Source organism: Oceanobacillus sp. CAU 1775, assembly GCF_054482815.1.
This window is the reverse complement of record NZ_JBTLRO010000002.1, coordinates 461,372-519,042: the sequence shown is the minus strand read 5'-3', so window position 1 is coordinate 519,042 and position 57,671 is coordinate 461,372. Positions and strand designations below refer to the sequence as shown.

Annotated in this window: 56 protein-coding genes (2 of these 56 running past the window's edge); 46 read left to right on the top strand and 10 right to left on the bottom strand. The window is 35.8% G+C overall.

Annotated features, from left to right (window positions below):
* Positions 1-101, bottom strand: partial view of a YtrH family sporulation protein gene (locus ACXYMZ_RS05815; RefSeq protein WP_458947417.1) — the beginning only. Its footprint begins 232 nt before the window's first position; only the first 101 of its 333 coding nucleotides appear in the window; its start codon is at positions 99-101; the stop codon falls past the left edge of the window.
* A 142-nt stretch (positions 102-243) separates the two neighbouring features.
* Between ACXYMZ_RS05815 and dnaE the strand changes: the two genes are divergently transcribed.
* The 8 genes from dnaE (at position 244) to ACXYMZ_RS05775 (ending at position 11,251) form a co-directional block, all read left to right on the top strand.
* Positions 244-3,588, top strand: coding sequence for a DNA polymerase III subunit alpha (gene dnaE, locus ACXYMZ_RS05810; protein WP_458947416.1), 3,345 nt, complete (start codon positions 244-246; stop codon positions 3,586-3,588).
* A gap of 126 nt (positions 3,589-3,714) precedes the next feature.
* Positions 3,715-4,941 (top strand): NAD(P)-dependent malic enzyme, encoded by a 1,227-nt coding sequence (locus ACXYMZ_RS05805; RefSeq protein ID WP_458947415.1) that lies wholly within the window; start codon positions 3,715-3,717, stop codon positions 4,939-4,941.
* Positions 4,942-4,983: 42 nt separating this feature from the next.
* Positions 4,984-5,610 (top strand): FadR/GntR family transcriptional regulator, encoded by a 627-nt coding sequence (locus tag ACXYMZ_RS05800; protein ID WP_458947414.1) that lies wholly within the window; start codon positions 4,984-4,986, stop codon positions 5,608-5,610.
* A gap of 107 nt (positions 5,611-5,717) precedes the next feature.
* The gene (gene accD, locus ACXYMZ_RS05795) at positions 5,718-6,575 is read left to right on the top strand and encodes an acetyl-CoA carboxylase, carboxyltransferase subunit beta (RefSeq protein WP_458947413.1); all 858 of its coding nucleotides are present in this window, start codon (positions 5,718-5,720) and stop codon (positions 6,573-6,575) included.
* 1 nt (position 6,576) lies between these two features.
* Positions 6,577-7,533, top strand: a complete 957-nt coding sequence (gene accA, locus ACXYMZ_RS05790; RefSeq protein ID WP_458947412.1) for an acetyl-CoA carboxylase carboxyl transferase subunit alpha — start codon at positions 6,577-6,579, stop codon at positions 7,531-7,533.
* A gap of 507 nt (positions 7,534-8,040) precedes the next feature.
* Positions 8,041-9,000, top strand: a complete 960-nt coding sequence (pfkA, locus tag ACXYMZ_RS05785; RefSeq protein ID WP_458947411.1) for a 6-phosphofructokinase — start codon at positions 8,041-8,043, stop codon at positions 8,998-9,000.
* A gap of 24 nt (positions 9,001-9,024) precedes the next feature.
* Entirely contained in the window at positions 9,025-10,785 is a 1,761-nt protein-coding gene (gene pyk, locus ACXYMZ_RS05780; RefSeq protein WP_458947410.1) for a pyruvate kinase, read from the top strand.
* A gap of 76 nt (positions 10,786-10,861) precedes the next feature.
* Positions 10,862-11,251, top strand: a complete 390-nt coding sequence (locus ACXYMZ_RS05775) for an FxsA family protein (RefSeq protein ID WP_458947409.1) — start codon at positions 10,862-10,864, stop codon at positions 11,249-11,251.
* Here the strand turns inward: ACXYMZ_RS05775 and ytvI are convergent, their stop codons facing one another.
* Complete coding sequence (ytvI, locus tag ACXYMZ_RS05770; RefSeq protein ID WP_458947500.1) at positions 11,252-12,346, bottom strand: sporulation integral membrane protein YtvI; 1,095 nt, start codon at positions 12,344-12,346, stop codon at positions 11,252-11,254.
* Between the two features lie 319 nt (positions 12,347-12,665).
* On the opposite strand from ytvI, the gene citZ reads away from it, so the two are divergent.
* From citZ to ACXYMZ_RS05700, 14 genes are all read left to right on the top strand, one after another.
* Positions 12,666-13,784: a citrate synthase gene (citZ, locus tag ACXYMZ_RS05765; protein WP_458947408.1), complete on the top strand. Its 1,119-nt coding sequence runs from the start codon at positions 12,666-12,668 to the stop codon at positions 13,782-13,784.
* A 77-nt stretch (positions 13,785-13,861) separates the two neighbouring features.
* On the top strand, positions 13,862-15,130 hold the full coding sequence (gene icd / locus ACXYMZ_RS05760) for an NADP-dependent isocitrate dehydrogenase (protein WP_458947407.1): 1,269 nt from the start codon (positions 13,862-13,864) through the stop codon (positions 15,128-15,130).
* Positions 15,131-15,816: 686 nt separating this feature from the next.
* Positions 15,817-16,509 (top strand): response regulator transcription factor, encoded by a 693-nt coding sequence (locus tag ACXYMZ_RS05755; RefSeq protein WP_458947406.1) that lies wholly within the window; start codon positions 15,817-15,819, stop codon positions 16,507-16,509.
* Positions 16,509-17,870 carry a two-component system histidine kinase PnpS gene (pnpS, locus tag ACXYMZ_RS05750; RefSeq protein ID WP_458947405.1) on the top strand — a complete coding sequence of 454 codons (1,362 nt, stop codon included), beginning with the start codon at positions 16,509-16,511 and terminating at the stop codon, positions 17,868-17,870. The genes ACXYMZ_RS05755 and pnpS overlap by 1 nt, the downstream gene beginning before the upstream one ends.
* A gap of 114 nt (positions 17,871-17,984) precedes the next feature.
* Positions 17,985-20,624: a DNA polymerase I gene (gene polA / locus ACXYMZ_RS05745; protein ID WP_458947404.1), complete on the top strand. Its 2,640-nt coding sequence runs from the start codon at positions 17,985-17,987 to the stop codon at positions 20,622-20,624.
* A gap of 12 nt (positions 20,625-20,636) precedes the next feature.
* Positions 20,637-21,464: a DNA-formamidopyrimidine glycosylase gene (mutM, locus tag ACXYMZ_RS05740; RefSeq protein ID WP_458947403.1), complete on the top strand. Its 828-nt coding sequence runs from the start codon at positions 20,637-20,639 to the stop codon at positions 21,462-21,464.
* A gap of 12 nt (positions 21,465-21,476) precedes the next feature.
* Complete coding sequence (coaE, locus tag ACXYMZ_RS05735) at positions 21,477-22,079, top strand: dephospho-CoA kinase (protein WP_458947402.1); 603 nt, start codon at positions 21,477-21,479, stop codon at positions 22,077-22,079.
* Positions 22,080-22,184: 105 nt separating this feature from the next.
* Positions 22,185-23,210, top strand: a complete 1,026-nt coding sequence (locus tag ACXYMZ_RS05730; protein ID WP_458947401.1) for a glyceraldehyde-3-phosphate dehydrogenase — start codon at positions 22,185-22,187, stop codon at positions 23,208-23,210.
* A 207-nt stretch (positions 23,211-23,417) separates the two neighbouring features.
* Positions 23,418-23,894, top strand: a complete 477-nt coding sequence (gene nrdR / locus ACXYMZ_RS05725) for a transcriptional regulator NrdR (RefSeq protein ID WP_458947400.1) — start codon at positions 23,418-23,420, stop codon at positions 23,892-23,894.
* Positions 23,895-23,911: 17 nt separating this feature from the next.
* Entirely contained in the window at positions 23,912-25,243 is a 1,332-nt protein-coding gene (locus ACXYMZ_RS05720) for a replication initiation and membrane attachment family protein (protein ID WP_458947399.1), read from the top strand.
* 26 nt (positions 25,244-25,269) lie between these two features.
* Complete coding sequence (gene dnaI, locus ACXYMZ_RS05715; protein ID WP_458947499.1) at positions 25,270-26,196, top strand: primosomal protein DnaI; 927 nt, start codon at positions 25,270-25,272, stop codon at positions 26,194-26,196.
* Positions 26,197-26,478: 282 nt separating this feature from the next.
* Complete coding sequence (gene ytxC, locus ACXYMZ_RS05710) at positions 26,479-27,180, top strand: sporulation protein YtxC (protein ID WP_458947398.1); 702 nt, start codon at positions 26,479-26,481, stop codon at positions 27,178-27,180.
* A gap of 347 nt (positions 27,181-27,527) precedes the next feature.
* Positions 27,528-29,474: a threonine--tRNA ligase gene (gene thrS, locus ACXYMZ_RS05705; RefSeq protein ID WP_458947397.1), complete on the top strand. Its 1,947-nt coding sequence runs from the start codon at positions 27,528-27,530 to the stop codon at positions 29,472-29,474.
* A 129-nt stretch (positions 29,475-29,603) separates the two neighbouring features.
* Positions 29,604-29,912: a YlaH-like family protein gene (locus ACXYMZ_RS05700; protein ID WP_458947396.1), complete on the top strand. Its 309-nt coding sequence runs from the start codon at positions 29,604-29,606 to the stop codon at positions 29,910-29,912.
* A gap of 78 nt (positions 29,913-29,990) precedes the next feature.
* Here the strand turns inward: ACXYMZ_RS05700 and ACXYMZ_RS05695 are convergent, their stop codons facing one another.
* Entirely contained in the window at positions 29,991-30,194 is a 204-nt protein-coding gene (locus ACXYMZ_RS05695) for a YlaI family protein (protein WP_458947395.1), read from the bottom strand.
* 224 nt (positions 30,195-30,418) lie between these two features.
* Here ACXYMZ_RS05695 and ACXYMZ_RS05690 point away from each other — a divergent pair, with 224 nt between their 5' ends.
* Positions 30,419-30,712, top strand: a complete 294-nt coding sequence (locus ACXYMZ_RS05690) for a hypothetical protein (protein ID WP_458947394.1) — start codon at positions 30,419-30,421, stop codon at positions 30,710-30,712.
* A gap of 65 nt (positions 30,713-30,777) precedes the next feature.
* Here the strand turns inward: ACXYMZ_RS05690 and ACXYMZ_RS05685 are convergent, their stop codons facing one another.
* The gene (locus tag ACXYMZ_RS05685; RefSeq protein ID WP_458947393.1) at positions 30,778-31,362 is read right to left on the bottom strand and encodes a YhcN/YlaJ family sporulation lipoprotein; all 585 of its coding nucleotides are present in this window, start codon (positions 31,360-31,362) and stop codon (positions 30,778-30,780) included.
* A gap of 81 nt (positions 31,363-31,443) precedes the next feature.
* The gene (locus ACXYMZ_RS05680) at positions 31,444-31,923 is read right to left on the bottom strand and encodes a hypothetical protein (protein ID WP_458947392.1); all 480 of its coding nucleotides are present in this window, start codon (positions 31,921-31,923) and stop codon (positions 31,444-31,446) included.
* Positions 31,924-32,090: 167 nt separating this feature from the next.
* Here ACXYMZ_RS05680 and ACXYMZ_RS05675 point away from each other — a divergent pair, with 167 nt between their 5' ends.
* From ACXYMZ_RS05675 to pyc, 3 genes are all read left to right on the top strand, one after another.
* Positions 32,091-32,372, top strand: a complete 282-nt coding sequence (locus ACXYMZ_RS05675) for a YlaN family protein (RefSeq protein WP_458947498.1) — start codon at positions 32,091-32,093, stop codon at positions 32,370-32,372.
* A gap of 213 nt (positions 32,373-32,585) precedes the next feature.
* The gene (gene ftsW / locus ACXYMZ_RS05670) at positions 32,586-33,779 is read left to right on the top strand and encodes a putative lipid II flippase FtsW (protein WP_458947391.1); all 1,194 of its coding nucleotides are present in this window, start codon (positions 32,586-32,588) and stop codon (positions 33,777-33,779) included.
* The gene (pyc, locus tag ACXYMZ_RS05665; RefSeq protein WP_458947390.1) at positions 33,757-37,197 is read left to right on the top strand and encodes a pyruvate carboxylase; all 3,441 of its coding nucleotides are present in this window, start codon (positions 33,757-33,759) and stop codon (positions 37,195-37,197) included. Before ftsW ends, pyc begins: the two co-directional genes overlap by 23 nt.
* A 43-nt stretch (positions 37,198-37,240) precedes the next feature.
* Here pyc and ACXYMZ_RS05660 read toward each other — a convergent pair whose 3' ends face one another.
* On the bottom strand, positions 37,241-38,164 hold the full coding sequence (locus ACXYMZ_RS05660) for a COX15/CtaA family protein (RefSeq protein WP_458947389.1): 924 nt from the start codon (positions 38,162-38,164) through the stop codon (positions 37,241-37,243).
* A 461-nt stretch (positions 38,165-38,625) separates the two neighbouring features.
* Here ACXYMZ_RS05660 and cyoE point away from each other — a divergent pair, with 461 nt between their 5' ends.
* The 7 genes from cyoE to ACXYMZ_RS05625 all read left to right on the top strand — a co-directional run bounded on the left by cyoE (position 38,626) and on the right by ACXYMZ_RS05625 (position 45,092).
* The gene (cyoE, locus tag ACXYMZ_RS05655) at positions 38,626-39,567 is read left to right on the top strand and encodes a heme o synthase (RefSeq protein WP_458947388.1); all 942 of its coding nucleotides are present in this window, start codon (positions 38,626-38,628) and stop codon (positions 39,565-39,567) included.
* 66 nt (positions 39,568-39,633) lie between these two features.
* A complete protein-coding gene (gene coxB, locus ACXYMZ_RS05650; RefSeq protein WP_458947387.1) occupies positions 39,634-40,686 on the top strand; it encodes a cytochrome c oxidase subunit II in 1,053 nt (350 codons plus the stop codon).
* Between the two features lie 43 nt (positions 40,687-40,729).
* Positions 40,730-42,580 carry a cytochrome c oxidase subunit I gene (gene ctaD, locus ACXYMZ_RS05645; protein ID WP_458947386.1) on the top strand — a complete coding sequence of 617 codons (1,851 nt, stop codon included), beginning with the start codon at positions 40,730-40,732 and terminating at the stop codon, positions 42,578-42,580.
* Position 42,581: 1 nt separating this feature from the next.
* Complete coding sequence (locus ACXYMZ_RS05640) at positions 42,582-43,211, top strand: cytochrome c oxidase subunit 3 (protein WP_458947385.1); 630 nt, start codon at positions 42,582-42,584, stop codon at positions 43,209-43,211.
* A gap of 3 nt (positions 43,212-43,214) precedes the next feature.
* Complete coding sequence (gene ctaF / locus ACXYMZ_RS05635) at positions 43,215-43,538, top strand: cytochrome c oxidase subunit IVB (RefSeq protein ID WP_458947384.1); 324 nt, start codon at positions 43,215-43,217, stop codon at positions 43,536-43,538.
* A 136-nt stretch (positions 43,539-43,674) separates the two neighbouring features.
* A complete protein-coding gene (gene ctaG, locus ACXYMZ_RS05630) occupies positions 43,675-44,592 on the top strand; it encodes a cytochrome c oxidase assembly factor CtaG (RefSeq protein WP_458947383.1) in 918 nt (305 codons plus the stop codon).
* 44 nt (positions 44,593-44,636) lie between these two features.
* Complete coding sequence (locus ACXYMZ_RS05625) at positions 44,637-45,092, top strand: DUF420 domain-containing protein (RefSeq protein ID WP_458947382.1); 456 nt, start codon at positions 44,637-44,639, stop codon at positions 45,090-45,092.
* 316 nt (positions 45,093-45,408) lie between these two features.
* On the opposite strand, the gene ACXYMZ_RS05620 is transcribed toward ACXYMZ_RS05625, so the two are convergent.
* Positions 45,409-45,780 (bottom strand): YugN family protein, encoded by a 372-nt coding sequence (locus ACXYMZ_RS05620; protein ID WP_458947381.1) that lies wholly within the window; start codon positions 45,778-45,780, stop codon positions 45,409-45,411.
* A gap of 258 nt (positions 45,781-46,038) precedes the next feature.
* Between ACXYMZ_RS05620 and ACXYMZ_RS05615 the strand changes: the two genes are divergently transcribed.
* The 7 genes from ACXYMZ_RS05615 to coaD all read left to right on the top strand — a co-directional run bounded on the left by ACXYMZ_RS05615 (position 46,039) and on the right by coaD (position 50,058).
* Positions 46,039-47,100: a CAP domain-containing protein gene (locus ACXYMZ_RS05615; protein WP_458947380.1), complete on the top strand. Its 1,062-nt coding sequence runs from the start codon at positions 46,039-46,041 to the stop codon at positions 47,098-47,100.
* Between the two features lie 117 nt (positions 47,101-47,217).
* Complete coding sequence (gene ylbD, locus ACXYMZ_RS05610; protein WP_458947379.1) at positions 47,218-47,622, top strand: spore coat protein YlbD; 405 nt, start codon at positions 47,218-47,220, stop codon at positions 47,620-47,622.
* Positions 47,623-47,633: 11 nt separating this feature from the next.
* Positions 47,634-47,870 (top strand): YlbE-like family protein, encoded by a 237-nt coding sequence (locus ACXYMZ_RS05605; protein ID WP_458947378.1) that lies wholly within the window; start codon positions 47,634-47,636, stop codon positions 47,868-47,870.
* 57 nt (positions 47,871-47,927) lie between these two features.
* Positions 47,928-48,365: a YlbF family regulator gene (locus ACXYMZ_RS05600; RefSeq protein WP_458947377.1), complete on the top strand. Its 438-nt coding sequence runs from the start codon at positions 47,928-47,930 to the stop codon at positions 48,363-48,365.
* Positions 48,366-48,400: 35 nt separating this feature from the next.
* The gene (locus tag ACXYMZ_RS05595) at positions 48,401-48,673 is read left to right on the top strand and encodes a YlbG family protein (protein ID WP_458947376.1); all 273 of its coding nucleotides are present in this window, start codon (positions 48,401-48,403) and stop codon (positions 48,671-48,673) included.
* Positions 48,674-49,003: 330 nt separating this feature from the next.
* Positions 49,004-49,576, top strand: a complete 573-nt coding sequence (rsmD, locus tag ACXYMZ_RS05590; RefSeq protein WP_458947375.1) for a 16S rRNA (guanine(966)-N(2))-methyltransferase RsmD — start codon at positions 49,004-49,006, stop codon at positions 49,574-49,576.
* The gene (coaD, locus tag ACXYMZ_RS05585) at positions 49,573-50,058 is read left to right on the top strand and encodes a pantetheine-phosphate adenylyltransferase (protein WP_458947374.1); all 486 of its coding nucleotides are present in this window, start codon (positions 49,573-49,575) and stop codon (positions 50,056-50,058) included. The genes rsmD and coaD overlap by 4 nt, the downstream gene beginning before the upstream one ends.
* A gap of 159 nt (positions 50,059-50,217) precedes the next feature.
* Here coaD and ylbJ read toward each other — a convergent pair whose 3' ends face one another.
* Entirely contained in the window at positions 50,218-51,441 is a 1,224-nt protein-coding gene (ylbJ, locus tag ACXYMZ_RS05580; RefSeq protein WP_458947373.1) for a sporulation integral membrane protein YlbJ, read from the bottom strand.
* A 121-nt stretch (positions 51,442-51,562) separates the two neighbouring features.
* On the opposite strand from ylbJ, the gene ACXYMZ_RS05575 reads away from it, so the two are divergent.
* Positions 51,563-52,588 carry a SepM family pheromone-processing serine protease gene (locus ACXYMZ_RS05575; RefSeq protein ID WP_458947372.1) on the top strand — a complete coding sequence of 342 codons (1,026 nt, stop codon included), beginning with the start codon at positions 51,563-51,565 and terminating at the stop codon, positions 52,586-52,588.
* A gap of 50 nt (positions 52,589-52,638) precedes the next feature.
* Here ACXYMZ_RS05575 and ACXYMZ_RS05570 read toward each other — a convergent pair whose 3' ends face one another.
* Positions 52,639-53,853 carry a nucleotidyltransferase gene (locus ACXYMZ_RS05570; RefSeq protein WP_458947371.1) on the bottom strand — a complete coding sequence of 405 codons (1,215 nt, stop codon included), beginning with the start codon at positions 53,851-53,853 and terminating at the stop codon, positions 52,639-52,641.
* A gap of 189 nt (positions 53,854-54,042) precedes the next feature.
* On the opposite strand from ACXYMZ_RS05570, the gene ACXYMZ_RS05565 reads away from it, so the two are divergent.
* From ACXYMZ_RS05565 to ACXYMZ_RS05550, 4 genes are all read left to right on the top strand, one after another.
* The gene (locus ACXYMZ_RS05565; protein WP_458947370.1) at positions 54,043-54,576 is read left to right on the top strand and encodes a YceD family protein; all 534 of its coding nucleotides are present in this window, start codon (positions 54,043-54,045) and stop codon (positions 54,574-54,576) included.
* Positions 54,577-54,613: 37 nt separating this feature from the next.
* Positions 54,614-54,787 carry a 50S ribosomal protein L32 gene (gene rpmF / locus ACXYMZ_RS05560; RefSeq protein ID WP_458947369.1) on the top strand — a complete coding sequence of 58 codons (174 nt, stop codon included), beginning with the start codon at positions 54,614-54,616 and terminating at the stop codon, positions 54,785-54,787.
* A gap of 201 nt (positions 54,788-54,988) precedes the next feature.
* A complete protein-coding gene (locus ACXYMZ_RS05555; RefSeq protein ID WP_458947368.1) occupies positions 54,989-55,753 on the top strand; it encodes an enoyl-CoA hydratase/isomerase family protein in 765 nt (254 codons plus the stop codon).
* Positions 55,754-55,815: 62 nt separating this feature from the next.
* Positions 55,816-56,307: an RsfA family transcriptional regulator gene (locus ACXYMZ_RS05550; protein ID WP_458947367.1), complete on the top strand. Its 492-nt coding sequence runs from the start codon at positions 55,816-55,818 to the stop codon at positions 56,305-56,307.
* A 320-nt stretch (positions 56,308-56,627) separates the two neighbouring features.
* Here the strand turns inward: ACXYMZ_RS05550 and ACXYMZ_RS05545 are convergent, their stop codons facing one another.
* On the bottom strand, positions 56,628-57,116 hold the full coding sequence (locus ACXYMZ_RS05545) for an N-acetyltransferase (RefSeq protein ID WP_458947366.1): 489 nt from the start codon (positions 57,114-57,116) through the stop codon (positions 56,628-56,630).
* A gap of 472 nt (positions 57,117-57,588) precedes the next feature.
* Here ACXYMZ_RS05545 and ACXYMZ_RS05540 point away from each other — a divergent pair, with 472 nt between their 5' ends.
* Positions 57,589-57,671, top strand: the start of a protein-coding gene (locus ACXYMZ_RS05540; RefSeq protein ID WP_458947365.1) for a DUF3397 domain-containing protein. Its footprint extends 301 nt past the window's final position; the window shows 83 of its 384 coding nt (coding positions 1-83); the start codon lies at positions 57,589-57,591; the stop codon falls past the right edge of the window.

The window sequence follows — 57,671 nt, the reverse complement described above, 5'->3', positions numbered from 1 at the left end:
GTCGCAAAGTCACCAATGCTACCGATGACAGAGCCGCCAATGATAACACCGAATGCAATAAAGAAACAATGAATAAATGCAGCGAAAAATCGTTCTTCCATTTCAACAACCCCTTTGCTTGTCCTCCACTTCTAACCTATGAAAAAAGATGAGCAAATATCACAATTGCTAATAATTTGCCCAATCCGTATGCATGTTCCTATATCCTTGATATAATAGAAAATACAGAAAGAAGGTGGGATTATGTCATATACACATTTACAAGTGAGAAGTGGCTTTAGTTTGATGAATAGTACGATTACGATAAAAAAATTAGTTGCTAAAGCGCGTGAACTTAACTTCTCCGCGCTTGCCCTAACAGATGAGCAAGTGTTATATGGGGTCATTCCATTTTATAAAGCATGTAAACAAGCAAACATTAAACCGATTATTGGAATGATAATAAATATAACGAACGAAAATAATGACGAGAGTAACAGGCTCGTTCTTTTGGCAAAAAACCACACCGGATATAAATCCTTGGTTAAATTAAGTACAAAACTTCAAGTCGAGAAAAAGCCCGGCATTATGCTTGAAGAACTCAAGAATAATGTGGATGGTCTTATCGGAATACTGCCAGCCACTGACCCAGAACTTACAAGGAAACTTGATACAGATACATTTGCCAATGTTAATGATTACATAAATACGTATGAGACTTTATTTGCTGCGGATGACTTTTATATTGGAATTGAAAAAGAAAATCATACAACAATGAAGCTAAAACAATATTGCGAGATATATCCATCACAAGTAACCGCACTATCAGATGTACATTATCTCGAAGAAAGAGATGTATATAGCTTTGATTGTTTACGAGCAATGGATCAAGGAAACGTTTGGAAAATGCAGCTTTCAGATCCTACATATAACAATAAGCATTTGAAAACAGAGGAAGAAATTGAAGTCTTACTAGGTGGATTTTGGCCTGAAGCAATTAAAGAAACGGAAAAAATCAAAGAAAAGTGTAACTTGGAATTTGATTTTTCAAAAAAACTTTTGCCGCGTTTCCCGTTACCAGATGAAAAAAATGCGCATGAGTTTTTAAAAGAACAATGTTATTCAGCGCTGGAAGAGAAATATCCGAATCAAACAGAAGAAGTAAAAAATCGTGTAGCTTATGAGTTATCAACAATAGAAACGATGGAGTTTAGTGATTACTTCTTAATTATTGCGGACATCATTGCCTTTGCAAAAAAAGAAGGAATCATGGTTGGTCCTGGTAGGGGATCATCTGCAGGATCGATTGTCGCGTATTTATTAGGAATAACGGATGTAGATCCGATCGCATACAACCTTTTATTTGAAAGATTTTTAAATCCAGAACGGCAGACAATGCCAGATATCGATATCGATTTTTCCGATGAACGACGAGATGAGGTAATTGCGTACGTGAAGGAAAAATATGGAAGCGAGCATGTTGCCCAAATTGTAACGTTTGGAACATTTGCTGCGAGATCTCTCGTACGTGAACTAATCAAAACCTTAGAAGTCGCTCCTGAAGATGCGCGCTTTATTTTAAAAGAATTGCCAACCCAATCTAGTGGAGCCCTTGTCGATATGGTGAAGGAATCAAAAGAGCTGACAGATTATATTAAGCAGTCTCAAAAGCTTAAAGCATTATTTACAATTGCTGTTAAATTAGAAGGAATCCCGCGGCATATTTCCACACATGCGGCAGGTGTCGTGATAAGTGAGCTGCCGTTAATCGAACATGTGCCATTAACAGTAGGAGCGAATGAAACAGCATTAACACAGTTTGCGATGAATGATTTAGAATCAATCGGATTATTGAAAATGGACTTTCTAGGCTTAAGAAACTTATCACTAATCGAAAGAATCATGAAATCAATTTATCTATCAGGCAAACGTCGATTCAACCTAGATGAGATTCCAGTCAATGATGAGAAAACCTTTGCCATGCTTCGCCAAGGAAGGGCAAACGGAGTTTTTCAATTGGAATCACAAGGGATGCAGCGTGTCTTAAAAGAACTGCAACCAACAGGTTTTGAAGATATTGTCGCCGTGAACGCACTTTATCGTCCAGGTCCAATGGATTTTATTCCAACGTATATAAATAGGAAGCATGGCCGAGAACCAGTTGCTTATCCACATCAAGATTTAGCGGTTATTTTGGAAAAAACCTATGGCGTTCTTGTGTATCAAGAACAAATCATGGAAATTGCGAAAGTGATTGCTGGTTATTCCCTTGGAAAAGCGGATATTTTACGACGAGCAGTTAGTAAAAAGAACAAAGAAGTGATGGCAGAGGAACGTGAAGGTTTTATTCGCGGATGTATGGCAAATGGTTATACAGAAAAAGTGGCAGAAGAAATATTCAGCTGGATTGTGCGTTTTTCTAATTATGGTTTCCCAAGAAGTCATGCGGTCGCGTACAGTAAAATTTCCTATCAGCTGAGCTATTTAAAAGCGAATTACCCAGCGAACTTTTTTGCGGAATTAATCAGTTCGAGTCGCAATCAACAAGAGAAAATAAATCTTTATGTAAGTGAAATGAATGAAACGAATATTGACTTACTTCCACCATCAATTAATAAAAGTATTGGAATATATAAGGTGGAAAATGATGGTCTTCGCATGGGCTTTTACTCCATCAAAGGTGTTGGCCGAGATGCTGTAGCTGAAATTATCCGAGCACGTGGCAATAACAAGTTCAAAAACATTTTTGATTTTTGCTTAAGGGTTTCTAATAAGATAATTAAAAGAGGAACAATGGAGCAATTAATTATGGCTGGCGCATTTGATGAAACCTATGCAAATAGAGCAAGCTTACTCGCTTCATTAGACCAAGCACTAAATCAAGGCGAGCTATTCCGAGAGTTTAGTGAGCAATCAAGTCTATTCTATGACCAAATTGAATTGGAAGAGCAATATGTTGAGATTGAAGATTTTACGATTGCGAAAAAACTGCAAGACGAAAAAGACCTTCTAGGCATGTATGTTTCTAGTCATCCATTAGAAAATTATCGCGAAGGTTTAAGAAGAAGTGGTTTTGTTTCCATAGCTGACACTAAAGAATTAGTTGGAAGAAAACATGTAAATGGTGCAGTTATCGTTCAGGAAATAAAGCAAATTCGGACGAAGCGTGGAGATCAAATGGCATTTCTAACATTAGCAGATGAAAATTCTACGATTGATGCAGTACTTTTCCCAGACCTTTACCGGGAAGAAAAGCGCTGGTTAGAAGAAGAAATGCTCATTTTTATTAAAGGAAAAATTGAAATGAGAAATGACCGGTTACAGTGGGTCATTGATAAAGTAGAACCCTTTGATGAAGCGCGACTCGAAGAAGAAGCGGAAAAGATAATATTTATTAAATCAACAAAAGAAACAAATGCAAATGCATTAGAATTCATAGGTTCTGTTGCGAAAGCGCATCCTGGAAATGTTCCGATCATCTTATATGATGAAGAAACGAAACAATCTTATAAGTTGGCTACAAACTATTATTTGCATTCAAATACAGAAGCTTTAAACAAGCTTAAAAATTTATTTGGTAAAGAAAATGTTGTTCAACAAAAGAGATAATTCACATCTATGCTTTACAGAAATTCAAGTTTTGTTATAATATAGAGGTTATCGGTGGTCAGACCACTAAGGGATGAGAATTTATAAAGAAATGTTGATAAAACAAAAAGGGAGAGAAATTCTATAATGGCTAGCCTTAGAGATGAAGCATTACATATGCATAAAGTGAATCAAGGCAAATTATCCGTACAATCGAAAGTTCCAGTAAATAATGCGAAAGATTTAAGTTTAGCATATTCACCTGGAGTTGCAGAGCCGTGTAAAGAAATTCACGACCGTACGTCGAAAGTATATGACTATACAATGAAGGGCAACATGGTTGCTGTTGTTACTGATGGTTCAGCAGTTCTTGGTTTAGGAAATATTGGACCTGAAGCGTCATTACCAGTAATGGAAGGGAAAGCAGTTCTATTTAAAGCATTTGCTGGAGTTGATGCTTTTCCAATCTGTTTAAATACAAATGATGTTGATCAAATTGTAAATACAGTTAAATTAATGGAGCCTACTTTTGGTGGCGTGAACTTAGAAGATATTGCAGCACCAAACTGCTTTATTATTGAAGAAAGATTAAAAGACGAAACAAATATACCAATCTTTCATGATGACCAACACGGTACAGCAATTGTTACTGTTGCAGGTTTAATTAATTCTTTGAAATTAGTAGGAAAGAGCTTTAAGAATATTAAAGTTGTTTTAAGTGGAGCTGGAGCAGCTGGTATCGCGATTACCCGTTTATTAGAGAGCTTCGGTGTTCGCAATATGGTTATGTGTGATTCTAGAGGGGCTATTTATGAAGGCCGTCCTTACGGGATGAATGAAGTAAAAGAAATGGTTGCTAAAATTACGAACTTAGATCACGAACAAGGCGAGTTAGAAGATGTGCTAGAAGGTGCAGACGTGTTTATTGGTGTGTCTGTAGCTGGCGCACTTACGAAAGAAATGGTCGGAAAAATGAATAAAGACCCTATTATTTTTGCTATGGCGAATCCTGAACCTGAAATTATGCCAGATTTGGCAAAAGAAGCAGGAGCGAGAATTATTGGGACAGGGCGTTCTGATTTCCCTAACCAGGTAAATAATGTTTTAGCTTTCCCTGGAATTTTCCGTGGAGCACTTGATGTTCGCGCAACTAGAATTAATGAAAAAATGAAAGTCGCAGCTGCAGAAGCAATTGCTTCCTTGATTACAGAAGAAGAGCTTCATGAGGATTATGTAATTCCTGGTCCATTTGATGACCGCGTTGCTCCAATCGTTGCGAAAAGTGTTGCTAAGACTGCAATGGAAACAGGGGTAGCAAGAATTACTGTTGATCCTGAGGAAGTTGCTGAAAAAACAAGACAGTTAACAAAATAATAGGCTAGAAAACTTGAGTTACAGAAGGGATAGAATCGAAAAGTGTCAGATTCACCTAAGCCAAAAGTATACCAAGGTGTTCTTCAAGAAATCAGGAGCTATATTCGTAATCAACAGCTAAAACCAGGGGATAAACTGCCTTCAGAAAGAGAGCTTGCAGAGAAGCTCCAGGCAGGTAGATCCTCTGTGAGAGAAGCATTACGTGCACTCGAATTATTAGGTTTGATAGAAACGAAGCATGGGGAAGGAACCTTCTTAAGAAATTATCGATCCTTACAATCTGTGGAATTATTATCATCTTTTATTTTACTTGAAGATCGGACAAAAGAAGAGTTAATTGAAACCAAACTCCTCCTTGAAAAAGAAGGAACAAAACTGGCACTCCATCATATCGATGAAAATACATTTAACGAACTAGAAAAATGTATTGATGATAAGAAAAGTCCAGAAAAAATTCACACGAAATTTTATAATATACTTTTAAAAAACGCAGAAAACCAATTATTATTTAAAATTTGGATGCTAATGGAAGAATTTTCATTAGCAATTTATAAAACAAATTATGAAACTACATTTTATAGAAAACTTGTTGAGATCTTAAGAAATAGGGATTTCTCTGCAATAGAAGTAATATATGAAAAACAAGTACAAGCAGCTAGAGAAGATTAATTCATTTTAAAGACGAATTTTGACAATTTTTTTAAAGAAGTTCCTTTATAATGATTCTCATAGTGAAAGTACTACAGTCATATGTTGCTAGAGAAGGAGGTATTAACTTGCTAAAAGATCTATTTGGCAAGCGCAAGAAATACGCATCAATACCGAGTGAACAAGGAAAATTAGATGTTCCAGAAGGTCTGATGCAAAAATGTGTAGGATGTAATAAAATATTTTACCGTAAAGAAATGAAGAAAACATTAAATGTTTGTACGAATTGTGGATATCATCATCCATTAACTGGATGGGAACGAATTGATAGTTTATTTGATGAGGGATCTTTTACCGAATGGGATGAAAATATTACATCTTCAAATCCATTAGACTTCCCTGATTATATGGAAAAGCTCGAGAAGGACCGTAAAAAAACAGGACTTAACGAAGGTGTTGTCACTGGAAAAGGTACAATTAACGGATACGAAACAGCCTTTGCTGTCATGGACTCGTCATTTAGAATGGGAAGTATGGGGTCAGCGATGGGTGAAAAAATTGCACGTGCAGTTGAAAATGCCCGCAAAGAATCTATTCCATTTATTATTTTCACAGCATCTGGAGGAGCACGTATGCAAGAGGGTGTTCTAAGTCTGATGCAAATGGCTAAAACATCAATCGCGATTAAACGTTTTAGTGATGCTGGCGGATTTATGATTTCTGTGATGACACACCCGACAACAGGTGGTGTATCTGCAAGCTTTGCTTCGATTGGTGACTATAATTTTGCCGAACCTGGTGCTTTAATTGGTTTTGCAGGACGTAGAATTATTGAACAAACAATTCGCGAGAAACTTCCGAATGACTTCCAAACAGCAGAGTTTCAAATGAAACACGGACAGTTAGACAAAGTAATTCATCGTCAAGATATGAAAAAAACACTAACAACCTTGCTGAAGATTCATGTGAAGGGCAGGGAGGTATAAGATGAAACATATATTAGAGTTTGAAAAACCAGTCGTTAATTTAAAAGCAAAAATCGCTGAGCTAAAAGAATTTACAAAGGACAGCGACATCGATTTAACAGATGAAATCACTACCTTGGAAGAAAGACTAAAGGTTCTTGCTGATGATGTCTATGGAAACTTAAAGCCATGGGATCGTGTGCAAATGGCACGTCATCCAGAACGTCCAACGACACTTGATTATGTCGAAAGAATATTTACAGACTTCATCGAGTTTCATGGCGATCGCTTCTTTGGTGATGATGAAGCAATTGTATCAGGTGTTGCTTTTTATAAAGACAAGCCTGTTACTATAATTGGTCATCAACGAGGAAAAGATACAAAAGAAAATATTCGTCGTAACTTTGGTATGCCACACCCTGAAGGATATCGCAAAGCCTTAAGACATATGAAGCAAGCAGAGAAGTTTAACCGACCGATCATTTGCTTTATTGATACAAAGGGCGCGTATCCAGGAAAAGCTGCCGAAGAAAGAGGACAAAGTGAAGCTATCGCAAAGAATTTACTTGAGATGGCTGGGTTAACAGTTCCAATTATTTGTATTGTAATTGGTGAAGGTGGAAGTGGTGGAGCACTTGCACTTGGTGTTGGTGATCATATTCATATGCTTGAAAACTCGACATACTCGGTAATTTCTCCAGAAGGTGCAGCAGCACTTTTATGGAAAGATTCCACACAAGCTAAGCGAGCTGCTGAAACGATGGGCATTACTTCATATGAACTGAAAAAGCTCCAAGTCATTGACGAAATTATTCCAGAACCACGTGGCGGTGCACATCGTGATGTTGAAGAACAAGCGAAATTCATCGACAACATCATTTCACAATCGCTTCGTACGCTAACAAAACATAACAAAGAAGACTTGTTAGAAAAACGCTGGGAAAAATACAAAGCAATCGGCGATTATACTATATTATAAGATTTTACTTGGAAGGTTTTGAGTATGTGTAACACATGCTCAAAACCTTTTTTGATAATCCCATACATTACAAGGTATATCTTGACAGTCGATATAAAATATCAACTTAATTAATATAATTCGGTGCATTTCAGATACTGGAAAACTATGAAAACATTTTGTGAATAAAAGCAAAACTAAGCGGAAGGAAAAACGTACGAAGACTCCAACGGGAAAAGCATGAGGTGAAGACCCCGCAGCGAAGCGAGGAGGCTGAGGCCATGCCCGTGGAAAGCGCAGTACGTTTTTCCTGGAGTGGCGGTTACACTTAATCTTACTTAAACTGCAGAACTCTAAATGGAAAGATTTTATATTAGATTAAAAAATGATTATTAATTGCTATTTCACTCACTTTTATTTATCTTTAATATATGAGGTTTTTATGAAACAGAGAAATGAAAATGTATAGTACAGTAATAATAACAATAAAAATCACAGGAAAATACAAAACAAATTTGGGGTGGAAAGATGAAGCGAATTGGTGTGCTGACAAGCGGCGGTGATGCTCCAGGAATGAATGCAGCTATCCGTGCAGTTGTTAGGAAGGGAATTTACCATGACCTCGAAGTTTATGGAATTGAATATGGATTCCAAGGGCTCATGCAAGGCCAAATTAAATTGATGGATATTGGTTCGGTTGGAGATGTCGTCCAACGCGGAGGCACAATCCTATATTCTGCCAGAAGTGATGATTTTAAAACAGAAGAAGGACAAAATAAAGCAATCGAGCAATTAAAGAAGTTTGATATAGAAGGTCTCGTTATTATCGGCGGCGATGGTAGTTTTCGCGGAGCAGAGGCGTTAACGAAATTAGGCTACCCATGTATTGGAGTTCCGGGCACAATTGATAACGATATTAATGGTACAGATTTCACCATTGGCTTTGATACAGCCTTAAATACGATCATTGAAGCGATAGATAAAATACGTGATACCGCGACATCTCATGAAAGAACCTATATTATAGAAGTGATGGGAAGAGATGCAGGAGATCTTGCACTTTGGGCTGGACTAGCTGGTGGTGCAGAAAGTATCTTGATTCCAGAGAAAAAAGAGAACTTCCAACATATTGTCGACCGGTTAAAGCGCGGGCATGAACGTGGTAAAAAACACAGTATCATCCTTTTAGCTGAAGGTGTTGGTAGCGGATTTGATTTTAGTAAACAAATTGAAGAAGCGACACAGCTGGAAACGCGTGTAACAGTGTTAGGTTATATCCAAAGAGGTGGTTCACCAACTGCAGCAGACCGTGTACTAGCAAGCCGTTTAGGTGCAAGAGCTGTTGAATTATTACTTTCAGGTAAAGCTGGAAGAATGGTTGGGATTGAGCATAATCAACTTGTTGACTACGGAATCGGTGAGATTTTTGAAAAAGAAATGACAGTTAATAATGACATGTATAATTTATCTAAAGAACTATCCATCTAATGGAAAACTTAAGGAGGAAGACATTTGAGAAACACAAAGATTGTATGTACGATTGGACCAGCTTCTGAATCAATTGAAACACTAGAAAGACTAATTGACGCTGGTATGAACGTAGCGCGTTTAAACTTCTCGCACGGAGATTATGAAGAACATGGTGCTCGTATAAAAAATATTCGCGAGGCAGCAAAAAAGAAAGATGTTAACGTCGCAATTCTACTCGATACAAAAGGCCCAGAAATTCGAACAGGTCAATTTATCAATGGCGAAGATGAAATCAAACAAAATAGCACAGTATATCTTTCAATGAAAGAAATACAAGGAAATGCTGAACGTTTTTCAATTACTTATCCAGGTTTAATTAATGACGTCGAAATTGGTGCGAAAATTTTACTTGATGATGGTTTAATTGAATTAGAAGTAACGGAGATAGATAAAGAAAATGAAGAAATCGTTACCATCGCATTAAACGGTGGGCCTATTAAAAATAAAAAAGGTGTGAACGTTCCAAACGTTGCTTTAAATCTTCCAGGCATGACTGAAAAGGATAGAGAAGATATTATATTTGGAATTGAAAGTAAGGTTGATTTTATTGCACCTTCATTTATTCGAAGAGCTTCAGATGTCCTGGAAATTCGCCAAGTACTTGAAGCAAATAACGGAGAAAAAATCCATATCATTCCGAAGATAGAAAATAAAGAAGGAATCGAACGCATCGACGAAATCCTTGAAATCAGTGATGGTTTAATGGTTGCGCGTGGAGATCTTGGAGTGGAAATTCCTCCCGAGGATGTACCACTTGCTCAAAAGCTATTAATCAAAAAGTGTAACATTGCTGGAAAACCAGTTATTACAGCAACACAAATGCTTGATTCCATGCAACGTAACCCAAGGCCAACAAGAGCAGAAGCGTCAGATGTGGCGAATGCTATTTTCGATGGGACAGATGCAGTGATGCTTTCTGGTGAAACTGCTGCAGGTCAATATCCTGTAGAATCTGTACAAACAATGGGGAATATAGCATTAAAAGCGGAATCAGCATTAGAGCATAAAAGTATTTTAAGTGAAAGATCGAAAACAGTAAATATGACAATTACAGAAGCGATTAGTCAGTCAGTAACGCATACTGCAATGAATATTGATGTGGAAACAATTATTACACCAACAGAGAGTGGACATACAGCAAGAATGATTTCAAAATATCGTCCAAAGGCGTCTATCCTTGCTGTAACTTTTGATGAACTCGTTAATCGACAGCTAGCACTCGTATGGGGGGTACACGCTGTACTTGGCAGAGAGACAGCATCAACGGATGAAATGCTTGATCTATCGATTGAAAAAGGTCTTTCTACTGGAATTTGTAAGCATGGAAGTAGAGTAATTATTACCGCAGGCGTGCCTGTTGGAGAAAGTGGGACGACGAATCTAATGAAAGTGCATATTATTGGAGATATTATTGCAAAAGGTCAAGGAATTGGTCGCGCAAGTGTTTATGGTAAAGCTGTCATTGCAAGAAATGGGAAAGAAGCAATTGAAAAAATGCAACCTGGAGATATCCTTGTCACACAAGGAACCGACAGAGACATGATGAAAGCAATTGAAATTGCTGGAGGCCTTATTACGATTGAAGGCGGATTGACTTCTCATGCTGCAGTTGTTGGATTAAGTTTAGGAATTCCAGCAATCGTTGGAGTCGATAATGCTTTTGAAGCCATTAAAGATGGGGAAGATATAACTATTGATGGATCAAAAGGAGATATTTATAAAGGGCATGCTAGTGTCCTATAAGAAATAAAATCTAGAGATAATCAGTGTACTTTGTAACCAACACTGATTATCTCCATGTATTAAAGGAGGCTAGGTTATGCGTCTATTTATAATCGGAATTCTTGTATTTATTTTAATAGAAATTGGCCTGCTTATATGGATAGGTAGTCAAATTGGCGTATTCGCTGTACTTTCGATTATTATACTAACTGCTGGGCTAGGAATTATTTTTGGTAGAAAGCAAGGGTTTCAAACATGGAATAATGCCATGCAAGCGATTAATCAACGTCAGGCACCAGCTCGTGCATTTATAGATGGGATTTGTATTTTTCTAGGGGCCGGATTACTAATCGCACCAGGTTTTATTTCAGATATCATCGGTATATTATTATTAATTCCATTTACTAGAAACCTATTCAAACTTTCGATTGCAAAAATGCTTGATAAAATGGTAAACCGTGGCGTAGTCATCTATCGCCGCTATTAATTATTTCATAATATAACGATAGACAGCATGGAAAACACCAGCCTGCTGCATGCTTTTAATAAAGACAAGAATAAACGGCGCAAACAATAAGCCTACCACTCCCCATATTTTAAAACCTAAAAACACAGCAATGAGCCATGCCAATGGGTGAATTCCCATGCTCATGGATAACACTTTTGGCTCAATTAGTTGTCGAGTGATAATAACAATTGCATAGATAATAGCTAGTCCAATTGTTAGGGCATAGTTACCAGTTAAGAAAGTATAAAAAATCCATGGGATGAATAATAGGCCTGTCCCTAAATAAGGTATTAAATCAATCAGCAGCATAAAGAAACCAATCGTCAATGCATGATCAACTTTTAAAATGAATAATCCACTTAATATAATAAAAAATGAAATAGAGACAAGAATTACTTGTGCTTTCACATATCCAGTCATCGCTTTTTTAAAATAATGACTTAAATTATCTCTAAGCTGGTGAAGTTTTTTAGGAGTTAGAGACGTTGCCATCTTTTTCATGTTAGGAAAGTCCGCTGAAATGATTATGCTTGCTAGGAAAATAAAGACGAATAATGTTAAGAATTGAGGCAACTTCGTTATCAAATCAGGGATTGAAAATAAAAGTTCCTGAAAGAAAGAGCCAATGAAATTCGCGATTTGGTTAAATAGGTCTGTCATATATTGTTGAATCATCATTTGCTCAGATGCATCAAGTTGATTAAATAAAATCAAAATATCTTCATAGATTGGAATGATAACCGAATGAAGATAGTGATCAAGAATTTCGCCAAACGTTTTCAGCTGGTTTGGTAGTCTTTCAGCTAAATAGGTTATTCCTTCGTATAGTTCTGTAAGCGTTAATACGGATAGAGTAATCAGAGAGAAAATGAACCCAAGTAAAATGGCAATACTCGCTAGTGGACGAGGGAATTTCAAATTTTTTATTAAAAAAGAAACTCCAGGCTCCATACATATTGCAATAATTATTGCGATTACTAGAGGTAGCGTGTAAGAAATTGTAGAAGTAATCAGGAAATAAACTAGAACAATTAGTGCAAAAACAGTGAATAACTTAAGATATTTTGTTAAAATTGGAGTAATCAGTCATTCCCCCTAACATTCATCTATTATTCATTTACATATGATTTAAATAACGGTTTTAGACTAGAATTTAATTAATTCATCCTAATTTCATGTATTTAGTTGGTTTCGATTCACTTTAGTTGAATAATGCTCTATAATGGATTCTGGGGAAGACAATATTAAAGATTACTAATGTAAGAAATTTATATAATTAGTAAAAGGGCTATAAATGCTTGTGTTTATTGAAATGTAAACGCTATATATTATTCATTAATATTGTCGAAATTTGATTTTACTATAAAAGAACAAAGAAGGAGAGAGAGTTATTATGACTACAACAAAGGGGCTTGAAGGAATTGTAGCAGCTCAATCATCAATTAGTTCAATCATTGATGACCAGTTAACATATGTGGGTATTCCGATTGATGATTTAGCAGAGAATGCTAGTTTTGAAGAGATTGTGTATCTACTATGGAATCTAGAACTTCCGAATAAAACAGAGCTAGAGAAAATTCGTAAACAATTAGCTGAAGAAATGAAGATTTCCGATAACTTAATTAACCATATTAAATCTTATAAAATGGATACGTTACATCCGATGGCAGCGTTACGTACAGCAGTATCATTCATAGGTATCTTTGATCCACAGCCAACAGATATGGAAAAAGAAGCAAATTATGATCGTGCGATTCGTATCCAAGCACAAATTGGTTCCATCGTTGCAGCTTTTGCAAGAATTCGTAAAGGATTAGAGCCAGTTCAACCAAAACCAGAATATAGCTATGCTGAAAACTTCCTATATATGCTGAATGATAAAGAACCAGAAGCGATTGAAGTTGAAGCAATTGATAAAGCATTAGTACTACATGCAGACCATGAATTAAACGCATCTACTTTTACTGCACGAGTATGTGTAGCAACATTATCAGATATGTATTCAGGGATCACAGCAGCAATTGGTGCTTTAAAAGGACCACTTCATGGTGGGGCGAATGAAGCTGTGATGAAGATGCTTACTGAAATTGGAGAAGTTGACAATGCTATTCCTTACGTGGAAGAAAAGCTTGCCAATAAAGAAAAAATCATGGGTATGGGACACCGTGTATATAAAACAGGGGACCCACGCGCAAAGCATCTTAAGAAAATGTCTGAAGAACTAACAAAGCTAGTTAATGAAGAAAAATGGTATGAAATGTCCGTAAAGATTGAGGACTACATTACAGAACATAAAGGTCTTATTGCTAACGTTGACTTTTATAGTGCTTCTGTATACCATAGTTTAGGGATTGATCATGACTTATTTACGCCAATTTTCGCTGTCAGCCGTACATCAGGATGGATTGCACATATTTTAGAGCAATACGAAAATAATCGCCTTATCCGTCCACGTGCTGAATATGTTGGACCAACACATGTAAAATATGTTCCACTTGAAGACCGTGCGTAATTAAGATACAGATATAGATATTGGAATAGCTGGAAAATCTCCAGCTATTCTTCATGAAAAAATAGGAGGTAGTTTTAATGAGTCAGGGAGAGAAAATTGTTGTAGAGAATGGACAGATGAATGTTCCAAACAACCCAATCGTACCATTTATCGAAGGGGATGGAACTGGTCCAGATATTTGGAATGCTGCTGTACGAGTAATCGATGCTGCAGTTGAAAAAGCATTTAATGGTGAGAAAAAAATTGAATGGTTAGAAGTTTATGCTGGTGAAAAAGCATTCAATAAATTTGGAGAGTGGCTTCCAAAAGAAACACTTGAAAAAATTGATGAATATAAAATCGCAATCAAAGGTCCTCTTACAACACCAATTGGTGGAGGCTTCCGTTCATTGAACGTAGCATTACGTCAAGAGCTAGACCTATATACTTGCTTACGTCCAGTACGTTACTTTGAAGGTGTTCCTTCTCCAGTTAAACGTCCTGAAGATGTAGACATGGCAATTTTCCGTGAGAACACTGAAGATATCTATGCAGGTATCGAGTGGGAAAAAGGCACAGATGACGTGAAGAAAGTAATTAACTTCCTACAAAATGAAATGAATGTAAAAAATATCCGCTTCCCAGAAACTTCTGGTATTGGAATCAAACCAGTTTCTGAAGAAGGAACAAAACGTCTTGTACGTTCTGCAATTGAATATGCATTAACTGAAAATCGTCGAAATGTTACACTTGTACATAAAGGTAACATCATGAAGTTTACTGAAGGTGCATTTAAGCAGTGGGGTTACGAAGTTGCTGAAGAAGAATTCGGTGATAAAGTATTCACATGGGCTGAGTATGATCGCATTGTTGAAGCTGACGGTAAAGACGCTGCAAACAAAGCACAAGACGAAGCATTAGCTTCTGGTAAAATTCTTGTGAAGGATGCAATTGCTGACATCTTCTTACAACAGATCTTAACTCGTCCAAAAGAGTTTGATGTTGTTGCAACAATGAACCTTAACGGTGACTATATTTCTGATGCACTTGCTGCACAAGTAGGTGGAATCGGAATCGCTCCTGGAGCAAACATTAACTATGATACAGGTCATGCAATCTTTGAAGCAACACATGGTACAGCTCCAAAGTATGCAGGTCTAGACAAAGTTAACCCATCATCAGTTATTCTATCTGCAGTTCTAATGCTTGAGCATTTAGGCTGGAGAGAAGCTGGAGATTTAATCACAGCATCAATGGACAAAACAATCGCATCAAAAGTAGTAACATACGACTTCGCACGTCTAATGGACGGCGCAACAGAAGTGAAATGTTCAGAGTTCGCCGACGAACTAATCAAAAACCTATAATTCAAAACCAAACCATTATTTCCCTTACTATGAGGGAGATAATGGTTTTTTATATTTTGATTCAGCATGTCCAACTATCAATTGGAAGTCCGTAGCCCCGATGCACATTCGCGCATCCTAAGGCGTCTGATGAGCCTCCTCGGGCTATCGCTCTCCGGGGTCTCATCTAAGACTCTAATCCCACAGGAGTCTTCGGTGCATCGGGGCTACTCCCTGCAAATATTTAAATTATGCTATTTGAATCTATTTTTGTAAATACACACCATAATTGAAAGTGAAGTTGTTAATAATCTCATGCACTTATTATATTAGGTAAAAATATGCAATAAAATTATTTAGCAAGACTCAGCGGAAGGAAAAACGTACGGAGACTCCTACGGGAAAAGCATGAGGTGAAGACCCCGGAGGAGGTGGTTTTCCTCCGAGGAGGCTGAGGCCATGCCCGTGGAAAGCGGAGTACGTTTTTCCTGGAGCGATGGTTAAGCTCAATCTAATTTGAACTGCGGAACTCGAATGACATACAATGCTCTTATATAAACTAATCAACTATGTATAAATCATTGATAAGTTACTGTAAATATTATTAAGATTTCTTAATAATAAGTTAATCATTATCGAAAAAGGCTTGAAAGTGGTAAGATAGAATAGTATCAGTAGAGAAATTGTACTTAGAGGAGACGAATGCAATGAGCCAAAAAGTATTAATCGTTGACGATGAAAAATCAATAGTAACATTATTAAAATACAACCTTGAAAAAGCAGGATTTACAACAGATGAAGCATACGATGGCTTAGAAGGCTTAAGCAAAGGAGAAACAAATCAATACGATTTAATTATCCTTGATCTGATGTTGCCTAAATTAGATGGAATTGAAGTATGTAAACAACTTAGACAAAATAAAATTGAAACACCAATCCTTATGCTAACAGCGAAAGATGAAGAGTTTGATAAAGTACTAGGTCTTGAATTAGGTGCGGATGATTACTTAACGAAACCATTCAGTCCTAAAGAAGTAATTGCTAGAATCAAAGCAATCTTAAGAAGATCCATTAAATCCAATGAAACAAACTTTAGTAAATTAAAAATTGGTGACTTAATCATTTTCCCTGAAAGATATGAAGCTGAGATGAATGGAAAAACCATCGCATTTACTCGTAAAGAATTTGAACTACTATACTTCTTGGCGAAAAACAAAGGAAAAGTTATTTCGCGTGATCAATTATTAAGTGGAGTCTGGGATTATGACTTTGTTGGAGATACGAGAATAGTAGATGTGCATATTAGCCATTTACGAGATAAAGTTGAACCAGATACGAAGAACCCAAAATACATTAAAACAATTAGAGGACTTGGCTATAAAATTGAGGAGCCTGTCTGATGAATAGTTTCATCCCCAAACCACTTGTAAGATATGTCTTCAATATTGCCATAATATTATTGGTTGCGGGCTTTATTATTTCTACATTTACCGAGGATCTTATCCTTTTAAGTGCGGTATTGCTAATTGTATTTATTTTTATCATCATCCTTATGAAAAGAATTTATCTTGAATATATTAAACCACTTGATGCTGCCTCAGAAACAATTGAAGCAATCATAAATAAAAACTATCAAGCAAGATTTCATGCAACAACAAATAAAAAAACGCTACATTTAAGCAATAAAATTAATCAGTTAGCTCGTGAATTAACAGATGCCTCTATACAAGAGCAAATGCAATCTGAACAGCTATCGACTCTGATTGATAATACAGAAAGTGGATTAGTTTTATTAGATGAAAGAGGATATATTCATCTGGTGAATCGTAAGTTCCTTAAACTCTTTGGTAAAACTGAAAAAGATTATGTTGGAAATCTTTATTATAAAGTAATCAATAATGAAATTCTGCAACAAACCATTCAGGAAGTATTCCTTTATGAAGATTCCGTACGAAAAGGTTTTAGTCATTATATAGGAATTGAAAAACTATTTATTGAAATTTCGGTAGCGCCAATTATTAATGAAAAGAAGTTGTTAAAGGGTGCAGTAATTGCTCTGCATGATATTACAGAATTAAAGAAATTAGAAATGATGCGTAAGGATTTTGTTGCGAATGTTTCTCATGAACTTAGAACACCAATTACATCTATCAAAGGATTCTCTGAAACTTTATTAGATGGAGATCTAGAAGATAAAGAAATTACCACACAATTCTTAGAGATTATTTATAATGAAAGTGCTCGATTACAAACAATTATCGAGGATTTACTTGCGCTTTCTAAACTTGAAAGTGAAAACTTCCAACTCGTTCTAAATAAATTTCCTGCAGTGGAATTTGTGGAAAGTATCATTCCTTCTTTAAATTATAATGCAATTGAAAAAGGAATCACCTTAACAACTCACATAGAAGATATTGAAATTAAAGCTGACAAGGAAAGACTTGCGCAAGTAGTAGTAAATCTTGTAGCTAATGCGATTGTCTATAGTCAAGAAGACGGCACTGTTACGTTGAAAATATCAGAAAAAGATAATCAAGTAGAAATTGTTGTTTCGGATGAAGGAATTGGGATATCAGAAAAAGATTTACCACGAATCTTTGAACGCTTTTATCGCGTGGATAAAGCGAGGGCCCGTGATTCAGGTGGAACAGGGCTTGGACTTGCGATTGTAAAACATATCATTGAAGTGCATGATGGAGAAATTCAGATTGAAAGTGAAGTAAATAATGGAACAAAAATCACAGTATTACTACCAAAATAAGTTAGTGTTATTTATCAAGAGCGCAGGACTCAAAATCCTGGGCTCTATTATTTTTTGTTTTCATGGCAAGGAATGATAAAATGAATGTATGAACTTTGAAGCGGAGGAATTTGGATGTCTAATAAATTAGTTTTGATTGATGGAAATAGTATTATTTACCGAGCGTTTTTTGCTTTACCTTTACTGAACAATGATAAAGGTGTGTACACGAATGCCGTTTATGGGTTTACTACGATGTTGCTTCGAATTCTTGAAGAAGAGAAACCAACGCATTTGCTTGTAGCTTTTGATGCGGGTAAAACGACGTTTCGTCATGAAACATATAAAGAATACAAAGGCGGTCGTCAAAAAACGCCACCTGAATTATCGGAGCAATTCCCGCTTGTAAGAGAGCTACTTGATGCTTTTAATATCAAACATTATGAGCTTCCTCAATATGAAGCAGATGATATCATTGGAACACTTTCCAAACAAGGAAACAATGAAAACTGGGAAGTGACGGTCATTTCTGGAGATAAAGATATGCTGCAGTTAATATCGGATAGTGTAACAGTTAGTGTGACCAAAAAAGGAATTAGCGAAGTTGAAAAATATACACCAACATATTTGAAAGAAAAACTAGAATTAGCACCTGAACAAATTATCGATATGAAGGCATTAATGGGAGATAGCTCAGATAATATTCCTGGTGTGCCAGGTGTAGGTGAAAAGACTGCGATAAAATTATTGAAGCAGTATACAACACTTGAAGCAGTATATGAAAATTTAGATGAAATTAGTGGCAAAAAACTAAAAGAGAATTTAACGAACCATAAAGAAGATGCATTCATGAGTAAGGAATTAGTGACGATTAATCGAGACTCACCAATTGAGATTTCCGTGGATGAAATTACGTACGAAGGATATGAACAAAACAGTGTGACAAGTATTTTTAAAGATTTAGGTTTTGTCTCCTTGTTAAGTAAAATTTCTGGGACAGAAGATAGTGAATCTGAAGAGACAGTGGAAATGGAAAAGATTGATATCGAGATTGTCTCTACGATTAAAAAAGAAATGTTAGCTGACGAGACCTCAATCGTTGTCGAATTATTAGAAGAAAATTACCATACAGCACCTATTATAGGGATTGCTGTGGCTGATGATAAAAATCGACTTTTCATACCTTTAGATGTTGCTCTTCAGTCTGCTGAATTTAAAGCATGGGCAGAGGATCCAACAAAGAAGAAGTCAGTATTCGATGCGAAGAAAACATTAGTTGCTCTGAAAAGAAATGGAATCGAAATGAAGGGTATCGAATTTGATATGTTTTTAGCTTCCTATTTATTAAATCCTTCCGAAAACAACCATGATATACCTGCAATCGGAAACCGTTTAGGGTATACAAATGTTCTTTTCGATGAAGAAGTTTATGGTAAAGGTGCGAAGCTAAAAGTTCCTGAAGAGAGTGTACTTGCAGATCATGTCGTTCGAAAAGCAATTGCACTTCATGAGCTAAAAGAAAATATGATTGAGGAATTACATGCAAATGAGCAATATGAGCTTTTGACAACACTAGAAATGCCGCTTGCTTTAATTTTAGGGAAAATGGAGCATCGAGGAGTGCTTGTGGATAAGTCAACATTAGAAGAAATGGGTGTTGATTTAAAAGAGCGATTAGATAAGTTAGTAAGTGAAATACATGAACTTGCAGGTGAGGAATTTAATATTAACTCACCAAAACAACTTGGCCCAATTTTATTTGAAAATCTTGGCTTACGCGTGATTAAAAAGACAAAGACCGGCTACTCAACAGCAGCTGACGTTTTAGAACAGTTGCAAAATGATCATGAAATCATTCCGAAAATCTTACTTTATCGCCAACTTGGAAAACTTCAATCAACTTATATTGAAGGACTATTAAAAGTGGTTCACCCAGAAACAAGTAAGATTCATACAAGATTTAATCAAGCATTAACACAGACAGGAAGATTAAGCTCGGTAGATCCGAACCTACAAAATATTCCTATCCGGTTAGAAGAAGGTAGAAAGATTCGTCGTGCATTCGTACCTTCAGAAAAAGACTGGTTAATTTTCGCTGCAGATTATTCGCAAATTGAACTACGTGTACTTGCACATATTGCGAATGATAAAGGATTGGTCGATGCATTTAATAATGATATGGATATCCATACGAAAACAGCAATGGATGTTTTTCATGTGAAAGAAGACGAAGTTACATCGGAAATGCGTAGACAAGCGAAGGCGGTTAACTTTGGAATTGTATATGGAATCAGTGATTACGGACTTTCACAAAACCTTGGGATTACAAGAAAAGAAGCAAAACAATTTATCGATCGTTATTTCGAGAGTTACCCAGGTGTAAAAGAGTATATGGATGATATTGTTTATCAAGCAAAACAACAAGGATATGTAACAACCATAATGAATCGTAGAAGATACCTACCAGAAATTACGAGTCGTAACTTTAACCTAAGAAGCTTTGCTGAGCGTACTGCAATGAACACGCCGATTCAAGGAAGTGCAGCTGATATTATTAAGCAGGCGATGATTGATTTAAATGAACAGCTTGAGAGCGAAAACCTCCAAGCAAGAATTTTACTGCAAGTACATGATGAATTGATCATTGAAGCACCAAAAGAAGAGCTCGAACAATTAATTAAAATTGTACCAGCAACAATGGAGTCAACAGTTGAATTAAATGTTCCACTTAAAGTAGACGTTGAATACGGACCAAGCTGGTTTGATGCAAAATAAGGAGATAAAGAAATGCCAGAATTACCTGAGGTAGAAACAATTAGAAGAACATTAGAGCATCTTATATTAGAGAAAGAGATAAAAGATGTAGAAGTATTTTGGGGAAAAATAATAAAAGAACCAGATGATACAGAGAAGTTTAAGCATTTACTTATCGGACAAACTATCCGAGCGTTAAAACGTAGAGGAAAGTTTCTATTATTTTATTTAGATGATTATGTGCTCGTCTCTCACCTTCGAATGGAAGGGAAGTACAGTGTCCATCCGAATGGGGATGAAATCAAGAAACATACACATGTTATTTTTACCTTCACAGATGGGGAAGAGCTCCGTTATAATGATGTTCGTAAATTTGGTACGATGCATGTTTATCCGATTGGAAAAGAAATGCAAACAAACCCATTGAAAACATTAGGTCCAGAACCATTTGATACAGCATTTAGTTTTAATTATTTTAAAGAAAGACTAAAAAAGACAGAACGGCTCATAAAAGCTGTTCTGCTTGATCAGACAGTTGTCACAGGTTTAGGGAATATCTATGTCGATGAAACGCTATTTAAAGCAGGCGTCCATCCACTGAGACGTGCGAATACATTGAACGATTCGGAAATTCAAGCGATTCAAGAGGCAGCTGTACTTACGCTTACCGAAGCTGTTGAACTTGGTGGAACAACGATTCGGTCTTACGTAAACTCGGCAGGTGATATGGGAATGTTCCAGCAAGAGCTATTTGTTTATGGGCAACAAGAAAAACCTTGTAAGAATTGTGGTGGGTCTATTACGAAAATGAAAGTTGCCGGTCGTGGAACTCATATTTGTGAGAGTTGTCAGCCGTTTTAAGGAGGGATAATCATGAGTTTAATCATTGGGTTAACAGGTAGTATTGCTACTGGAAAAAGTACGGTATCCGCCATGTTCGAATCCTTCAACATACCAGTAATTGATGCGGATAAAATTGCCAGGGAAGTAGTAAACCCTGGTGAACCAGCATCTAACGAAATAAGAAATACATTTGGCGCGGAAGTTTTTCATGAAGATGGAACCTTAAACAGAGAGCGCCTTGGTCAAATTATTTTTGCTGATCAAAGTAAGCGAAGCGAATTAAATGCTATCATTCATCCAGCCATTCGAAAAAGAATGTTAGAAAAGAAAGACGCATTACTTGAGAGTGGTGAAGAATGTATCGTTTTTGATATTCCATTACTGTTTGAAAGTAAGCTAGAGCACTTTGTAGATAAAATTATCGTTGTAAGTATTGATGAAAAAACTCAATTATCACGTTTAATGGCTCGTGATACTTTTACAGAAGAAGAAGCAAAACAACGAATAGCATCCCAAATGCCTGTTTCAGACAAAGAAAAATTAGCAGATGCCGTCATAAACAATAATGGCACCAAAGAAGAAAGCCATAATCAATTAACAAAAATCCTCCAAGAATGGGATGTTAAATTTTAGTCAGGATAAAATTATCAAAGTGTAACACATCATAGCCTAAATGTGTTATACTAATTAAGGAATTTAACTAACTAGTATAACGTTAATGGGAGGAATTAGGTAATTATGGTTAAGACTCGTATTGCTATTAATGGATTTGGACGAATTGGAAGAATGGTCTTTCGTCAGGCTGTATTAAATAATAACTTTGAGGTTGTAGCTATTAACGCACGATATCCTTTTGAAACACTTGCTCATTTAATAAAGTACGATAGTGTTCATGGTATTTTTGATGGAGAAGTAAATGTACATGGTGAAGGAATCGAAATCAATGGACATGTTGTAAAAGTAGTAAATTCTCGTGAACCAGAAAAACTACCTTGGAAACAATTAAATATAGATGTTGTTGTTGAAGCAACTGGTAAATTTACAACAAATGATACAGCAGGACTTCACTTAGAAGCAGGAGCTAAAAAAGTTGTTATTACTGCACCAGGAAAAGATATTGATAAGACAATTGTTCTCGGTGTGAATGATGAAGAATATGATGGAGATCTACACCACGTCATCTCAAATGCTTCATGTACAACGAACTGCTTAGCACCTGTCGCAAAAGTTTTAGATGACAACTTTAAAATTATTAATGGTCTAATGACTACTGTCCATGCATTTACGACAGACCAGAATAACCTAGATAATCCACATAAAGATTTACGTCGTGCACGTAGTAACGGACAATCGATTATTCCAACATCTACTGGAGCAGCGAAAGCACTTGGCCTTGTATTACCTCACCTAAATGGTAAATTACATGGCATGGCTTTACGTGTACCTACACCAGATGTATCGCTTGTAGATTTAGTTGTAGACGTTGAAAAATCTGTTACTGTTGAAGATGTTAATAATGCCTTCAAAGAAGCAGCTGAAACAACTCATAAAGGAATTATCAGATACTCTGATGAACCACTTGTTTCAATCGATTATACAACGACAGAAGAATCTGCAATTATCGATGGATTGTCAACCATCGTAATGGAAGACAACAAAATCAAAGTCATTGCTTGGTATGATAACGAGTGGGGCTACTCAGCACGTGTACTAGATTTAGTTAAACTAGTCGGAGAATCAATTAAAAGTAAAGAAACAGTATAAACTTATATAATTAACAAAGGCCAGCTTGGGTAAATTCAAGCTGGCCTTGTTTTTAGTTACAATCTGAATGAAGCTGTTTTATTCTTGAATTAGATGTATTACGTAAAACATGTTAAAATATACTGTACAATTATTATATAACTAATCCTAAAAATACATATACACTGTCAGACATCACATCGTATGTGAAAATAGAGGTGGAACACAATGAGATGCCCTAATTGTCAATATAAAAATACAAAAGTTACGGATTCAAGACCAATAGAAGAAGGCAAAGCGATCCGTCGCCGAAGAGAATGTGAAAAATGTGGCCAACGCTTTACGACATTTGAAAGAATGGAAGAAATTCCGTTAATCGTTGTAAAGAAAGACGGGATGCGCCAAGAGTTTTCTCGTGAAAAATTAACACGAGGAATTATTCGTGCTTGTGAAAAAAGACCAGTTCCAATTGAAACAATTGAAGATATTGCATTAGAAGTAGAAAAAGAATTAAGAGGCTCCGGTGCTTCTGAAGTAGATTCGAAAGCAGTAGGCGAACTTGTGATGGAAAGGTTATCGAAAGTGGACGAGGTCGCATACGTGCGCTTTGCTTCCGTCTATCGTCAGTTTAAGGACGTCTCTGTGTTTCTAGATGAACTAAAAGATTTAATTAATACAGACAAACAAGAAAAAGAACAGAAATAATAAAGGATGTGTAAAGCTTGAACCCTATCGGTAAATTATTGCCTGTTGACGGTTATTTTGTCGAATTAAGAAATCCGTTACCAACGAATTATTTACAGTCCTTAACACATCTGTATCAGCCATTAATTGGTTCCGAGGCATTAATGCTCTATCAAACACTTTTAAATGATATTCTGCTACAAGAGGAATCCCCTCAAACACATCATACATTAATGAATTATCTTATTCTTCCACTCGATCAAATTTATGAAGCTAGAATTAAATTAGAGGGAATGGGCCTTTTAAAAACATATAAAAAAGAATCCCAAGAAATAGATATCTATACGTATGTTTTAGAACCACCATTTGATCCGAAGAGCTTTTTTAAAGAAGCGATGTTTACTACCCTCTTATACAATCATATAGGAGAACAGAAATTTCGTAAGTTGCAGAACTTTTATATGGCAAAGGAAACGAACCATAGAGGCGATAATATCACAGTAGCATTCCAAGAAGTATTCCAAACTTTTAAACCGAATAAAGATACTTTAGCCGAGTCGTTTGAACCAGAAGTAAAAGAAGAACCAGCACAAAAACAAGAATTTAAATGGCTTGAACAAATGTTAAAGCAAAGGAAGATCCCAGTTAGGCGTGTTTTAACGGAAACAAATAAGAAATTAATTTCACAAATGATTCAATTATATGATCTGGAAAGTTATGAAATTGACGATGCATTGCTTTGGGCATTGTCAGAAGAAAACGATTTAGATACAGAAGAATTCAAACAAGCTTGCCATGATTTATTTAAGGCAAAAAATAATAATAAGGCTTTAAGATTAACAAACAAGACGCCTAAGCCTGCTAATACGCAAATAAATACCCCTCCAAAGTCGAAAGAGGAAGCATTAATTCAAAAATTAGAATCGATCTCTCCGAAAGAATTATTAGAAGATTTATCTAGTGGAGGAATGGCTTCAGCGCAGGACATGAAATTAATTGAGGAGATCATGTTGACGCAAGGATTACCGGCCCCTGTGATGAACGTACTTATTCATTACTGTTTACTTCAGACGAATATGAAGCTAACAAAGAATTTCGTAGGTACAATCGCTGGTCAATGGTCACGTGCTAAACTTAAAACAGCGAAAGAAGCAATGGAATTTGCTAAGAAGGAAAAAGAAAACTACGAAAAAGCTAAAACAAATAAAAGACCATATCAACAAAAGTCAGCATCAAAAGATATTGTGCCTGATTGGTTTAAAGAGGGGAAGCATTTACAAGGCAAGCCTCAAGAAACAAAGCAGGACGTAAGTATTGAAGAACAACAAAGGTTAGCACATCTAATGAAACAGTATTCAGAAGGAAACTAAAACCAATCTTTTAGAGGATGAATGAAATGAAACCAATCCAATCTAACTTAAAATCATGGATGTCTCAAAGTGAAAGTTTTAAAGAAAACTATACTCGAATGCGTGAAGAATTACTTGCGGATAAAGAAATCAAGGAATTCCTTTCCCATCATCCTGAATTAACACAAGAAGAAATAAATAAAGGCCTTATTAAGCTTTATGAGTATAAAACACAATCGAAACAATGTGATAAATGTGAATCTTATGGTGGCTGCCAAAACATGATTCAAGGTTATTCACCGATCTTACAAGTCGTGCATAATGAAATTCATATTCGCTACGAAAAATGTCATAGTAGAAAAATGTACGAAAAAGAACAAGAACAACAAAAATTAGTAAGAAGCTTATATATGCCAAAGGAAATTTTAAATGCAAGACTCAGCGATATTGACAGTGACCAACAAAGAACAGAAGTATTGGTTAAAGTTTATGAGTTTTTGAATCAAGCCAAAACTTCCTTACCATCAAAAGGACTGTATTTACATGGGATCTTTGGAGTTGGAAAGACCTTCCTACTTGGTGCACTTGCTAATGAATTGAAAAAGTTCAATGTATCTTCAACTTTAATCTATATGCCTGAGTTTGTAAGAGAAATTAAAGCATCATTTAAAGACGACTCTGTAAACGAAAAAATAGATTTGTTTAAAACTGCCGATATTTTAATGCTAGATGATATTGGAGCAGAATCGCAATCTGCTTGGTTCAGGGATGAAATCTTAAGCTCTATTTTACAGTATCGTATGATGGAAGGCTTACCAGTTTTCTTCACATCAAACCTGACATTAGAACAAATGGAAGATCACTTAGCTTCTACGAGAAGTGGTACGGAAAAGTTGAAGGCAGGAAGAATCATCCAAAGAATTCAACAAGTAAGTGAAATAGTGCATGTTCCAGGATATAATCGCAGAAAATAAATGACGAAAAACTTTTAAGTGAGAGTACTCGCTTAAAAGTTTTTTTATTTTGCTCACTAGTTTAACCAGTTTTATCATTAATCAGTTGGACATCCCATATAATATAACAGTTTGTTGAAGATGAGGGTGATGCAATTGCTGGAGATTTATTTTGAAACTGACAAGGAGGTTATACATTTTTGTGAGAATCTTTTTCAACAGAACAAACAGCTTTCGGTTAATTGGAGCATAAATGAAAAGTGGGGGAACAGGATACAAGTCGATTTTGAAGCTTTTAATGAATTGAAGTATCAAGCGGTTGCGGATTCTTTTGTAAATGTCTATTTAAATTTTTATTTCAGTAGCGTACTTATCGAAATTATAAAGGATAAATATTATTTTTCAGACAAGCATGTGATTCAACATATCCATGAACTCGCGGAGTGGATTATTACTGGGGAGGATGCAGATAGTATCATGATTCGCCAAAGAAAGCATCCGATTCAATTGCTGCGAGCAATCTTTTTAATGCATATACGCAATACAACGACATTACATTTCGATTCCATCGTAAAATTCGGTATGAAGATTTTTAAAGAAGAACTTATTCATTATGTTGGCTTGGCAATCGATGAATTTAAAAGGGAAGAGGAACACCAGTCATTTATACAGACATTAAGAGAATTTATTAAAAAGAAGGAAAGCACCGTTCCTTTGATTCATGTATTAGAAGGAGAAAATTTTAATTATTTTAATGAACAAGGGAGACCATTTTCAAAAACAGAGTTAATAACTAGAATAAAAAAAGATCCGCTAATATTATTTGGTCTTTCCCAGAAAGAATGGAATCTTACCCCACTGATTGCATTAGCTCCAGATCGAATAAATTTGTATGTACACGACCCGTCTCATCCAAAAATACAGACGGTGATTAATGTGTTTCAGGAAAGAGTTGCCATTCGAATGTATGATGAGTTTCCGTTTTCTTTTGTTAATGAAATTTAATACTGTACAAGTCCAATTTAAAGATACTTGCATTTTCAAAAATGGCGCGTTATAATACTTGTAATAAATAGTATGAAAAGTAATGAGAAGGACAATATTATTTGATTTACTGTATAGAGAAGAGAGGAAAGTATTAGCTGAAAGCTTTCCATATGCAGCCAAATAATTACCACCTTTGAACTCTTCTTTTGAACTTAAGTAAATTGAAGCGTATAATCTGCGTTAAAGATTTGAGCCAATTTTATTGGAAATCTAGGGTGGAACCACGTGATAGAAATATACCGTCCCTTTGCAGAAATGCAGAGGAACGGTTTTTTTGATTTTAAAATAAAAGGAGTTGTATTCAAATGGCAGCAGAATTAACATTTGTATTCCCAGATGGGGCAGAGAAGAATTTTCCTGAGGGGGTAACTGGTGAAGAGATTGCAGGTTCGATTTCTTCAGGATTAAAGAAACAAGCATTAGCAATTAAACTAGATGGCGAACAAGTAGATTTACGTAGAGAACTTCATCAGGGTGGTAAAATTGAGATTATTACATATCGAGATGAAGAAGGGGTAGACCTTTTACGTCACTCATCCGCTCACTTACTAGCGCAAGCTGTAAAACGTTTATATGGTGATGTGAAGTTTGGTGTAGGTCCTGTAATAGAAGAAGGATTCTACTATGACATGGACATGGAGCATAAATTAACTCCCGAAGATTTACCTAAGATTGAAAAAGAAATGAAAAGAATTATTGATGAAAGCTTAGAAATAAAAAGAGTTGAAGTTACGCGTGAGGAAGCAATTAAACGTTTTAAAGAAATCGGCGATGATTTAAAAATAGAATTAATTGAAGCAATTCCTGAAGGCGAACAAGTTACTATTTATGAGCAAGGGGAGTTTTTCGATTTATGTCGAGGAATCCATGTACCAGCTACAAGTAAAATTAAAGCCTTTAAATTATTAAGCATTTCAGGAGCATACTGGCGTGGCGATAGTGATAATCAACAGCTACAACGTATTTATGGAACTGCTTTTGAAAAGAAATCACAGTTAGATGAGCATTTAGTAATTTTAGAAGAAAGAAAAGAACGCGACCATCGTAAATTAGGTAAGGAATTAGAATTATTTACTGTCTCGCAAAAAGTAGGGCAAGGGTTACCATTATGGTTACCTAAAGGTGCAACGATTCGTCGTCTAATCGAAAGATATATTGTTGATTTAGAAGAAAAGTTAGGTTACGACCATGTTTATACACCTGTTTTAGGAAGTAAAGATTTATACCAAACGAGTGGTCACTGGGATCATTACCAGGATGACATGTTCCCACCAATGGAAATGGATAATGAAACACTCGTCCTTCGTCCAATGAACTGTCCGCATCATATGATGGTGTTTAAAAACCAACTATGGAGCTACCGTCAAATGCCTGTACGTATTGCCGAGTTAGGCACAATGCACCGTTATGAGATGAGTGGAGCACTTGCTGGACTACAGAGAGTACGTGGCATGACATTGAATGATGCACATATCTTTGCTAGACCTGATCAATTAAAAGATGAATTCAAGCGTGTTGTTGAATTAATTCAGCATGTTTATAAAGATTTTGGAATCGAAAATTATAGCTTCAGACTTTCTTATCGTGATCCAGAAGATAAGGAAAAATACATTGACAATGATGAAATGTGGGAAATGACGCAAAGTCAGTTAAAGGAAACAATGGAAGAGCTAGCATTAGATTATGTTGAAGCAGAAGGGGAAGCAGCTTTCTACGGACCAAAACTTGATATTCAAGTTAAAACAGCCTTAGGAAAAGAAGAGACGCTATCTACTGTTCAATTAGACGTATTACTTCCAGAACGTTTTGATTTAACGTATATCGGTGAGGATGGGAAAGAACACCGTCCAATCGTTATTCACCGTGGGGTTGTTTCAACGATGGAAAGATTTGTTGCTTTCCTAATTGAAGAATATAAAGGGGCTTTCCCAACTTGGCTTTCACCTGTCCAAGTAAAAGTAATCCCAGTTTCACCACAAGTACATCTTGACTATGCACAAAAAGTTGCGGACGAGCTTCGTTTACAAGGAATCCGTATTGAGATTGATGAGCGCGATGAGAAAATTGGCTATAAGATCCGTCAAGCACAAACAGAAAAAGTTCCATTCTCTCTCGTATTAGGAGATAAGGAAATAGAAGAAGGTGCTGTAACATATCGTCGTTACGGTGAAAAAGAAACAACAGCTGTCTCACTTGATGACTTTAAACAGTTATTAAAAGAAGAAGTTGAAAACAAATCTTTAAATAAATAAGAAAAATATCAGCGAACATATCCGTTCGCTGATTTTTATATGTATTCTCATGTTGGCTTTTGTGTAGCGTGAAATTGAAAGATTTAGTATGATAGTATGGAGTCAATTGTTATTGGAGGATAAAAGTATATGACTGGTTCATTTAGTTTAGTCTTAGATTTCGTAGTCGAGAATTACGGTGTACAAAACGCTTTTTGGATTATGTATGGAATTAACGTTGTTCTGTCTGCAATTGCTTATAAACTTGGATTTGCTAGAAAGTTGAGTATTGGTAAAAGCATACTCGTATACATATTGCTGATTTTAGGTACATCCATTACAACATTATTTAGTATCCTAATGTTGCCAATGACAGAAAGTCTAATCATTATCGTAATTGTATTAGCAATTTACCGTTCAAGAATGTATTTCCAAAGAAAAGAAAATAACGCCTCTTAAGGCGTTATTTTTGTTAGTGGCTATTTTAAAGCTAGTTAATTAGTACACAAACCATACTTAACTTTAAAAAAACTGTATTTAAATATATTCTTCATCATTTTTATGTTCTTCATACAATTTAAATTTACCAGTAGCATGACGAGCATGTGTTTTTTGGGCAATTCTTTCTTCACATTCCGTGCAGAGATACATGTATGTGCGTCGATTTCTCAATCGTTTTGCTTGAAAAGAACCATCTCGCAATTCATCTACCTTATCACAAATCGTACACTTCACCTGCATAACTTCACCTCAAAACATTCAAGATTATTATTTAGTATACCACAATTGAAACAAGCCTATCGATAAATAAAAACGAGATGTAAATTCTGACATGCTAAAATATAATTTCTATCCTTGATGTGCTCCGACTTCTCTAAGCATATAATCAAAAGTAAAATTAAAAGGTTTGATTTGAGGCGGAAGGGGAAGATTAAAGATATCAAATAGGAAAGGATGAAGATTTGATGAGAAAGCGCAGTATTGTTACTGCTGTAGGCGCAGGTGTCATTGGGGCTAGTGCAGCAAGTTATTTTTTAATGAATGAGAATCAAAAAGAAAAAGTAAAAGATAAATTTAGTAATATGACAAATATGTTCTCTAATGGCGATGTTGCTACTACATTTGAAAAAGCAGGGAAGCCCGATCAATTAGAAAGTCGAGACATCGCAGATTTAGAAAACGCGAAAATGGTCTCTGAGGGCTCTCAGTTTGGAGTGCAATATTATAACGAAAATGATGTCAACGAGGAATATAATTAATTTTTAATATAAAAATCCCTTGCTTCTTTTATCTAGAAGCAAGGGATTTTCTACTTTTTAAAAGACTACTCATTTGTTTGCTGAGCTTCATTCAATGACTCGTTACCATCTTCCATGGCATCGTCCATCTTCTCATCATTACCGATTTGTTCATCGTCTGGCACAGGGTATTCAGGCATATACCTACCAACAATTGCAGCGAGTTCTTCAATAATTCCCTGAACAGGTTGACCCTGTCTCATTTTTTCATTCATCCCATTAATTCTAGCCATGAAATCTGCATCTGCCACTACAATCGCTGATTTACCATAGGGATCATGGTATAAAGCTTCAGATACAGTATATTTTATAGAACCAGCACGGCCTCGGTCAACATCTTCTTCAAGATCAATTGCCACGACAGTATAGGGACCAGCAACAAGAGCAGATGCATTGTTTACATCAGGAACCTTTGAAGCGACATTCGCTAAATGTTGGGCGATTTCCGAATTACTGTAGGCAGCTTCTCCACGTTCTGCTGTGTTTTCAACTTGCATGAAACGATTATTATCTGACTGTTCTCCTTGGTTAGTTGAAGTATTATCCGTTTGCTGACAACCAACAAGAAAGAACAAAACAAAAAGAAAGAAGCCAAGTTTACGAATATGCATATTACATTCCTCCTCAATCTAGCTAGTGTTCATATGTTTTGCAAAGAGGAGTAAAAATATTCATTGGCTTCTATCATAGATTTAGTTAATAACAATTTTAGTGACAAATTTAATTGGAGCTTCTTTATTTGAACCATCTTTCATGTAAACATGTACTGGACCATCTTCTTTTAATGGCTTTCCTTTCCATGCAAATAATAAATATGTATGATAAAGATCTTTTAATGAGATTGTTTCTTCTTCACCATTTGTTTTAACAAGTGTAGCACTTACAGCATCTTCTTTAATTTCAGCTCTATCTAGATAAGTATCAAGTGAAATCACATACGAATTCTCAAGAATTTCTTTCCCATCAACTTTAGATATAGGCTTATTTCCATTTGTTGCTTGGAAAACCTCTTTATTATAGCGTGATGCAGAACTGAAGTTAGGTTCTTCTACTGTATTTTCAGATGGATTATTAAAAGCATCTTCAAATTTAATTTTTCTATCATCAAATATCCAAACTGTTGGATCTAACGTGATAGAGTACTTTACATTACCAGTTATAGGTACGATCATTTTATTTCCTCCGCTTCCTCTTTGTTTCTATCTACTAACTACAATCTACATCATAGCAAACTTAAAAAGAAAATTCATCTATCCAAATTCTATTATTATATTTGCTTTTTTTTGGCTGTAGAGATAATATGTAAGAAAGAGTCTTTCTATTGGAGGGGATATATTTGATTCCTGAGGTGACTGTTAATCATCGCGAAAGAGCCCACGCCCTTCTTAAGGCTGACGCTGAGAAAATTTTGCGGCTAATAGAAGTTCAAATTGAGAATTTAACAATGCCACAATGTCCGGTTTATGAAGATGTTTTGGATACTCAAATGTATGGTCTCTCACGTGAGATTGATTTTGCGATACGCTTGAACTTAATTAGTGAAAATGAAGGTAAAGCACTTCTAGATAATCTAGAAAATAAGCTTAATATATTGCATGAAGCAAATCAAAGATCATTATAAGGTTCGCTTATTAAATGATTTGATTTGGTTACGTAGTTAAAACTTTGCCTGCTTTATTTGGCAAGGTTTTTTTGTTATACATGAATGTCCACGTTAAAATGAGATAAGTAGAATATTTCATCATTATGCTATACTAATTACACAAATGTGTTATACTAATGAAAAAATATTACTCTTTCCCAATCTTTAAAATCTATATTGGAGAGAAAAAAGATGATACAGAAACTAAAATATTATGATTACACGCTGATTATTACACCTTTAATTCTAACCGGATTTGGACTTGTGATGATTTATAGTGCAAGTATGGTTACTGCGGTGATGGAGGGGGCAGATAGTACCTACTACCTAAAGAGACAAGCCATGTGGTTTGGCGTTGGTATTGTAGGCTTTACTATTACATGTCTCATACCTTACCAATTTTATCAAAGGTATATTAAATTGATTATCCTCTTTGTCATTGGATCACTTGCAGCTGTTATGATTTTTGGGACTGAAGTAAATAATGCGAAATCATGGCTGAGTCTTGGTCCATTTCGATTTCAGCCTGCTGAGTTAGCAAAAATAGGCTTGATTTTATATCTGGCTTCCGTTTATTCTAAAAAGCAAAATTATTTAAGTAGTTTTGGTACAGGGGTATTGCCTCCGCTCGTTATGACTGGAATTATCATAGGTTTTGTCGTATTACAGCCAGACATTGGTACAGCAGCAATAATATTTTTAATCGCTTGTTCTGTTATTTTTAGTTCAGGTATACGTTTTAAACATTTATCTTTTCTTATCGCAGCAGGTGTAGCTATCTTAATCTTGGCTATCCCATACATGGTTACCGATGAACGTATCTCACGTTTTACTGGTGCTTATCAGCCGTTTGCTACTCCCGATTCTGATGGTTATCAACTAATTCAATCCTATGTTGCGATTGGAGTAGGTGGTTTGACAGGGGAAGGGCTGGGGCAAAGTGTACAGAAACTTGGCTATTTAACGCAAGCTTACACCGATTTTATTATGGCCATCGTGGCAGAAGAGTTAGGTTTTATAGGTGTGGCAATTGTCATTGGTCTTATTGCAGTAATTGTTTTACGTGGAATTTTTATTTCAAGAAAGTGTCAGGACAGTTTTGGGGCACTGCTTGCAATTGGAATTTCATCGATGGTAGGTATTCAAGCATTTATTAATCTTGGTTCAATTAGCGGACTTCTTCCTATTACAGGGGTTACTTTACCATTTATTAGTTATGGGGGAACTTCCTTACTCGTTTTACTTATATCAATGGGTATCCTTAATAATATTGCGATGTCCGTAAGAAAGAGGGAACTAGAATCTGTTGATTCTGATGAAATAAATCCAAAGTATCGAAAAACAAATAGAAGAGGTGCAAACTATGACAAAGCTAAATCGTATTAAAAAAGTATTAGTGGCGAATAGAGGGGAGATCGCCATTCGAGTTTTCCGTGCTTGTACAGAATTAGGTATTCGCACGGTGGCTGTCTACTCCAAGGAAGATTCTAGTTCTTACCATCGATTTAAAGCAGATGAAGCATATTTAATTGGCGAGGGAAAAAAGCCAATTGATGCATACTTAGATATTGAAGGCATGATTGAATTAGCAAAACAAAAAGGTATAGATGCGATTCATCCTGGATACGGATTTTTATCTGAGAATATTGATTTTGCGAAGCGTTGTGAAGAAGAAGGGATTATCTTTATTGGACCTAAGAGTGAACACTTGAATATGTTTGGAGACAAAGTAAAAGCTCGTGAACAAGCAGTTAAAGCAAATATTCCAGTGATACCAGGTAGTGGGGCTGTACATAGTATTGAAGAAGTCCTGGCATTTGGTGAAGAACATGGCTACCCGATTATTATTAAAGCAACACTTGGCGGTGGTGGCCGAGGAATGCGGATTGTTCAATCGGCTGAAGAAGTACAAGAAGCGTATACACGGGCAAAGTCAGAAGCAAAAGCTGCTTTTGGTGACGATGAGATTTACTTAGAGAGACTTATTCAAAATCCGAAACATATTGAAGTGCAAATTCTAGGGGATAGCTACGGAAACATTGTTCATTTATATGAACGAGATTGTTCTGTCCAACGTAGGCATCAGAAGCTTATTGAGGTTGCTCCCAGCCTTTCATTATCTGAAGATTTGAGAAACAAAGTCTGTGATGCAGCATTAGATTTAATGAACAATGTAAATTATGTGAATGCTGGTACAGTCGAGTTTTTAGTTGCAGATGACGAATTTTATTTCATTGAAGTAAATCCAAGAGTTCAAGTCGAACACACAATTACGGAAATGATTACAGGTATTGATATTGTTCAATCACAAATTTTTATAGCAGACGGCTACCAGTTACATGATGAAGTTATTCAAATTCCACAACAATCAGAGATTCCAATTGATGGGTACGCTATTCAATCTAGGATAACGACAGAAGATCCATTAAATGATTTTATGCCAGACACTGGTAGAATCATGGCTTATCGTACAGGTGGCGGTTTTGGTGTAAGGCTTGACGCAGGTAATGGCTACCAAGGGTCAGTAATTACGCCACATTATGATTCATTACTTGTAAAAGTTTCTACATGGGGTAGAACTTATGAGCAGGCAATGAATAAGATGGTACGTAACTTGAAAGAGTTTAGAATTCGTGGAATAAAAACGAATGTCCACTTTTTAGAAAATGTTATTTTACATGATAAATTCATTTCAGCTGAATATGACACTACTTTTATTGATAAAACACCTGAGCTATTTGTATTTCCAAAGAGTAAAGACCGTGGAACAAAGATGCTTACTTATATTGGTGATATAACAATAAATGGAGTAGAGGGCGCACGTAAAAAGGCGAAACCAGACTTTAATAAATTGATTATTCCTAACATAAACAGTCGCGAACCTTTTCCTAAAGGAACGAAACAAATTTTAGATGAACAAGGTCCAGATGCTGTAGCAGAATGGGTGAAAAGTCAAAAAGAGGTATTGCTAACAGATACAACTTTCCGTGACGCTCATCAATCCTTACTAGCAACCCGAATTAGAACGAAAGATTTAGTGGAAATTGCAGAGCCAACAGCAAGATTACAACCCGACCTATTTTCTGTAGAGATGTGGGGAGGAGCGACATTTGATGTTGCTTACCGCTTCCTAAAAGAAGATCCGTGGGTTCGATTAGAAAAAATGCGTGAGCGTATGCCAAACGTACTTTTCCAAATGTTACTTCGAGCGAGCAATGCTGTAGGTTATAAAAATTATCCAGATAATTTAATTGAAAAGTTCGTTGAAAAGAGTGCGACCTCAGGCATAGATGTATTCCGCATTTTTGATAGTCTGAACTGGTTCGAGGGGATGACATTAGCAATCGATGCTGTCCGTAATAATAATAAAATTGCAGAAGCAGCGATGTGTTATACAGGAAATATGCTTGATAAAGGTCGAGGGAAGTACGATTTGGATTACTACCTAAAACTTGCAAAAGACTTAGAGGGTGCAGGCGCACATATTTTAGCAATTAAAGATATGGCTGGATTACTTAAGCCAGAAGCTGCCTATCAATTAATCTCGAGTTTAAAAGAAACCGTCGATCTTCCAATCCATCTCCACACACATGATACGAGTGGAAACGGAATCTATATGTATGCAAGAGCAATTGAAGCTGGCGTAGACATTGTGGATATTGCAAATAGTCCTTTAGCGGGTATGACTTCTCAGCCAAGTGGTCAAACATTATTCCATGCGCTAGAAGGTAAAGAACGTCAGCCGAAAATGGATATTGAAGCTGTCGAAGAGCTTTCTCATTACTGGGAAGGAATTAGAGAATATTACCAGGACTTTGAAAGTGGAATGGTTTCTCCTCATACAGAGATTTACCATCATGAAATGCCTGGTGGACAATATAGTAACTTACAACAACAAGCAAAAGCTGTCGGACTAGGTGAACGCTGGAATGAAGTGAAACAGACTTTCAGACTTGTGAATGATATGTTTGGTGACATTGTAAAAGTAACACCTTCATCAAAAGTTGTTGGGGACATGGCATTGTTTATGGTTCAAAACAATTTAACAGAAGAAGATATCTATAATGATGGAATGAAAATAGATTTCCCTGAATCTGTGATTGAATTTGCTCAAGGTCAGATTGGCCAGCCATATCAAGGCTTCCCTGAAAAGTTACAAAAGGTAATTTTAAAAGATAAGACGCCAATAACGGTACGCCCAGGAGAGTTATTAGAACCTATCGAATTTGCAGCTCTTAAAGAAGAATTGCAGGAAAAGATGGACGACCCTGTAACAGAAGAAGACCTTATTGCTTATGCGCTATATCCAAAAGTATTCTTGGATTACCAAGAGTTTAAGAATGAGTTTGGTGAAATGTCGTACTTAGATACACCGACATTCTTCTATGGCATGCGTCTTCATGAACAAATTGAGGTTGTAATAGAAGAAGGGAAGACATTAATTGTAAACCTTGAATCCATTTCAGAACCAAAACCTGATGGAACAAGAGTTATCTATTTTGAATTAAATGGACAAACACGTGAAATTGTAATTAAAGATAAAAATATCCAATCATCTGTTGCTTTCAGACCTAAAATCGAAAAAGGGAATGAAAAACAAATCGGAGCAACTATGCCAGGTACAGTCCTTGCTGTAAACTGTCAGAAAGGTGACGAAGTGAAAAAAGGTGACCATCTCTTAACAACAGAAGCAATGAAAATGGAAACTTCGATTCAAGCACCATTTGATGGAGTTATTAAAGATATTCATGTGAAAGCAGGTTCACTAATAGAAGTAGATGATATTTTAATAGAGTTTGAATAAAAAAACATCGCAGTGTGCGCAACACTGCGATGTTTTTGCGTATTTATTTGTTCATTTTCTCCTGATAGGCACTTCGGTAAGAAATTAATAAGTAGTAACTTAGCATTCCGAAGTATAATGAAATAACGAATGCATGCATCAATGCGACGAATAAGTTTAATAAAGTGAAAATGATTAGCGCTCCGAAGATAACTTGTAATGAAATTAAGCCTGCAGTTATCATCCAACCGTTATACATTACTTTAGAATCTCGGTAGTTTTTGGCAACTTTTATGAAAAATAGTATCGTCCAAATAAATAAAATTGCAGCTGACAGTCGGTGTCCCATTTGAATCCATTGTTCCATACTATAGCTTGCGAAATTCAGTGGATCGCTATTTGTACAAAACGGCCAATCTGCACATACTAGGTTTGATTCTGTGTGTCTTACAAGAGCTCCAGTATATACAACTACAAATGTATAAATAGAGAGTGCGACAATTTCAATTCGGTGTTTCTTTTGTATAAAGACAGCTTCCGTGTTCAGTTTCTTATCTGTCTCAAACACGAGTAGCATGAGTATAAATACAGTTGCAAAAGATATAAGTGATATACCAAAATGCGATGCTAGGATGAAATCGGACTGTCCCCACATTACTGCGGCAGCACCAATTAATGCTTGTAGAAACAGTACAAACACGGAGGTTATTGCTAGGAATTTAACTTCTCGGATATGTCCCATATGTCTCCATGCTAAGATTGCTAAAGCTACTACGATGATACTAACTCCACCAGTTACTAGGCGGTGACTTAACTCGATAACCATTTCAAAGGTAAATTCAGATGGGATCAGTTGTCCTTCACATAATGGCCAGCTGTCTCCACAACCATCCTCTGAACCAGTTTTTGTTACTAATGCTCCCCCGAGTAGAACAAAAAGCATACTGATTGTCGCAACAACTGACAACCATTTTAAATGTTTAATCATATTTATTATAGCCTCACTTTTTTGTTGAAAAAAAATAAAAAATAATTCTTTCTCTCTAATAGTTTATATTAATATCAAACAGAGTAATTTTGCAAAGAAATGTTACCTAAAAAGCGCGTTTGACACACAATTGTAATAGTATCATGTTTATCTAAGGTTTTCACTATGTAAATAGTAAAAAAAACTTGCATTGTTGCAATTAGTTTGCTAGAACTAATATAGAGACAGCTGTGTTGTACGAGGAAAACGCCAAAGAATATTCCCTTTATTTATACTTAATAGTCATTATTAATAATAAATTTTAATAACTATCCATTAATAATTGTTATAAGATTCAATAGAATATTCATTTGTTCCGTGTTACAATATAGAAGTAATTGTGGGATAGTTTGCGCTTTAACTGCGTGTAGACTATTCAATAGTTATACATGTCTTTTTTGTTTGGTAAAGGGGGGAAATAAATGAATGAAGTGGAAACGCCACCTACACAGATAGTCGGTGATTCCGTGGTTACAGCCAAAAAAAGTATCTCATCCTTACTAAGTGAAGTGAAAGCATTAATTAAAATTGGTATTGTTACTTCAAATTTAATTACACTTGCTGCAGGATTTTGGTTAGCAATCTACATAACGAACTCCTCCTTTATGGCTCACTTTGATACATTTTTACTGACAGTTCTTGGAAGTAGCTTGGTAATTGCAGGCGGAGCAATATTGAATAACTGGTATGATGTAGATATTGATCCAAAGATGAGTAGAACGAACTTAAGACCAACTGTTACTGGTTACTTTACATTGAAATCAGTCTTAGTTGCTGGTATTGTTACTACTGTGCTTGGAATAGGACTTTTATTATTTACTACGGTCTATGCTGCATTATTTGCTTTCATTGGCTGGTTTGTATATGTCGTACTTTATACAATGTGGTCAAAGAGAAGATATACATTGAATACTATAGTTGGGTGCTTCTCAGGAGCAATGCCACCATTAATCGGTTGGTTTGCCGTATATCCTGAATGGCATGTCGTGCCAATAGGGTTGTTTTTAATTATGTTTATTTGGCAGACACCTCACTTCCTTGCATTAGCAATGAAGAAAACAAAAGAATATAAAGCGGCTGGAGTACCAATGCTACCAGTAGTACATGGTTTTGAATTTACAAAAAGACAAATCATTGTCTATGTAGCATGTTTAATGCCATTACCGTTTTTATTAATTTCTTTAGGTACAACATTTGTAGTTGTAGCAACAATCTTAAATATTGGCTGGTTAACTTTAGCGTTTACGGGAATGTTTACAAAGAGTGATTTAAAATGGGCGAATAAGATTTTTGTTTACTCACTTAATTACTTGGTTATCCTGTTTCCACTAATGGTAATCGTTACCTTACCAATATTTAACTAACTATTGTCCTTAAATAAATCTAAAAATATATAAGGAATTAACAACGAGAAAGAGAGGTATAAACACATGAGAGGTTGGATGGGAAAAATTAAAGCAACTTTGCTTTTAGGTTTTATAGCTATCCTGTTATCAGCTTGTGGAAAAGAAAACTTAACTGCACTTTCTCCAAAGGGATATGGTGCTGAAAGTTCTATGGATATTATTATCCTAACCACTTTAGTTATGCTTGGAGTGTTTGTGGTTGTTATGGTGATTTACACAATCGTGTTGATCCGTTTCCGTCACAAAGAAGGGGATAATGAGATTCCTGAGCAAGTTGAAGGAAGTAAAACATTAGAGACTGTTTGGACAGTTATTCCAATAATTCTTGTTTTCATTATGGGTATTCCAACAGTAATTTACACATTTGACTTAGCGGATACATCAGAGGCTAGTTCTTCAATCAATATTGATGTTACTGGTAACCAATATTGGTGGCATTTTGAATATGCAGATGAAGAGGTAGTAACGAGTCAGGACTTATATATCCCGACTGGTGAAAAAGTTTTCTTAAACATGCTTTCTTCTGACGTTATTCACTCATTCTGGGTACCAACAATTTCCGGTAAAATGGACGTTAACCCAGAGAACGTAAATACAATGTTCATTGAAGCATATGAAGAGGGAGTTTACTGGGGTAAATGTGCGGAGCTTTGTGGTCCGAGTCACTCATTAATGGACTTTAAAGTAATCGCAGTTAGCCCTGAGAAGTATGAACAGTGGATTTCTGACATGCAAAGTGTTGACCCTGAAGAAGTTCCAGCTGATGCTGTAGCTGCAGACGGTCAAGAGTTATTCCAAAATAATTGTGCGATGTGTCACGCAATTGGATCATCTCCAGCTGCTATTGGACCAAACCTTACAAACTTTGGAGATCGTACTCATTTTGCTGGTTACTTAGAGCCTTCAAAAGAAAAGTTAGTTGAGTGGATTATGGATCCAGAGTCACTTAAACCTGGAAACTTAATGACTGACATGTATACAGTTACTGAAGATGAAGCTGATAAAATTGCAGAGTACTTAATGCAACTACAGCCATCTGATATTACTCCTGAAAGTGCTGGAGGACTTATTGATTAACTAAAAATATTGGGATGAAAGACGGAAGAGGGAGGTTAATACTTTGAGTATAACTGCTACTCAAAAAAGAAGCTTCGGTGCTGCGTTGTGGGATTATCTTACAACTGTTGACCATAAGAAAATTGGTCAGATGTACTTAGCCGGTGGGGGATTATTCTTCCTAATCGGTGGTTTAGAAGCTGTTATTATTCGTATACAATTACTTGAACCAGAAAACGACTTTGTTTCAGCTGGATTGTTTAACGAGATGATTACAATGCATGGAACGACAATGATATTCTTTGCAGCCATGCCGCTCGTACTCGGTCTCATGAACTTTATAATGCCTTTACAGATTGCCGCGCGTGACGTAGCATATCCATTCTTGAACGCATTAGGATTTTGGTTATTCCTTTTCGGAGGAATTGTTTTAAACGTAAGTTGGTTCACTGGTGCACCTGATGCAGGGTGGACGAACTATGCTCCACTTTCGCTCCAGTCGCCTGGGCATGGTGTTGACTATTATGTAATGGGTCTTCAACTGGCCGGTGCTGGTACATTAATGAGTGGTATTAACTTTATTGCCACGATTCTATTAATGCGTGGTCCTGGTGTAACTTATATGAGAATGCCTTTATTCTCATGGACTACATTAGTAACAAGTATTCTAATTATATTTGCATTCCCTGCATTCACGGTTGCTTTATTCTTAATGCAATTTGACCGGATGTTTGGTTCTGCATTCTTTGATATTGCCCTTGGTGGTAACTCCATTTTATGGCAGCACTTATTCTGGCTATTTGGTCACCCTGAGGTTTATATCTTAATCTTACCTGCGTTTGGGGTATTTAGTGAAATTTTCCCAACGTTTTCTAGAAAGAGATTATTCGGTTACACAGCAATGGTATTTGCTACATTCCTGATTGCTTTCCTAGGATTCATGGTTTGGGCTCACCATATGTTTACCGTTGGTTTAGGTCCTGTTGCTAACGCGATCTTCGCTATCGGTACAATGGCAATCGCCGTTCCGACCGGTATTAAGATATTCAACTGGCTCCTCACCATGTGGGGCGGTAAGGTTCGAATTACTGCGTCGATGCTTTGGGCATTAGGCTTTATTCCATCATTTACAATTGGTGGTATGACTGGAGTTATGTTAGGAGCAACAGTTGCTGACTTCCAGTATCATGACACATACTTTGTTATTGCTCACTTCCACTATGTTATTGTTGGGGGTACTGTGTTCGGAATTTTAGCTGGTCTTACTTACTGGTGGCCACTAATGTTCAACCGTGTTTTAAATGAAAAATTAGGTAAATGGGCATTCTGGTTCTTCTTTGCCGGATTCCATATGACATTCTTTATTCAGCATTTCCTAGGTCTAATGGGTATGCCACGTCGTTACTGGGTATTCCTTGAAAACCAGGGCTTAGACATGGGTAACTTTATTAGTACAATTGGAGCATTCTTGATGACGATTGGTGTATTAATCTTCGCTTATAACATGTTCTATTCATGGAAGAAGTATGATCAAGCACCACGTGATCCATGGGATGGTAGAACATTAGAGTGGACATTACCATCACCAATTCCATTCTATAACTTTAAACAATTACCACTTGTACGTGGTCTAGATCCATTATGGATTGAAAAAACAGAGGGTGACGGAAAAATGAAGCCGGCTGAGCCTTTACAGGATATTCATATGCCGAATAATTCATTCCTTCCATTCCTAATGACAGTTGGATTTACGGTAGCAGCCTTTGGATTTATCTACCAGCTAGATGGTCCAGTCGGACGAATCTTAATCTATATTGGTATGGCATTTGCAATTGGTTGTATGGTTGTTCGTTCACTGAAAGACGATCATGGCTACCATGTTACCAAAGAAGAACTTGAAAGGGAGGAAGGGTAATATGAGTCACGAACAAGAATTTCACATTGATCCGGCGAATTTACCTGAAGATCCTTCGAAAGTTATTCCTGAAGGTAAATATAAGCATTTAGGTGTTTGGCTCTTTATTGGAGCAGAGTCGGTTTTATTCGCAGCGTTATTTGGAACATATTTAGCTTTAAAGAATTCAACTGCTGGTGGTCCAACTACCCAAGATCTATACGGTCTTGAGCTTGTATTCTTAATGACACTACTTCTTTTAACAAGTTCGTTAACGAGTGTGTATGCTATTTACCATATGAAGAATAATAACTTTAAGAAGATGCAATTGTGGTTTGGAATTACAGGACTATTAGGTCTTGGATTCCTAGCTTGTGAAATTTACGAGTTTGCACATTACATCAGCGACTTTGGTTTCACATTTAGATCTTCATCGTTTGGTTCGGCATTCTATGCATTAGTAGGATTCCACGGCGGACACGTAGTATTTGGTCTATCTTGGTTAATCACATTAATGGTTAGAAACGCTAAACGTGGATTGTCAACATATAATGCACCGAAGTATAATTCTTTTGCGCTATACTGGCACTTCATTGACGTTGTATGGGTATTTATCTTCACGGTTGTATATCTAATGGGGATGGTGAGTTAATTTATGACAGAGAATACTTCTTCAAATAAAATTAATTCGTACCGTAAACAGGCAAATAAAGATGAAATGAAGAAAATGATTATTAGCTTTGGTTTAATGATTGCATTTACTGTAATTGCTTTCGCTCTTGTAGGCGCAGGGCAGTTAGATGGAATGTTTGCAATTCCATTACTATTAATCATGGCAGTTGTGCAAGTTGGTTACCAATTCTTTTACTTCATGCATTTGAAAGACAAAGGACATCAAGAAATTGCCGCTGTTGTATACGGTGCGGTCTGGGTTACATTCTTAGTAATGTTAGCTTTAGGTGTAATTACTTGGTGGTAAAATAGTTATAAAAAAGATCGGGTATCTTGCCCGATCTTTTTTATGGTTTTTTACTCATATTGTCATATTTAATTAAGGTTTCTGACGAAAAATAGGTTATAATGTTAAGATAGTCCAAATAGTTGGAGTGATTATTATGTGGTTGGAATTACAGATATTTGGTTTTAGAGCTCTATGGAGTCCATACTTTTTAGCGTTTTGTATTATATTAGCTCTTATTTATTATTTAATGACTGGGCCCTATCGTCATAAATTTGGTGGTGGAAATGAAGAACCGCCAACAGTAAAGCAGCATTTGTTTATTTATATTGGTTTATTTTTACTTTATGTAGTGAAAGGTTCACCTGTTGATCTTCTTTCACATATCATGTTGACTGCTCATATGACACAGATGGCAATCTTTTTATTGCTGTTTCCTATCCTTATTATCAAGGGTATTCCTTTATGGATATGGGAAAAAATTGTTTATGCACCAATTATTAAGCCGATTGTCTTATTACTGACGAAGCCGCTTATTTCGTTACTATTATTTAATGGATTGTTTTCGGTTTACCATATTCCAGCAGTTTTTGACTTTTCTAAGTCTGCACCGCTATGGCATTTTATTATCCATGCTATTCTTTTATTAGCCGCATTTAATGTGTTTTTACCATTGTTATTACCATTTAAAGAGATTAATACGATGTCTCCGATGATGAAAATTGGTTATATTTTTGCGAATGGAGTATTGATTACGCCAGCGTGTGCGTTAATCATCTTTGCTAGTGAACCACTTTATAGTGCTTATTCAGAAGAAGGTGCTTGGTTACAGGCTTTAGCACTTTGTGTTCCGGGAGATATTCTTTCAGGGATAACTATTCCACTTTCAGGTCCTGAAGTATTTTCACCATTAAGCACGGTAATTGATCAACAGTTTGGTGGAATTATTATGAAAGTCCTTCAAGAGATAATTTATATTGTTCTTCTTACAACGACTTTCTTTAAATGGTTTAATTCAAAAGGTCGAGAAATAGATCCAATCTCAGATCCATTTCCTGCTGATACAAAAGCATAATAATTATTAATTTAATAGATGTAGATAGAGAGGGAGTATGAGAAATGCCTTTATTACCTACACTTAGTACATTTTTCATTTTACTAAGTGCTATACTCGTAGCAATCGGTTGGAGACTAGTTGTGAAGAAAAAGTATAAAGCACATAAAAAGACGATGTTGGCTGCGGCTATTAGTGCAATACTTTTCTTCATCATTTATATGTCAAGAACAATCTTTGCTGGTAATACAAGCTTCGGTGGTCCTGATGATTTAAAGATATATTACACGGTGTTTTTAGTTTTCCACATTATATTAGCGACAACAGGAGCTGTATTTGGTTTGGTAACGCTCCGGTTGGCATTAAAAAGAAATATAACGAAACATGAGAAAATCGGTCCGGTTACTAGTGTTATTTGGTTCTTTACTGCGATAACTGGGGTAAAGGTCTATCTTCTGTTATATGTATTTTTTGATGGTGGGGAAACAACGAGTTTACTTAAAGCAATATTTGGATTCTAATATTAAAGTGATAGGTATGAAATATACTCTATCACTTTTTGTTTTATTAAAATAGGCGCTGATAAAGCTTAATGTTGTTTTGAGGAAAAAACCGCTTCGGAAATATACTTCGCGCATCCTAAGGCGGCTGGTGAGCTTCCTCGTACGTATTGCGTACTGCGGGATCTCACCTAAGCCTTTCCCGCAGGAGTCTCCGTAAATTTCCGAAGCTCAATTTCCACTTCTTCTTTCTTATTGGTTGATATATAAACAAAAAGCTTTAACATAGCCTAAAAATAAAAAGTCAGCTACCAAAGAGAGTAGCTGACTTCATTTTTTATTCTGTGTGAGCAATTGGTTTTAAATCATTTGCAAGGCCTGTAAGTAGGGTCTGTGCGCGTTCTACTAATGATTCAGGGAAGTTCTCTTCTTCACCGTATTCTACTCCATGAGGGTAGTAATGCTTTCCTAATAATGGAGTTAATAATTTAACTACTGCATTTCTACTATCAACATCTCCACGAAGTGCGTAGCCTTGTACACGGATATAATATGTAATATTTTTTTCATTCGTATCAATTCTGTAATCATATGTTACTCTTTCATAATCCCATGATTCACCTAGGATAAATGCATGTTGACCAGTAATTTTGTTTAGTGGTGCAACATCGATTACTAAATCATCAATACCTGTGTTCTCAATTCTCATTTATTTCACTCCTAATTTATGTCCTCGTAGATTAATCATAGTATGAAAATCATTATTTTGCAACGAAAAACTTAATTAGCTAGCTTTTTTATGAATGAAAATATTATATTGATTCTATCTGAATTTTAGAAGAATAGATATTAAATATAGAGAGCAATAGGAATAAAAAATTATTAATACGTTGATTACATTATGAGCTTTCGTTTTAAATATAACAAAGAATAGATTATAATATTAGCTAAATTGGAGGCAGTTTATATGCGAAAAATTCGAAACTTACTTGTTATAACGATTATAGGTTTGGTTGGACTCTATCTTTGGAATCAGTCAGAGGTAGACTTTCAAGGTGTTATACAAAGCGAAGTCATTGAAAAAATGAATGATCTCCAATCAAAAACTTCTCCAGACTCTAATTTTTATAAAGTTCCTTTAGAAGGGGATGTCTATGAGTGGATGGGGAGTACAGAAGAAGAGTTAATTCAAACGTATGGTGAACCTGTCCGAGTAGACAGGAGTGCCTATGGTTATGAGTGGTTCGTGTACACGGATCATGCGGAGAACTATATCCAATTTGGTGTGGAGGATGGAGAAATTAAAACAATTTATGCGATCGGTGATGAATATGCCATCGATCCAATAGCCATTGGACAAAGTTATGAACAAATAAATGAAGTTTTCAATTTTGAAGATCAAGTAAGCTATTCAAAGGGATTGGCTTCATATAGTTTTAAAATGACAACTGATGACATGAAACGCCGTCCATTAGTGAAAATAAATGATGATAATTTTCTGCAGTTATATTTTGATACATTTACAAACGAACTGTCTTCTGTCAGAGTTTTAGCGGCAGATGTATTGTTAAAACAAAGACCATATGAAATATCTTATCGTGGTACGCTTCCAGATCCATTAACTTTTTCAGATAAAGAGTGGGAACAAATCGAAGCGGGGATGGAGCAACAAATATTTGATATTAGTAATGTGATTCGAACGCGCTTTAACCGATCGCTTTTTGAGTGGGACAGTGAAGTGAGTGAAGTTGCATTTAATCATAGTAAAGACATGAATAACAATAATTATTTTTCACATTATAGTCAGAACGGAGATGGCTTAAAAGAGCGTTTAGAGGTGACTGGACTGTTTTACATCGCTGCAGGTGAAAATATAGCTGCACAGTATCCAGACGCGCCTTCCGCTGTTGAGGGATGGTTAAACAGTGAAGGGCATAGAGAAGCACTCTTAACTGAAGAATACACACATTTAGGTGTTGGTGTCTACCGCTATTATTACACACAGAATTTCCTAGCAAAACCAATTTAATCTTTTGTATGTTGTAAGCTGAGTCATATGGGCATGAGTTTTATAGTGATGAACGCTTGGGTTGTTTTCGCATATTTTATTATAGAATAGAAATATGAGAAAACGAGGTGAGGCACAATGAGTGAAAAAGAACTACAGCCAGAAATCATGCGTTTCAAAGAATTTATCAATCGACATCCCAATCTGATCAAAGAAATTCGGAAAAATGGTAGGAGCTGGCAAGACGTTTATGAACAGTGGACAATACTTGGACCGGAAGATATTCACTGGGAACAATATAAAGATTCAACGGAAGAGAATAAATCAAGTGCTGGCCAAGAATCCTTTAAACTAGATTTGAAGCCTGAATTAATAAAACAAGTTATAAAATATGCAGAAACATTGGATATAAATAAACTTCAGGATCAAGTGCAGCAATTAAGTAAAACGATTTCTACCGTTCAAGAAATTGTTGGTCAATACCAAAGCTCAGGGAAGAGACCTCAAGAAAGAGAACGTCCTTTTTCTTGGATACATGATTAGAGGGGATTAAAATGGACGCAACCACACTTCAGTTTTTATCAAATAATCCAAAGTTATTAGAGTTTATTCGACATGAGCCTTATTGGTATCGATATTTATCCAGAGATGGTTTAAAAAGAGTTAATGAACTTGAGAGGGAAGCAAAAGTGTTTTATGGAAAAACATTAGCCCAACGAATGGATCGTGTAAATAATCAACTAGAAATGGCATCAATGCTAATAAATATGGCTGATTTATTAAAAGATTAATGTATTATATTTTATTCCTCGGCTTTAAGTGATATGATATTAGTGGAGGTGCTATAAATGATTGCTTCAATGGAATATGTAACAATTCTAGATTTTACTGAACAATTAGGGCAAATGGTTCTTCATTCCGATGTAATGAATGACTACCAGCAAAAGAAGTTGGCTTTAGAACAAGATGAAGAAGCACAACAGCTGATTAAAGCCTTTACTAATATAAAAGAACATTATGATGATATTCAACGGTTTGGAAAGTACCACCCTGATTATCAGTCGATTATGAAAGATGTTCGTCTAAAAAAACGTGCGATGGATATGCATGATACTGTCGCAGAATTTAAAATAGCAGAACGTAATCTACAAAATTTACTTGATGAAATAAGTGAATATATTGCAGGCAGTGTAAGTGATGGAATTAAAGTACCTAAAGAGGGTGCGGCACTATCTGACAGTGGCTGCGGTTGTGGCAGTGGCGGTAGTTGTGGTTGTGCATCGTAAAAAAACTGGCTTATTATTGAAAGAAGGTGTGGCTATTGGTAGGTCGTCAAGGACTTGTTGTCTGGTTCCAGCATATGAAAAACCTTAAACATATAAAACGTTATGGTAACTTAATTTATGTATCTAAAAAATTAAAATACGCCCTTATTTATGTTGATCAAGAAACGATTGATGCTACTGAGAAGAAGATATTAAAGCACTCCTTCGTATCAAAAGTCGATCGTTCACATAAACCGTTTATTCAAACAAACTTCGAAAACGCAAAACCAGACGAAGCTAAGAAATACGATTATAGAATGGGTATTTAGTTTTAAGTTAATGGCTCTGTTGATGCACATAACAACATTGAGCAATGACATATTCATTTTAAAAAAGAGAAAGCCTGCAGATAAAATTCTGCAGGCTCTTTTTGTTTTCGATCGAAAACAAAAAGACAAAGGGAGAGGAGAAACCAGAGTAAAACCTATGGGGAAGAATAAGTATACTCTGTTTTGAATCAACCTTACTAACGCTTAGTTGAATCATTATGCTATTATATACAAAGAAATAAATATTATACTAAAATTTCTCAAGTGGATTTCTAAATACTAATCTTTATGTTAGGATTATGTCGAGATGTCTGAAATCGAGGTGAATTTATGCGAATTATAGCGGGTTCGCTTAAGGGACAATCATTGAAAGCAGTTCCTGGCGATGCAACAAGACCTACAACAGATAAAATAAAAGAAGCAGTATTTCAAGTTCTTGGTCCATATTTCGAAGGAGGTATGGCACTAGATTTATTTGCTGGTAGTGGGTCACTTGGGATTGAAGCACTAAGTCGCGGAATAGAGCAAGTGATTTTTGTAGATAAGCAAGGAAAAGCAATACATACCATTAAAGAAAACTTGAAAAAGGTAAAGCAAGAAGATAAAACTGAGGTATTTAGAACGGATGCGAAACGTGCGTTGAAAGCGGTTGCTAAGCGAGAACTAAGCTTTCAACTAATTCTTCTTGATCCGCCATATAACACAATAAAGTTTAAAGAACTTCTTGAATTCATAGTCGTAAATGATCTATTGGACACTGATGGTCTCATTTATTGTGAACATGATCCTTCTGAAGATTTACCTGAGGAAATGGAATCACTATCGATTCTAAAAAAAGAAAAATACAGTAACACAATAGCAATAACAATTTATCAACTACAGCGTAAAGGAGTAATATTATGACAAAGTTAGCAATTGTTCCAGGTAGCTTTGATCCATTTACAAATGGACATCTTGATATCGTCGAAAGAGGGGCACAAATATTTGATGAAATATACGTTACCGTTTTTAATAACGAATCGAAAACACCCTTGTTCACAGTAGACGAACGTGTTCAACTTATTAAAGACTCAACCAAGCACTTACCAAATATAAAAGTAGATTCTTCAGACTTTCTACTAGTGGATTATGCCGTTAAAAAGAATGCATCCGCTGTACTTCGTGGTCTTAGAGCAGTAAGTGACTTTGAATACGAAATGCAAATTACATCAATGAATAGAAAGCTTCAGCCAGATATCGAAACATTATTCATCATGACTAATAATCAATATTCCTTCTTAAGCTCGAGTATGGTAAAAGAAGCAGCAAAATACAACGGAAACATTAGCGGCTTAGTACCTGATGTTGTCGAAAATGCCTTAAAAGAAAAATTTAATCATCTATAAAATAGTAATATATTTATGAAAAGGTTAACTAGGAATCTCTAGTTAACCTTTTATTATGGACAAAAACTTATCAAAATCACTTGGTAAATAAGAAACTTAAAATAGAACATATAATAAGTTAGCTCCATTAATTTCAACATACATAATCTGAACACTCTTCTATTTATCTATTTTCTGGTTTCTTTTAAACAATAAAATAGCAACTCCCACACCTAAGCAAGCAATAGTAATAAACATCCCTTTTTCTAATAATAAATACATCATCTCTTGCCAAAATGACATGTCGTAATTGTGAAAGGCTGTAATATCTTCAGCTTTGATTTCTGATCTGGAAACGTACAAAGGTTGATAAAAAATATACGTTAAAACACTAGCAATCAATCCATGCATGATTCTTGCAAAAAAATAAGGATAAAAACGTATATCTGTTTTAGCTAGAATACTCGCTACTTGTGCTTGAATAGAAAAACCATTAAAGCCTAAAATAAAACTCACTAATATCGCTTGATATAATATCGAATCTGTAGTTAATTCGGAGAGCAGTGTGGCTCCTAAAGTAATTTCAAATAAACCAGAGAAGAATGCTTCAGATAAATGAACGGGTATTCCAAAGGGTAAGAAAAGAATACCAATAACTTGTCCAAGTATTACCGAAATTTTAACTAGATGGAGTAGTTGTGTAATTACAGAGAAAAGTATAATAAATCCACCTACCATAACAAGTGTTTTTATTGATTCTAACACTGCATCCCCTAGTATCTCTCCAAAATGTCGTTTATCTTTCATTCTTGTTTTATGCATGCTTTGAAATGCAATAGAAAAGTTATTTTTCCCCGTTTTATTTTTTGATGCAGAGGTAGGTTTGTCCACATTTCTTCCATGAAAACGCATGATAATGCCTACAATCATATTACTCGCGTAGTGGCAGAAAGCGAGGAGTAATCCAAGTATTGGGTCGTGAAAAAGCCCGATTGAGACAGCACCGAAAATAAATAATGGGCTAGAGTTATTAGTAAAAGAAACAAGTCTCTCTGCTTCTATTTGGGATATCTGTTTTTCTTGACGTAACCTAGCAGCTATCTTTGCACCTGTCGGATAGCCACTTGCCATTCCCATCATCCAACCAAAGCTTCCGACCCCTGGTACATTGAATAACGGTCGCATAATAGGCTCGAATAGGACACCAAGAAACTTAACCACTCCAAAGGCAAGTAATAATTCTGCAGTGATAAAAAATGGTAGTAAAGATGGAAAGACGACTTCTGACCACATAAATAAGCCCCGGAGACTAGCAGATAGTGCTTCGTCAGGGTAATATATTAACAAAATAGTTAATAGGATGGTTATACTGGATAAAAATATCGTTTTAAAAAATGGATTCAATTGTACGCCCCCTATGATATATGAGCCCTGTTCTGTACAAGTGATTGTATTAGGTGTAAAATAATGCTAGTCTTTTTACAAAAGCTACCTGTATTTATTGAAGGAAGGAGTCATGCAAGTAATGAAAATATCGAAAACTAGAATTATAACTTACATAGTAATTATTTTTATTGCATACTTTCTCGGAACATATCAACTACCTTACTATATTCAAAAACCGGGAAATACAGAACCATTAAACCCAATTGTAGAAGTTGAAGAATCATTTACTAGTGCTGGAGAAATGCATCTCGTAACAGTCAGTGGTTTACAAGCGACACCGATTCATTATCTACTTGCCATGGTTCTTCCACATAATGATATTAATCCGATCCATGAAGTTTTTCCTGAAGGAATTTCTCCTGACGATTATATGCATGCACAGCTTCAAGTGATGGAAAGCTCGCAGGAAGCTTCACTCGTTGTAGCATATGAAGCTGCTGAAAAGGATATTCAAATTGAGTATGTTGGCGTCTACGTAGTGAGCGTTGTTGATGACATGCCTGCAGATGGCAAGCTTGAAATGGGAGATCGCATTATAAATATTGATGGTATAGACATTAAAGAATCGACGGATTTAATAAATTATATTGATACTAAAAATGCTGGAGATACAATTGAAATTGAATTTTTGAGAGAAGAAGAGATACAACAGACAGAAATCACATTAGAAACATTTGCGAATGACCCTGATAAAGTAGGGATTGGAATAACACTTGTAACAGATCGTGAGGTTACAGTCGATCCTGCTGTAACATTTTCAAGTGGTAATATTGGTGGGCCAAGTGCAGGTTTAATGTTTTCTTTAGAAATCTATGATCAATTATTAGAAGAAGATATTACAAAAGGCTATCATATTGCTGGTACTGGTGAAGTTGATTATGAAGGAAATGTTTATCGTATCGGCGGGGTTGATAAAAAAATTGTAGCAGCTGATAAAGAAGGAATGGATATCTTCTTTGTTCCATTTGAAGATGGGGCAGCGGATTCTAACTATGAAGTTGCCATTCAAACCGCTGAAGAAATTGGAACGGATATGGAAATCGTCGGGGTAGACTCCTTTGCGGATGCATTAAATTATCTAGAAGAGCTTCCTGAAAAGAAATAACAATAAAAATAGGACATGGGTAGGCGCAATTGCTTATCCACGTCCTATTTTTAAATTATTATTGGTCCCCTTAATTCTCTGTTCATAGCTTTTATCCGTTCTTCTGGGGGAAGAATGCTGTAGTATGCTGATGTTGCTTTTTCTTCTAGTTGCAACATTGGATGCATGTGCTTGGACAAAGAGGTTATAAGTGGAACTTCTATATCTTTTTTCTGTTGATTTAAAAATTCCCGGCCATTTTTTGTCATACCAAGTAAACGTATATATGGGATTTGTATCTCCTCATCAAGAAAAGGGGAAATATCTTTCGTTTTTGTATTTGTAAGTAAATGAACGAACATGCGTTGAATTCTTGTCCATGTGTAACGCTTTGTCTTAATTGCTGTAATCCACTCATTCATATTTTTTACTGTTTTCGCAGTACGCTTTACACGAAATTCTAAACCTTCAACCATTCCATGTATTTCCCGTAGTTCTTCTGGGGACATTATTTGTACGCGATAATGAAGTAATGGGAAATACTGTTCCCATTCATGCCATAGGGATGTTTCTTCTTTATAGGAATCCATTTGCATTATCGTAGATTCAGGTAAAGCGGCAATAGCTTTTTCAGTAAGGATATGACTTTCTAATATTTCTTTTCGAATACTGGTTGCACTAGCAATTCTGTTCGTAATTTCAGAATCATGGTAATGATTATTTTGTCTTTTTATTGTTAGGGCTTCAATATTTAAATCGCTGTCTAGTATGGTTTTTACATAACTAAACCCGAGCACATTATTAGGCTGTGATAAATCAAACGCTTCATTTGTCAGTCCAATTTCTTGATACGCGTGCATGCTCGCTTCAGGGAACGACAAGCCCTTATCAAGTTGCAACTTTAGTTCACTTTCGTAGATTTCTTTTTTATCTTTCATTTGATAATAAGAATCAATGAATGGTTTAATCTCTCCAGATTCACTACCGAAGCAAATGCTTGAGACACCAATTTTGTCCAATGTATGTACGGCTCCATAAGCAAAGTGGTTACTATGTTGGACGGCAAAAGTATAGGGGAGTTCTAAAACGATATCCACACCAGCTAATAAAGCTGCTTTCGCACGGAAAAATTTATCGATTATTGCTGGTTCTCCTCGTTGAAGGAAGTTTCCGCTCATCACAGCAATAACACAATCTGCTTGTGAAATTTCTTTCGCTTTTTCATTATGATAAGCGTGTCCATTATGAAAAGGATTGTATTCAACAATTAAGCCACAGGTACGCATTCGTTTCAGCTCCTAGTGTTTATGTGGTATTATTGTATCAAATAATATTAATGCATGTACAACATATAATATAATTTATAATGAATAGAAAGGAAGCTAACAAGGTAAATCTAAACGCTGTAAAGAAAAGATGTTGACAAAAGTGCATTTTTCTTTTAAAATTACTCTTGTTGCCTAGAGGTGATAATTATGAAATTAACTGTCGCTCAAATCCGTAAAAGTAGTTTTACAAAACCAATGGAAATTGAAGACGTTGTAGATGTTTCAGATTTAGCAACTATGAACAATGATATTCGCCAAATAGATGAAGCGCAAGTTCATGCTACATTCCATGTAGATAATGAAGAAATTATTGCAGCCTTAAAGATAAAAGGTGAAATGATTTTGCCTTGTGCAAGAACACTAGTTGATGTCCCATATCCTTACCATATTGAGGTAAGTGAAATCTTTTCTACTTCACCTAATTTATCAAATGAAGATGAAGAAGATGAGGTACATGTGATTGAAGGGGATGTCATTGATTTAAAGCCTATAATCTTGGAAAACATCTTGTTGGAAATTCCTTTCCGTGTGTTTACTGAGGAAGTAAATCCAGAAGGTGCAGCTCCAACAGAAGGTGAAGGCTGGCAGTTTGTTCAACAGGAAACGAAAGAAAAGACGATTGATCCACGTTTAAAAAAATTGGAGTCTTTACTTGAAAATAAAAAAGAAGAAAATGAATAATACGTATTTTTCATTTCTTTGAAGGAGGTGTAGGGTCATGGCAGTACCTAAGCGTAAAACATCTAAAAAGGTTAAAAACCAACGTCGTACTCATAAGAAATTAGAAGTACCTGGCATGGTAGAATGTTCAAATTGTGGGGAGTTAACAAAATCACACCACGTTTGTAAAGCATGTGGAAATTATGATGGGAAAGAAGTTGTTAGCAACTAATTTCAACTCAGTTAATAGCAAGAGAGTCTAAAACATATTCGTTATGTTATAGGCTCTCTTTTTCATTAACAAATAGAGTAAATCACTATGAAGTTTTCTAGCCTATAAGATATTGTTTGTCTAAGTATTAAAAGATTGAGATAATGATTTAAAAATAGGTATATTAAATAGAGAAATTTGTTAATGGATGGGGGAGTATGAATGGAAAAGGTTGTTACATATGAGTTGAATGATCAAGGGTATGGGATTATCAGGTTAAATCGTGCTGATAAACGAAATGCAATATCCAAAGAAATGGTTATACTTTTAGAAAAATATATAGATGAAGCTATGAATCAAGAAATAAAATTCCTTGTTCTAACTGCGAGTGAGGGAGAATATTTCTGTGCAGGTGGTGACTTAAATAACTTGCATGGAGATTTGTCTCCTGATGAAGCTTTTGCTGATCTGAGCGCGATGAAAAATGTTTTAGAAAAAATCGTGAAATTTCCAGTTCCAGTTATCGCACTTTTGAATGGAAACGCACTTGGTGGTGGGTGTGAACTTGCTACAGCTTGTGATATTCGAATTGCTAAAGAAGGTACTTCATTTGGATTTATCCAGAGTAAGATTGGGATATTACCAGGTTGGGGTGGTGGTGCGATTCTTTATGAAAAAGTTGCGAAGAGTTTTGCGCTTGATTGGTTAATGCGAGGAGATCTTTATAAAGCAAATGAATTATTGGAAAAAGGTTGGTTGCACCATGTCATCCGAGCAGAAGAATGGGACGACCAAGAGCAAATTCTAAAAGCCTATACTCAGAAATCAATAAAGCAAATGCATCTATTAAAAAAGCAATATCAGACGAATATTAAGATGGATGAATTACTTTTACGAATGGATGAAGAACTTCGAGGTACTGCAGACCTATGGGATAGTCCTGAACATAAGACCGCAGTACAAAACTTTTTAGCAAGAAAAAAGTAAACTCTATTCTATCAATCCTCCTTATTGCATACATTGATAGCAAAGCGATGAGGAGGATTGCGATGAAAGAAACGAGACAAGATGCTTGGACAAAAGAAGAAGATCTGTTACTAGCAGAAACCGTTTTACAATATATAAAAAATGGAAAAACCCAGCTCGAAGCTTTCAAAAGTGTTGCTAATAAATTGACGCGTACCCCAGCAGCTTGCGGATTCAGGTGGAACGCTACCATTCGTAAGCAATATGAAGCTGGAATTCAAGAAGCGAAAGAAGAGAGAAAGCAAGCAAGTAATCAAGCTTTACGTTTGTTAAAGGATGAAGATACGAACAGCCAGGATGTTATCGAGTCAGCTATTCGTTTGTTAGAAAAGATGAAAGTTGATCGTGCGCTACCAGAAGAACAAAAGGAAGATGAGAAAGACCAAGAAATGCTTCGTAACTTGGAGAAAGAAAATTCAAGACTTAAAGATGAATTGAATCGTTATCAAAATGCCTGGAGAGAAATGGGAAAGTTATGGCATTGGGTAAATAATGTGGAGAAAGAACAAGGATAAATATAAAACAGTGAGGCTAATGTTGAGCCACACTGTTTTAATTTTGGTAGGAACCTATAAAATTTGAACTTTATGGATAACTCTTCTTGACAAGAATAGCCACGTCCGGCTCCAGCGCCCAACGACTATCAAACTTCGCACTCCTCCAATCGATAAGTCAACATCGGCTCGTACCTCGCCGTGTTTCCTTTATCTCAAAAGAGAAGGGAAGTTCAACTAAAACCGCGACATCACGTCGCAACGTTGAACCACCCCACGTCCTGTGGGGCGCAGTTTGTACGTCGCTGAACGGGCGCTTGCGCCTTTGTTCTAGTCATTTATTATTCATCTATATTAGTTGTTGTTTCTTTTACACCTTCAGGAAGCCAAATCAATGGATTCTCACCGAGATCTCGTTCCATAACATATTGTGCTTTTTGGAAGCCCATCTTTTCCCAGAAGCTATGCGAGTTAATTCTAGGGCTTGTTTTAATAGGTAAGTTAAAACTCTTCGCAAAATCTACCATTACTTTTCCATAGCCTTGACCTTGATAATTAGGAAGAACTTCTAACTTCCATATCGTTAAGTAATCCTGAGATGGTTCGAAATAATAATCATATTTTTCCTTCACTTCATACAAACTCATTCTGGCTATGAGACTTTCACCGATATAAATGCCGTAAAAAGGTGATTTACTATCATTTTCAATAAAGTTATTTTGTAAATCATCTAACATGGATAGTTCCTGATTGCCATACTCTTTAAAGCGCTTAAACTTCTCTAACGTTTTATAATTGATTAATAGGTTTTCTACTTTCACATTATTCATCTTTCTGCCCCCTAATTATTTATCATGATATATGTATCCGTATTTCCTATCTTGCTTTAAATAATCCCCTCCCAATTATAACCCAATCTCATGGTTTTTTAAAATTTGAAAATAATAACTAGCTGGATTAATTAAATGGATACTAATAGCTATAAATTTGATACAATAGTACCAAAAGTAAAGATATAATAGATAAATAATGGTTTTGTTAAATTATATAGTTGAGATTCATTCCTCACTAGATTAGAAGACTAAATGAAGCTTCGGAAATATACGAAGACTCCTGCGGGATGGAAGGCAACGGTGAGACCCCGCAGTGCGCAAAGCGCGCGAGGAGGCTCACCAGCCGCCCGCGGAAAGCGTAGTATATTTCCGAAGCGGGTCTATCCTCATAACAATAAGAAGTTTTGACATAACCTAAATAATAAATAGAGATTTGTATAAGTGATATTCTCATAAAAGGGGAAAGCGAATGATGCTTGATATTGTTTCAAAGTTATTAGCATTTTTTATTACGGCACCTTTATTTTCTAGTATAATCGTATATTTCATCAG

Excerpts from the sequence above, each read along its gene's own strand:
- dnaE (WP_458947416.1), top strand. The coding sequence starts at position 244 with ATGTCATATACACATTTACAAGTGAGAAGTGGCTTTAGTTTGATGAAT.
- ACXYMZ_RS05805 (WP_458947415.1), top strand. The coding sequence starts at position 3,715 with ATGGCTAGCCTTAGAGATGAAGCATTACATATGCATAAAGTGAATCAA.
- accA (WP_458947412.1), top strand. The coding sequence starts at position 6,577 with ATGAAACATATATTAGAGTTTGAAAAACCAGTCGTTAATTTAAAAGCA.
- pfkA (WP_458947411.1), top strand. The coding sequence starts at position 8,041 with ATGAAGCGAATTGGTGTGCTGACAAGCGGCGGTGATGCTCCAGGAATG.
- ACXYMZ_RS05775 (WP_458947409.1), top strand. The coding sequence starts at position 10,862 with ATGCGTCTATTTATAATCGGAATTCTTGTATTTATTTTAATAGAAATT.
- citZ (WP_458947408.1), top strand. The coding sequence starts at position 12,666 with ATGACTACAACAAAGGGGCTTGAAGGAATTGTAGCAGCTCAATCATCA.
- icd (WP_458947407.1), top strand. The coding sequence starts at position 13,862 with ATGAGTCAGGGAGAGAAAATTGTTGTAGAGAATGGACAGATGAATGTT.
- ACXYMZ_RS05755 (WP_458947406.1), top strand. The coding sequence starts at position 15,817 with ATGAGCCAAAAAGTATTAATCGTTGACGATGAAAAATCAATAGTAACA.
- pnpS (WP_458947405.1), top strand. The coding sequence starts at position 16,509 with ATGAATAGTTTCATCCCCAAACCACTTGTAAGATATGTCTTCAATATT.
- polA (WP_458947404.1), top strand. The coding sequence starts at position 17,985 with ATGTCTAATAAATTAGTTTTGATTGATGGAAATAGTATTATTTACCGA.
- mutM (WP_458947403.1), top strand. The coding sequence starts at position 20,637 with ATGCCAGAATTACCTGAGGTAGAAACAATTAGAAGAACATTAGAGCAT.
- coaE (WP_458947402.1), top strand. The coding sequence starts at position 21,477 with ATGAGTTTAATCATTGGGTTAACAGGTAGTATTGCTACTGGAAAAAGT.
- ACXYMZ_RS05730 (WP_458947401.1), top strand. The coding sequence starts at position 22,185 with ATGGTTAAGACTCGTATTGCTATTAATGGATTTGGACGAATTGGAAGA.
- nrdR (WP_458947400.1), top strand. The coding sequence starts at position 23,418 with ATGAGATGCCCTAATTGTCAATATAAAAATACAAAAGTTACGGATTCA.
- dnaI (WP_458947499.1), top strand. The coding sequence starts at position 25,270 with ATGAAACCAATCCAATCTAACTTAAAATCATGGATGTCTCAAAGTGAA.
- thrS (WP_458947397.1), top strand. The coding sequence starts at position 27,528 with ATGGCAGCAGAATTAACATTTGTATTCCCAGATGGGGCAGAGAAGAAT.
- ACXYMZ_RS05700 (WP_458947396.1), top strand. The coding sequence starts at position 29,604 with ATGACTGGTTCATTTAGTTTAGTCTTAGATTTCGTAGTCGAGAATTAC.
- ACXYMZ_RS05695 (WP_458947395.1), bottom strand. The coding sequence starts at position 30,194 with ATGCAGGTGAAGTGTACGATTTGTGATAAGGTAGATGAATTGCGAGAT.
- ACXYMZ_RS05690 (WP_458947394.1), top strand. The coding sequence starts at position 30,419 with ATGAGAAAGCGCAGTATTGTTACTGCTGTAGGCGCAGGTGTCATTGGG.
- ACXYMZ_RS05685 (WP_458947393.1), bottom strand. The coding sequence starts at position 31,362 with ATGCATATTCGTAAACTTGGCTTCTTTCTTTTTGTTTTGTTCTTTCTT.
- ACXYMZ_RS05680 (WP_458947392.1), bottom strand. The coding sequence starts at position 31,923 with ATGATCGTACCTATAACTGGTAATGTAAAGTACTCTATCACGTTAGAT.
- ftsW (WP_458947391.1), top strand. The coding sequence starts at position 32,586 with ATGATACAGAAACTAAAATATTATGATTACACGCTGATTATTACACCT.
- pyc (WP_458947390.1), top strand. The coding sequence starts at position 33,757 with ATGACAAAGCTAAATCGTATTAAAAAAGTATTAGTGGCGAATAGAGGG.
- ACXYMZ_RS05660 (WP_458947389.1), bottom strand. The coding sequence starts at position 38,164 with ATGATTAAACATTTAAAATGGTTGTCAGTTGTTGCGACAATCAGTATG.
- cyoE (WP_458947388.1), top strand. The coding sequence starts at position 38,626 with ATGAATGAAGTGGAAACGCCACCTACACAGATAGTCGGTGATTCCGTG.
- coxB (WP_458947387.1), top strand. The coding sequence starts at position 39,634 with ATGAGAGGTTGGATGGGAAAAATTAAAGCAACTTTGCTTTTAGGTTTT.
- ACXYMZ_RS05640 (WP_458947385.1), top strand. The coding sequence starts at position 42,582 with ATGAGTCACGAACAAGAATTTCACATTGATCCGGCGAATTTACCTGAA.
- ctaF (WP_458947384.1), top strand. The coding sequence starts at position 43,215 with ATGACAGAGAATACTTCTTCAAATAAAATTAATTCGTACCGTAAACAG.
- ctaG (WP_458947383.1), top strand. The coding sequence starts at position 43,675 with ATGTGGTTGGAATTACAGATATTTGGTTTTAGAGCTCTATGGAGTCCA.
- ACXYMZ_RS05625 (WP_458947382.1), top strand. The coding sequence starts at position 44,637 with ATGCCTTTATTACCTACACTTAGTACATTTTTCATTTTACTAAGTGCT.
- ACXYMZ_RS05620 (WP_458947381.1), bottom strand. The coding sequence starts at position 45,780 with ATGAGAATTGAGAACACAGGTATTGATGATTTAGTAATCGATGTTGCA.
- ACXYMZ_RS05615 (WP_458947380.1), top strand. The coding sequence starts at position 46,039 with ATGCGAAAAATTCGAAACTTACTTGTTATAACGATTATAGGTTTGGTT.
- ylbD (WP_458947379.1), top strand. The coding sequence starts at position 47,218 with ATGAGTGAAAAAGAACTACAGCCAGAAATCATGCGTTTCAAAGAATTT.
- ACXYMZ_RS05605 (WP_458947378.1), top strand. The coding sequence starts at position 47,634 with ATGGACGCAACCACACTTCAGTTTTTATCAAATAATCCAAAGTTATTA.
- ACXYMZ_RS05600 (WP_458947377.1), top strand. The coding sequence starts at position 47,928 with ATGATTGCTTCAATGGAATATGTAACAATTCTAGATTTTACTGAACAA.
- rsmD (WP_458947375.1), top strand. The coding sequence starts at position 49,004 with ATGCGAATTATAGCGGGTTCGCTTAAGGGACAATCATTGAAAGCAGTT.
- coaD (WP_458947374.1), top strand. The coding sequence starts at position 49,573 with ATGACAAAGTTAGCAATTGTTCCAGGTAGCTTTGATCCATTTACAAAT.
- ACXYMZ_RS05575 (WP_458947372.1), top strand. The coding sequence starts at position 51,563 with ATGAAAATATCGAAAACTAGAATTATAACTTACATAGTAATTATTTTT.
- ACXYMZ_RS05570 (WP_458947371.1), bottom strand. The coding sequence starts at position 53,853 with ATGCGTACCTGTGGCTTAATTGTTGAATACAATCCTTTTCATAATGGA.
- ACXYMZ_RS05565 (WP_458947370.1), top strand. The coding sequence starts at position 54,043 with ATGAAATTAACTGTCGCTCAAATCCGTAAAAGTAGTTTTACAAAACCA.
- rpmF (WP_458947369.1), top strand. The coding sequence starts at position 54,614 with ATGGCAGTACCTAAGCGTAAAACATCTAAAAAGGTTAAAAACCAACGT.
- ACXYMZ_RS05555 (WP_458947368.1), top strand. The coding sequence starts at position 54,989 with ATGGAAAAGGTTGTTACATATGAGTTGAATGATCAAGGGTATGGGATT.
- ACXYMZ_RS05550 (WP_458947367.1), top strand. The coding sequence starts at position 55,816 with ATGAAAGAAACGAGACAAGATGCTTGGACAAAAGAAGAAGATCTGTTA.
- ACXYMZ_RS05545 (WP_458947366.1), bottom strand. The coding sequence starts at position 57,116 with ATGAATAATGTGAAAGTAGAAAACCTATTAATCAATTATAAAACGTTA.